The sequence below is a fragment of the Roseivirga sp. BDSF3-8 genome (genome assembly GCF_041449215.1).
Taxonomy (GTDB): Bacteria; Bacteroidota; Bacteroidia; order Cytophagales; family Cyclobacteriaceae; genus JBGNFV01.
This window is the reverse complement of record NZ_JBGNFV010000001.1, coordinates 4,589,213-4,646,883: the sequence shown is the minus strand read 5'-3', so window position 1 is coordinate 4,646,883 and position 57,671 is coordinate 4,589,213. Positions and strand designations below refer to the sequence as shown.

The window sequence follows — 57,671 nt, the reverse complement described above, 5'->3', positions numbered from 1 at the left end:
CCACCCTGTTACCTAAGTAGATGAAGGTAAAGAAAACTTGTCACTCCCCCCAATCCCTATTACCCCATCCTATCTGCTCCGCAATGAGGACAGGTAAGGACCTGCTAAAACCCGGTTGCCTGCTGTAAGCCGGGCAGCATTAGCTGGTTTTAGTACAGACAGGCCGGGGAGTTAAAAAATGTAGTATGATAGACTGGTAATGGCTATCTGTTTGCCAATAGCTGCCCGCGTCTATAAGCGCGGGATAAAGCAGCTGGCAGTTCGGCTTCCGCTTCGATTACCAGCGCACGGGCTTCCTGGGTAGCAGCCATCATTTCCTGCTCCTGTGCCACAGCCATCGCCCGGCGTTCCTCTGCCTTGGCATTTGCGACTTCCAGGTCTGCCGCTGCCTGATCGATCTGAAGGATGGCCCCGATATTCTTTCCGATGTTGATGTCCGCAATATCAATAGACAGGATCTCAAAGGAAGTACCTGCGTCCAGTCCGTCCTCCAAAACACGCCTTGATATATCTTCCGGTCCTTCCAGTATAGTTTTGTAGCTCGCTGCTTCACCCATACTTGATATAATACCCTGCCCCACACGGGCTTTTATCGTTTCCTCGCCAGCCCCGCCCACTAAGCGGTCCAGGTTAGTCCTCACGGTTACACGCGCCTCTGCCAATAGCTGTATGCCATCGCCGGAAACACCTGTAATCGCAGGGACTATGATCATATAAGGCGTTACAGAGATTTGCACCGCTTCCAGCACATCCCTGCCCGCCAGGTCTATGGCAGTAGCCTGCTGAAAGGACAGATTCAGGTTGGCTTTATCAGCTACGATCAATGCCTTAATCACATTTTTGAGATTGCCTGAAGCCAGATAGTGTGTTTCCAGCAACTGAGTGTTTATGCCATGAATGCCTGCCTTCACTGCCAGTATCAGCGAGCTCACGATCAGCTTAGGCGGCACCCTTCTGAAGCGCATAAATACCAGATCCATCAGGTTCACCTTTACCCCTGAAAATAAGGCCGATATCCATAACCCTAGTGGGAAGATGTAAAGAAGGACAAATAGGGCGACTAGGGCTAACCCAATCGCTATCAATATATTAACTACCATAGTGACCGGGCTAACAATTTTTGTGCACCTACAAGGTACAGCTTATTTCTGTAGGAAAAGGTGCAAATGGCATGTTTAGTAGCCCCTAGCCTTCGGCCCCGTTGGCAGAGAGGCACCGTTTCATCATAAACAGGCCTGATCAGCGCTATGACCAGGGAAGGGAAAAAAGAGCAGCGGGGATACGCTTCAGGCACATTCTGAACAGGTGAGGTAAGGACGAATAATTCCCCTCCAATAGGAGAGGTCCGACTTTCGGAGGTCCGACTTTCGGGGGTACTGGCAGAATGCTTTTTAAAGCAGCCATTTACGGCCAATTCTACTGCCAGGCCCGCCCCTGATTCGCTAGGTAGCGAATTGTCCCCGTCAGTCAACTGACTGAGGGAGAATGGCTAACATCCTATTTTTTTAACTACTTACACCCTTAGCTTGACGGCTATGACCTTATCCGGGGAGAATTCCCTTCCATCAGAGCAGTCCGGCCTTAATTTGATAAAATTCAAAAGATGGATATCACCCCTCCATCACTTATTTACCCTCCACCACCTCTAGTAATCCCGCCCTATACGCCCGGCCGATTGGTAGCTCGTACCTGCCTGCAAATACCCGGTTACCCTCAATGCTCGTGATGTGAGAAAGGGCCACAAAAAAAGAGCGGTGCACCTGGACAAAATCCCCGGCCGGTAGCCGCTGGGTAAGGCCCGTTAGCGTTTCCCGCGTAAGGATAGTACCTTTTTCGGTGATCACTTTGCAGTAATTGCCGGAGGCTTCTATGCAGAGGATGTCACCCACCGCCACCTGGATCAGCTTTTTATCTGCCTGTAGGAAGAGACGCTTATCCGTTTCCCCGGGCGTTGCAGGTTGTTGCACAGGGGTAGGGGCCAGTGTATCGACGGCCTTAATCACCGCTTTCAGGAAGCGCTCAAAGCTGAAAGGCTTCAGCAGGTAGTCCGTTACGTTCAGCTCGTAGCCTTCCAGCGCAAACTCGCTGTAGGCGGTAGTGACAATGACCTTGGGAGGGGCAGACAGCGTACGCAGAAACGCGAAGCCCTTCAGCTTCGGCATGTTGATATCCAGGAAGATCAGGTCCACCTTATGCTCCCGCAGGTAGCGCAGCGCCTCAAACGCATCGTAGCAGTGCGCCAGCAACTCCATTTCCGGAACCATACCCGCGTACTCTTTTATGATGTCGTGAGCCATCTGCTCATCATCTATGATCAGGTAGCGCATCATAGTTCCAGCCTCAGGTATGCTTGAAATATCTCTGGACTGGCTTCCGTCTTCAGCGTGTGCCTCCCCGGATAGCTCAGTTCCAGCCTTCTTTTCAGGTTTTCCAGCCCCAGCCCCCCGCTGGTGGTTGTGGTGTCCGGTTCCGTGTTATTTTCCACCCTAAAGTCCACCCCCTTGTCATCCGTCTGCACCCCGATAGTCACATACGCCCCTTTTTGCATATTTTCCACCCCATGTTTGAAGGCATTTTCTACCAGTATGATAAAGAGCAGCGGCTTCACCTTTAGCTGCGGATGCCCCACATCCGCCTCCAGGTCTACCAGCACCTGCCGGTGGTACCGCGACTGCTGCAGCGTGATGTAGCCCTGCAGGTAAGCCAGCTCCTCCTCCAGCGTTACCCATTCCTTTTGCCCCTCATAAATGCTGTAGCGCATCATGTCCGAGAGCTGCAGTACCATCTTCCGCGCCTTGTCCTGGTCTTTCCCGATCAGGCCGTAGAGATTATTCAGCGTATTAAAGAAAAAGTGGGGGCTTACCTGGCTCTGCAGATGCTGCAGTTCCGTTTTCCTCTTCTCATTTTTCAGGCGCACCAGTTCCATGTACTTACTCACCAGCCAGAAGAGCAGCAGAAACATATAGGCGGCAAAAGTGATGCTGAAAAGCGGCTCGTGCTCTTCCATCATCACCAGAAACACCACCATAGCCACCAGCAGCAGCGCAGTGCCGTAGCCGTTTGCCCTCCTATCCCTTTTCAAGAAAGAAATCATGCTCAAGTATACTCAGTAATGGCCCTGCTGCCAAAGAACTTGACCAACGGCACCTGGGGCGTGACGAACGACCGGACGAGGGTCCAGAACAGATGAGTACAAAAACCTGAGAGAAAATGTAAAGGCCAAAGCTACTCTTCCGGAAGGCTGCAGGGACGGGTGCCTTTACAGAGCATTATAAATTTCCTTGGCTTTGATAGGCATATCCGTCAAGCGAAGCAACAATTCCCCTCCTATTAGGCAGGGGACCGATTAGAAAACGCGAATGCGTATTTCTAATCAGGGGAGGTTCTTGCAGAATGTATCCCCATGCAATCTGATACGGCAACTTCTAATGCTGTGCCCGCCCGTATGCGGGTCCAACCCCGGCTCATAAAGTGCTATTGCCTTTTTGAATTAATAATATGCTATTTTCAAGCCATTTACACCCTTAACTTGACGGCTATGCTTTGATAGGGGGCGACGCACTTGTGTATCCTTTAAAATTGAGATTGTTGGTGTCGGGGGATGTCCAAAAGCCCGCCTGAATCACCCTACAACACCAGCAGCCCGCTTTCACGGAGTTCCTGCGCTTGCTGGCTGTACCAGAACCTTTCCCAGGAGCCTATGGAGCGTTGCTGAAAATCTTCCTGAAGCTTCTGGTAGGTCCAAACGCTAGTACCCTCCGGTGCCAGCAGGGGCAGGATTTCCTGCAACCACGTCGCCCAGTCCTGCCGGATGCTGAAGTGCAGCTCGTGGTTTTTATTAGCGACCTGGAACTCAACTACGGCCCCATCCTTTCCCTTTTTCCTTTTTCTCCCATGTGTCAACTGCGGCTGGTTGCCCAGCCAGATAATTTTGGAGGTAGCCTTAAGCGGGTTAGCCTCTTCCTGCGCCAGTTGCTTTTGGATGAGCGTCTGAGGTACCGTGGTCCGCGGCACCTTAAAGTCAAACCACTGCTGTAGCGGATAGTCGAAGCAGAGGCCGTGCATGTAGTTAAAGAGCGATTTTTTCAGGCCCTCGCTAAACTGCTCATGGTCGGCCCCGCTGGGGTCCTGGTGGTAAATGTCATTGTTAGCAAAGGTGCCCACCGTTTCGGTTACTTTCCGGGCACCAAAAAGGGCGGGGTTCAGGCCTACAGGGCTGTGCGCAGTCATGGCAAACTGGTGCCAGAATCCTGACTGCACGATCCCGTGCTGGAAGAGCTGACGCACCACCTCCAGCGAGTCGATTGTTTCCTGGGCGGTTTGAGTAGGGAAGCCATACATCAGGTAGGCATGCACCATGATGCCCGCCTCGGTCAGATTTTCTGCCACCTTGGCTACCTGGGCAATGGTTACCCCCTTCTGGATCAGCGCCAGCAGGCGATCACTGGCCACCTCCAGCCCCCCGGAAATAGCAATGCAGCCCGATTCCTTCAGCAGACGGCACAGGTCAGCCGTAAAGCTCTTTTCAAAGCGGATATTCGTCCACCACACCACAGTAAGCTCCCTGCGCAGAATCTCAAGGGCCAGTTCGCGTAACAAAGCAGGCGGGGCCGCCTCATCGACAAAATGAAAGCCATTCTGGCCCGTCTGGGCGATCATCTCCTCAATACGATCGCAGAGCAACTTTGCCGTCAGAGGTTCATAACGCTTAATGTAGTCGAGCGAAACATCGCAGAACGTGCACTTACCCCAGTAGCAGCCGTGCGCCAGCGTAAGCTTGTTCCAGCGTCCGTCGCTCCAGAGCCGGTGCATGGGGTTTACTATCTCAATGACAGACAGGTAGCTGTGCAGCGGTAGATCGGAATAGTCCGGCGTGCCCGTTTCGCGCTGCGGGTAATCTTTTTGGGTACTGCCATTATAGTACACTACCTTGCCTTCCGTACAGGCAAAGGTACGCTTTAACTGGGCCAGTGGGCGCTCACCCTCCAGGTACTCCAGCAGATTTTCTATAGGAGCTTCGCCATCGTCCAGGCAAATGTAATCCACGTAGTCAAATACCCGGGCATCCGTGAGAGAGCGTAGCTCAGTATTGGCAAAGCCCCCGCCCATCACAATTTTAATACCGGGGTGGTGCTCCTTAAGCCATTGCCCGCATGTAAAGGCGCTGTATAAATTGCCCGGAAAGGGAACCGAGAGGGCCACTAGGGTAGGCTGTTCACGCGCCACATGCTGCTGTAGCAGGCGCAGGGTAATTTCATCAATATAAGTACCGGGCTTCCGGAGTTCTGCCTGCAGACCATCGAAAGTGCTGGCCGAGCGCCCCAGCCGCTCCGCGTAGCGGCTAAAGCCAAAGTGAGGGTCTACAGCTTCTACTATAAGGTCCGAGAGATCCTCCAGGTAGAGCGTAGCCAGGTGGCGGGCCTTATCGCGGACCCCCATGGTGCCAAAGGCCCACTCCAGGTCATCAAGCTGAGTAAAGCGGTTGGCTTCAGGCAGGTAATTCCCTTCGCAAATCAGGTGACCCAGCGTAGGATTATCATCCTGCAGGTAGCCTATAACAGGCCCGATAGTTTTCAGGTAATCCTTTTTAAGCGCCAGGATACGCCTGCTGTTTTCAGAAAGGCCTGCTGATTGACTTTCAATGGTAGCAAATAGCTTTTTAAGGCCTTCCACAGAAAACAAATCCAGAATTACCTCAATGCCCAGGTCTAGCTGGTAGCTGGCTATGCCTTTCGTGTTAAGAAAACCCTTAAGGTAAGCCGTCGCCGGGTAAGGCGTATTAAGCTGAGTAAAAGGCGGTGTTATCAGGAGAAGTTTCTGTCGCAAAGTCATACGGGCTTATAAAGGACAAAAATAAGCCGAAAGTTCAGGGAATGCTAATGAATCTGGCGCCCACCGTTTACCTGAGGTATTGGTGAGCCTGGTAACCATGCCCGGCCGCTTCACTCAAATTTCACCCCTCACGATACAGGTCATCCGCCACAAACACGGGAGGGGGCACCTAAGAACCTGGTCAACAACCAGGCCTAGCGTGACGAACGGCATGAGTGCTGTAAATAAAGCCCGCTGAGGGGCCCCCTTAGCCATCAACCTAAGTACCGGATTTCCTATCTGCCTGGGCTTGCATATAAGCGGGCGTCACACAAGACGCCCAGGCACAGAAGAATGCCTATGGAACGATGGCATAAACGCCAGGGTGGGTGGGTGGGACTCACACACGAGCCACAACCTTTGTAGAAATACCAGCCCAACCCCATACCAGTGCCGTCAGGTACGTAACCTGGTAGTAGTATGCTAATAGTAAGTGTAGTGCTAATGCCTGGTTATTGATTGGTTTATTACCTGACGCCTATGGCCCTTCGGGCCCAGCCTGTAAAGCTCTATGGCATTTTGCATCCCTGAGTGCCGGGCCCCTCCTCTGTTATCGAAGGAGGGAAGGTGTAACCTGCTGGCTATGACAAGTACGGTATGTTGTTTATCCCCCTCTCCCCGCAGGTGGTCACATTATTTTTTAAAGGCAAAAGTACGAGGCTACGTTGCGCCAAAATGACCAACAAAACACATCATGAAGAAAAGAGTATTACGCTATCTCAAGCACTTGGGCCTTACCGTTCTGCTGTTGCTGTTTATATTAATCACCCTCGGCCTCTCTATCGATGCCAGTATACACTATTGGGATAATGAAACCGGCTACCATGTAAACCACGACGGCCCCTATATTTTCTATAAAAATGACTCTACGTTAAGTGTAAACTACCTGGCGGGCAATCGTGAGCAGGGATTCTATACGGAATCCAATGAGGTAGCCGCAGACGCCGATTACCAAGCCACCTGCTTTTTTCCACTGGATTCTACCCGTTTCAGCTTCCGGCTGCAAAGTACCTTTAACCACCCTCCCGTGAGCTACGATGACGGCGAGGCGATCTTTGCCGTATCGGACATTGAGAGCGGGTACAAGGCCTTTCGAGACATCCTTATATCGGCGGGAGTGATAGACCGGGAGTTGCAATGGGCCTTTGGCAGGGGCCACCTCGTGCTGCTGGGCGATTTTGTAGACCGCGGCTACAGTACCACCCAAGTGCTGTGGTTCATATATAAGCTGGAGCAGGACGCCCGTGCGGCAGGAGGGAAGGTCCACTTTATCATAGGCAACCATGAGCTGAAGAATATGCACGGCGACTACTATGCGGCAGAGACAAAGTACTTTAATGCAGCTACATTACTGGGCAGGCAGCAGCACGACCTGTACAGCCCGCAATCCCTCATTGGCCGGTGGATGTCTTCCAAAAACACCGTGGAGCGCATCAACGGCATCCTATTTACCCACGGCGGCCTGCACCCTGACCTCGTAAACTATAAATACCTGGACCTGCAAAAGATAAATGACCTCATCCGCAAAAACTACTACCAGCGCTACTACCCACAACCGGGTGCAGGAGCAGAACAGTTTCTCACCTCTAACGAAACAGGGCCCTGCTGGTACCGCGGGTACTTTAAGGATGACCTGGAGCAGGAACAAATAGATGCCGTACTGCAGAAGTTTGGCGGTTCGGCCATAGTCGTCGGTCACACCCTGCAGGGGCAGGTAACCACTTACTACAATGAAAAGGTGATGGCCATAGATGTAAAGCACCCAAAAGATTACCAGTATTACTGGCCAGCAGGACACTCAGAGGGCTTAATGATAGAAAAGGAAACGTATTATCGCCTGCTGCCGGGAGAGGGAAAAGAGGTACTGTGAAGATAAGGCGACGGCAGTCGTAAAGTTTTTTTTCGTAAAAATTTTTCATTACACCCACTACGCAAAAAGACTGCGCAGTACCTCTCCACCTTTGTATCGTTAAGAAAAGGATGACAGAATAATGGAATTACTAATAGAAAGAATGTACCAGGTGGCCCTTGGGATCATCTCCCTCAAGACCTTTGAATGCTGGCTATACCGGCAAGCCTTGGCGGTACATATGGATGATGAGTTTATTCTGGAGGTATTTTCATTTAACTACAATCAGAAAAGAGCCTGCCGGACATTTCTTCATCACTTCAGGTCCCTATTTACCACCCCTCATTATAATGAATGGAAGATAGGTATTTACCTGAATCAATTGGCTGGCAGGAAAGAGCCGTCAGAGGAAATACTCCACGAGATCAATTACACCTTGAGTGAAGAGTATCCCTTCCTCACTAATCACGGCTACTTCTATTATGCCTTTGCAGAGGATAACATGATGCCTTCTCACTCTCAGGAAGCCCTGCAGGAAGATATCCGGTCGGAAGCAGCTGACTTACTGGCCCAGTTGCAGGAAGCCCTTATCCCAAACCCGGGCATGCACATGAGAGACTTTGAGCCCGGGCCGGTACAAAAAGAAGAACACCCTGAACCTGCAGCTCCGGTAAAAGTGCCGGCACCAACCCACCCATGGTGGAAGATCTGTAAATAAGCAATTGAAAAAAACTTTACCTGAAACAAGAACATGCTACTAAAAATAACTACAGACAGACCGGGAGCCAGGGACCTGAGCTACCTGCTGCACAAGCATCCTGACCGTATGCAGTCAGTAAAACTTACCGCAGGGCAGGCCCACATCTTTTACCCTGTGGCCGACGAGTCCGCCTGCTCGGTATGCCTGCTCCTGGACATTAACCCGATAGAATACATCAGAAGCCAGAAGCGGGAAAATACCGACTTTGCCCTTGCCCAATATGTCAATGACCGTCCCTATGTGGCCTCCTCATACATGAGTGTCGCCATTGCCCGTGCCTTTTCCACAGCTATGAATGGCACCTGCAGCCAGCGGCCGGATTTGGTGGATGAAGTAATGCCCTTTGAGGTCACTATTGCAGTTATGCCCGCGCCAAAAGGCGGTGAGGGGCTTATCCGCAGGCTATTTGAGCCTCTTGGCTATACCGTATCCGTCTTGCGCCACCCCCTGGATAAAGAAGTACAGGAGTGGGGCGAAAGCCGCTACTATACGGTAGCACTACGGGGCCGCCAGAGACTGCACGAGCTGCTCTCACACCTTTACATTCTCATACCTGCCCTGGATAGCCATAAGCACTACTGGGTCAGTGAGCGGGAGGTAGAGAAGCTATTGCAAAAAGGGCATAGTTGGCTGCCAGACCATCCGGAAAAAGAACAGATCACACGGCGGTACCTGAAAGGCCTTGGCGGACTGACCCGCAGTGCAATGAATCGTTTGACAGAGCCGGAGGAAGATACTCCGGATGAGTATGAGAACAGCCTTATCAAAGAAAAAAGGGAAAGACTCCACGATCAGCGCTTGCGAATAGCCCTGGAAGCCATAAAGGATTCCGGTGCCCGTACAGTAGCCGACCTGGGCTGCGGAGATGGCAAGCTATTGCGTCTGCTGATTAAGGAAAAGCAGTTTACCCGCATATTAGGCATGGATGTCTCCCCCCGCGAATTGCAAAAGGCCGCTGAACGCCTGCATATGGATGAGATGGCTCCGCGATTGAAAGAGCGCATCAGCCTCATTCAGGGCGCCCTTACCTACCGTGACAAAAGGCTTGCCGGATACGATGCCGTCGCCCTGATAGAAGTTATAGAACACATGGATACAGACAGATTACCAGCCTTCGAACGCGTGGTTTTTGCTAATGCAAAACCCCGGACAGTCGTGCTCACTACACCAAACGGTGATTACAACGAAGTATTCGAGCAGTTGAGTGCCGGGGAGTTACGCCACAGCGACCACCGCTTTGAGTGGAGCAGGGAGGAATTCAGCATCTGGGTAGACCATGTCTGCGACACCTACGGCTACCAGGCCCGCATCATGCCGGTAGGAGAGGAGGCAGAAAATGTAGGAGCCCCCTCACAAATGGCCATTTTTAACCTGACAGAACAATGAAAACCGAGATTTCTATACCTGAGCTTTCCCTGGTGGTACTCGTGGGGATATCCGGCTCCGGAAAATCCACCTTTGCCCGCCGGCACTTCGGACCGTATGAAGTGATCTCATCCGACCAGTGCCGTGCCATGGTGTCTAATGATGAAAATAACCAACAAGCCACCGGTGATGCATTTGAACTACTGAACCACCTGGCCACTATACGCCTCCGGCGCGGCCTGCTTACCGTAGTGGATGCGACCAATACACAGTCTGAAAGCCGCAGACCTTTTCTCTCACTTGCCCGTGAGCATCACTGCCTGCCTGTGGCTATCGTACTCGATATCCCTGAAAAGGTATGTCGAGTACGCAACTCCAGCCGAGAGGATCGTGACCTGAGCCGCCATGTGATCACGCAGCAGCGCTCACAGCTCAGACGATCCATCAAGACGCTGAAAAGAGAAGGCTTCAGGCACATTCATGTTCTGAAATCTGTGGAGGAAGTGGAAACCCTCACCACCATCCACCGGGAGAAGCTCTATAATGACAAAAAAGAGCTTAGTGGACCCTTCGATATCATCGGCGATGTGCATGGCTGCTATACCGAACTTACAGAGCTATTAGTAAAGTTGGGCTACGAAATACGCGAAGCCTTCACCGATGAAAGCAATTTTGGTTATAGCGTAAGCCACCCGGAAGGGCGGCAGGTGATTTTCCTCGGTGACCTGGTAGATCGCGGGCCTGATTCTCCCGGTGTGCTCAGGCTGGTGATGAGCATGGTGAATGACGGTAGCGCACTTTGTGTGCCAGGCAACCATGATATGAAGCTGCAAAGGTACCTCAACGGTAAAAACGTACAGATCCGTCACGGACTGGAACAGACGGTGGAGCAGCTTGCTCCTGAGTCCGATGCATTCAAAAGCCAGGTGCGTGACTTCATCTATGGGCTCGTCAGCCACTACGTACTGGATGGGGGTCGCCTGGTAGTTGCCCATGCCGGGCTAAAAGAAGAGATGCAGGGTCGAGGGAGCGCTGCAGTACGATCTTTCTGTATGTATGGTGAAACCACAGGCGAGACCGACGAGTTCGGATTGCCCGTTCGGCACGACTGGGCCTCGGAATACCGCGGGCAGGCCATGGTAGTGTACGGCCATACGCCTGTACCCGAAGCCCAGTGGCTCAACCGGACCATCGACATAGATACCGGCTGTGTGTTTGGCGGTAAGCTTACTGCCTTACGCTACCCGGAGCAGGAGTTAGTAGCAGTACCTGCACAGCGTGTGTACCAGGAGCCTGCCAGGCCCCTTCAACCGGAGGGGGCGGGCCTCTCGCATCAGCATGAAGCGGATGACCTGCTGGACATCGGGGACGTTACCGGAAAACGCATCATTAGTACGCGCCTACGGAACAATATCACCCTGCGGGAAGAGAACAGCATGGCGGCCCTGGAAGTCATGAGCCGTTTTGCCATTAACCCTAAGTGGCTGATCTATCTGCCACCCACCATGTCGCCCTCAGAAACGAGCCACGCGGAGGAGTACCTCGAACACCCGGCGGAAGCACTGCAGTACTACCGCAGCCAGGGCATAGGCCAGGTAGTCTGTGAGGAAAAGCACATGGGGTCACGGGCGGTGCTCATTATTTGCAAAAATGAGGCAACAGTAGCCGAACGCTTTGGACTCGAAAACGGTGGCAGCGGCATATGCTATACGCGTACCGGGCGTAACTTCTTTAACGATAACCAACTGGAAGAAGCCTTCATAACGCGTATCCGTAAAGCACTTACCGCTTCAGGCTTCTGGGAGCAGATGGACACGGACTGGGTGTGCCTGGATGCCGAGCTTATGCCATGGTCAGCCAAAGCGCAGGCCCTCATCAAAGACCAGTATGCTGCGGTGGGAGCTTCTGCCAGTCAGGGACTCAGCCACGCCATTACGGAACTGGAGGACGCGCAAATCCGTGGACTGGTTGGAGTAGAGGAGTTACTGAGCAGCTACCGAACCCGGCAGGCGATGATCACAGACTACAAACAGGCCTACAGGCATTACTGCTGGCCGGTCAATAGCCTGGATGATTACCGGCTCGCCCCGTTCCATGTACTCGCAACCGAGGGCAAGGTCCATACGGACAAACCCCACCAGTGGCACATGGAGGCCATCCGTAACCTAAGTGAGGCAGACCCGGGCCTGATCATTGCCACTCCGTATAAGGTGGTAAACCTCGCCGATGAGTCAGCCTGCGAAGCGCTGATTCAGTGGTGGACGGAGCTCACCGGAAAAGGAGGGGAGGGCATCGTAGTGAAGCCTGCTGACTTTATTGCCCGTGGTAAAAAGGGCCTCGTGCAGCCTGCCATCAAGTGTCGCGGGCGGGAGTATCTGCGTATCATTTACGGACCGGAGTATACCCTGCAGGATAACATGAAGGCTCTCAAAAACCGGAGCCTCGGCAGGAAGCGTTCGCTTGCTCTCCGCGAATTTGCATTAGGGATCGAATCCCTCGAGCGATTCGTAGCCCGTGAACCGCTACGCAAGGTACATGAGTGTACCTTCGGCGTTCTTGCCCTGGAAAGTGAGGAAGTGGACGCCCGGTTGTGATAGTTTCTTCGGATGACAAATGAAAGGCCTGCGCTTTCCAGGGAAAGTGCAGGCCTTAATACTTTAGACGTCAAATTACTCTATTAAAATAAGATCACCAGCTTACCTATCATGGTTCCCGATTCCAGCTTTTCATGAGCCTGCTTGAAGTTCTCGACAGTGAAGCCCTCAAGCGTAGTAGTAAGCGTGTTTTGCAGCGTACCATCTTCCAGCAGTTGAGAGAGGTGGTTTAGGATTTCGTGCTGGCGTTCCATGTCATCCGTTTGGTGCATAGAACGTGTGAACATCAGCTCCCAGGAAAAAGTGACACTCTTATTTTTCAGCACATTCAGGTTCAGTGGTTCATCACTGGCGGTAATGGACAGCACATGTCCCTGCGGCTTTATCACTTCCGCTATGGTGTCCCAGTAGCCCTTCAGGTCCACAAAATCCAGGATGTAATCCACTTGAGGGTGATCTGTTTTTTTCAGTTCTTCCGTAAGGTCTTCATGGTGGTTAATCACGTAGTCAGCGCCCATTTTTTTACACCAGTCCACTGTTTCTTCGCGTGAAGCCGTAGCTATCACCGTAAGATTTGCCAGCTTTTTGGCTAGTTGTATCGCTATAGAGCCAACACCACCGGCACCCGAGAGTATCAGCACCGTTTTTCCCTCGTCTTTTTTCGGGTCCACCTTTATGCGGTCAAAAAGTGACTCATAAGCAGTAAGCCCCGTCAGGGGCATGGCCGCGACCTCAGCATCATTCAGCTTTTGAGGGGCAGATCCCGTGATTCGCTCATCTACTAACTGGTATTCAGCATTACTGCCACCACGCGTAATGTCACCGGCGTAGAACACCCGGTCACCCACCTTAAAGAGGGATACTTTATCACCCACGGCTTCCACGGTGCCTACCGCATCCCAGCCAATGACCTTCGGGCTGTCCAGTTCCTTATCCTTTGCCGCCGATTGCCGGACCTTGTAGTCTACAGGGTTTACTGAGTTTGCCGCTACTTTTATCAGCAGGTCGTGACCCTCCGGACTAGGCTTATCTGTTTCGAACGAAATAAAACTATCCGGGTGGTCTATCGGTAATGATTTTTTGAATCCTATCGCTTTCATCTGAATGAATTTTTTTAATGATCAGGTAGTACAACTCCTTCAGAACAAATTTGTCTTATCTTCTTTGGGATTAATTCACTATAGCTTTTTATCAGATAATTATCTAATATATATAAACCAATAACACATAATCAAAACACTACACAACCAACTAAACCGGTGAAAACTCTGTCAAAAGGTCTTAAAAAAGCGGAAAATAGTAGAAATTAAGGCCATTATGAGCCATTTGTTTGATTATCATAATAACACCTTCCTTACGCAAGCCGTTATATGATAAACCTGAACGTCAGGTTACAATTCAAGAAATAACACTTAGTCATTTTTTATAATATGATACTTAAAGAAAATTATACATTATCGAATGGGGTAAATATCCCAAAATTAGGATTAGGAACATCGTTAGTTGATAATGATGAGGTAGAAAAAGCCGTAAAGCCTCCGGGGTAAAAAGAGAAGGATATTTTTGTCACTACCAAACTCGCTACCGAGGCTAAATCCTATCAGGATGCAAAGGAGGCCATAGACGACTCCCTGCAAAAACTGGATGTGGATTACATTGACATGATGATTATCCATAGCCCCAAACCCTGGAAGCATTTTCAGGAAGATGATCGTTACTTCGAAGGCAATCGTGAAGCATGGAAAGCGCTCGAAGAAGCATACAATGCCGGTAAACTTTATCCTTGAGTCAGCATCCGTAAAGCCCATGGTAAATCAAACCTTGGTTCATGCCGGAAACAGACCAGCCGAACTCATCAGTTTCTGTGAGGAAAATGACCTCTTGGTAGAGGCATATTCACCAATAGGGCACGGCGCTTTGTTAAAAATCGATGACATGAAAGCTATCGCCGACAAATATGATGTATCAGTACCGCAGCTCGGTATTAGGTACGATCTCTAACTCGGCTTACTGCCGCTACCAAAGACGACCAACCCAGACCACATGAAGTCTAATGCAGCGGTTGATTTCACCATTTCAGACGAAGACATGCAAACACTAAATAGTCTGGAAATAAAAGATTATGGTGATGCTGGTAAATTTCCGGTGTTCGCCAAAGACTAGAGATATCTGTACCGGTTCCAGATGGAATATCAAAGAGGAAGTTCGTTGCCAAAGGCAGCTAACTTTTTTTACCTGTAAATAGACAACCGAGCCAGAGCCCAGCGTCAATACGGCTATCTTCAAGGAATAAAGTAGACAATAGTTACATAATTTATATTATGTTAAGTAAAATTTATTGAAATGCCTCCCCGCTTTTTGATCCTTGCTAAACCCTATGAAAATACTGAATCCGGTGAATCTCATCCTCCCCTCCCAGACTTACTATTCTAACAACTATGAGGCGCGCTATTTCAAAACAGAACGTACTAAGGGGCGGTCATTTTATTCTATGCAAAAATAGAGACTCTTATTTGAGGCTTAAACAAACTCTTGGGCTCACAGACTATTCATAAAATTCTCAGGCCTCTCATTTGCAGCACTTTACATTATCTCCATGTACAGTCTTATGAACCTTCCTATCGTACCCACTCCAGTCAACCACCCGCATAGGTGGCCATTATGAGCGCGCCGTCTCAGCTGGACTACGTACTGCAAAATAACTGGAACGAAAAAGAGCGTGTACATCTGCAAGAAATGCGTGATGCTCTCCCCACTTCTTTCCTTCGTGACAAAAGTCCTGAGAGACCTCAGCTCTACCCCTTTTATACCTGAGCTATCCAACACCACTACCAAAGTGGAAACTATGGCTCATGAAAGGGCTGAATTGTATCCAAACCAGCAAAGGTTGCGGGTGGGTTTGGTCAGGAGGCTTGCACTCAGACCTGCCTGGGATCACAAAGACAGCCTCCCTCCTATAACTAAATAGTTAGTTATTCATGTATGGGGTTACCTGGCAGAGCATAAAAAAACCGGCAGGGATTGCCCTGCCGGTCTTATATTTCAGAATATGTCAGAAGAAATTACTCGCCGTCGTACATTGCTTCGGCTTTCTCCTTCATTTCCATGGCTTTATCATTCATACCCAGGCGAGTATATACTGCCTGCAGCGTTTCGATGATAATTACTTCTTCAGGCTTAAGCTCATGAGCTTTTTCAAGGTAAGGAAGTGATTTTTCCATGTATCCCTTAGCTTCCTGTTCCATCTTAGGGCCTTTTTTCTGGTACTCTTTCAGGTCCAGATTGTTAGCCTCTTTAAGCAAGTCAGCTGCTTTGTTATAGTAAGCTACTGCTACGTTAAAGTTAGCCTCATAGTAATCAGGACGGATCTCGATTGCATTCTTGTATGCAGCCATAGCTTCATCCTCTTTACCCATCTCATCGTTGAGGTAGCCGAGGTTGTAGTACATTGTTGCATTGTCAGGATTGTTCTTGATCGCTTCCTGCAGTTTGGCACGGGCTTCATCAGCACGCTCCTGCTCAATCAGGATGTTTATCTCCTGTGTCATGAAGTCCTGATTTTCAGGATACAGTTCACGGGCACGTCCTAATACTTCAAGGGCTTTCTCAGGATCTTCGTTTACGTCAAGCTCGAAGAGAATTACACTTGAATATACATCCTGTCCTGTGTAATCAAGATCATCGATCAGGGTATAGTAATGCTTCAGCGCATTCTCATAATTCTCAAGCTGCTGGGCAGCCACACCGGCATAAAGTACCGCAGTGGTATCCATAGGGTCAGCCATAGAAGCAACTTCGAATTCATTATAGGCAGTTTCCAGATCACCACTCTGATAAGCCGTAGCGCCGGCGTTCAGGTGGTTAGTGTATAACTGGTTAAGCTGAAGTGCAGCCAGGCCGTTGTACTTGTCCTTTTCATCAGTCATCTCCACTACTTTCTGGTAAGCTTTGATAGACTTTTCCAGGGCATCTTCTTCCAGGTCGGGAGCATTCTCAGCTACACCGGCATAGATCTGACCTTTTACAAAATATGTTTTTGAGTCACTGCCAGTCTCCTCATGCTGCTCTGCTTCGCTGATAAGCTGCATAGCTTCAGAATACTCTTCTTTCCTAAGCGCCTTCTCAGCATCTCTAAGCGTCTTTTTCTGGGCCATACTACCTGAAAAAGCCACTACAGTAACGATAAGTGCTAAAATTATTCGTTTCATGGATAAAAAATTCTTGTTCAGTTGTGTTTCTGGACTATTTTGGTTGCAAAATCAGTTAACTACTCTTGAGAGGTTTCGGTTTCATTTCCATCCCCTTCTCCATTACCTTCCTCCGGGTTTTCACCGGCGGCAGTTGCTTCCGGATCCAGCGCTTCCGCAATATCTTCGCCCTCTTCATCTTCTATCTTCTCCACACTTACTACGGAAGAAATAGCGTCTGTGTCATTCAGGCGAATCAGCTTCACTCCCTGAGTATTACGTCCCATTACGCGCAGGTTGTCCATAGAGATGCGGATGGTGATACCACTACGATTTATAATCATTAGGTCATCTGTATCCACTACTTCCTGGATGGCCACGAGAGCACCGGTCTTTTCGGTAAGGCGCATAGCCTTTACTCCTTTACCACCCCGCTTCGTAATACGGTAATCCTCTACAAGTGAGCGCTTTCCGTAACCTCTTTCACTTACTACCAATAAGGTAGCCTCTTCCCTAGCAACACAAACCATGCCAACTACATGATCTTCTTGGTCAGCCAGGAATACACCACGTACACCGGCAGCTGTACGGCCCATAGGGCGCACCTGGGTTTCATGGAAGTGAATACAACGGCCGGAACTTGTCGCAATAATTATATGATTGTCGCCATTGGTAAGGCTTACATTCAGCAGACGATCACCCGGATTAATTGTAATAGCGTTAATACCATTGGTTCGGGGGCGGCTATAAGCTTCGAGGCTGGTTTTTTTAATGGTACCTCTTTCAGTACACATTACCAGGTAGTTATTATTAATATAGTCCTCGTCGCTCAGGTTCTGAACATTGATTACGGCACGTACTTTATCGCCGCTCTCAATATTGATCAGGTTCTGAATTGCCCGGCCTTTACTTGCCTTACTCCCTTCGGGTATCTCATATACCTTCAGCCAGAATACCTTACCGGCCTCGGTAAAGATAAGCAGGTAGTTATGGGTGCTGGCCACAAAAAGATGCTCGGTAAAGTCTTCGTCCTTGGTGGATACACCACGGGAGCCTACCCCTCCCCTGCCCTGGGTACGGTATTCACTGAGCTGCGTACGCTTGATATAGCCCTCATGAGAAATGGTAATAAGCATTTCCTCATTTGGAATCATGTCCTCGATGGTGAGATCATCTGCACTGTGTACCACTTCGGTACGGCGCTCATCACCGTAGCGCTCTGACAGGGCGTCGAGCTCTTCTTTGATAATGTCCATCCGCATCTCCTCATTGGCAAGGATAGAACGCAGATATTCGATAGTTTTCTGTATTTCGTCGTACTCTTGCTGGATTTTCTCGCGCTCAAGTCCGGTAAGACGCTGGAGGCGCATGTCCAGTATCGCACGTGCCTGTATTTCGCTGAGTTTGAAACGGCTGATCAGTTCATTACGTGCCGTCTCAGGGTCGCGGCTTTCACGGATAAGCTTAATAACCTCGTCCAGATTATCCAGGGCAATAAGGTAGCCTTCCAGGATGTGGGCCCGCTTTTCGGCCTCATCCAGTTCATACTGAGTACGTCGAATAACCACTTCGTGACGGTGCTCCACGTAGTGGTGGATCATGTCTTTCAGGTTCAGCGTAACAGGACGGCCTTTTACCAGTGCCACATTGTTCACGCCAAACGAGGTCTGTAGTTGCGTATACTTGTAGAGGTTATTCAGGACGATGTTGGGCATCGCATCACGCTTGAGTTCGTACACGATACGCATACCCTTACGGTCAGACTCATCACGAATCTCACTGATTCCCTCTATTTTCTTCTCATTCACCAACATGGCAGTTTTCTCTACCAGGTTGGCCTTGTTGACCATATAAGGGATCTCAGTGACCACGATCATCTCCCTGCCCGTTTTGGTCTCTTCGAAGGTAGCCTTTGCCCGCATCACCACACGGCCACGACCGGTCTCAAAGGCATTTTTCACACCCTGATATCCATATATGATTCCCCCGGTAGGGAAATCAGGTGCGGTAATTTGCTGCATGAGTTCCTCTATCGATACATCGCGGTTATCGATATAGGTCTTGATGCCGGCCACTACCTCGGTAAGGTTATGGGGTGCCATATTTGTGGCCATACCTACGGCAATACCAGAGGTACCGTTCAGAAGCAGGTTAGGTAATTTGGCAGGTAATACGGACGGCTCCTTAAGGGAGTCATCGAAGTTTGACTGAAAATCGACAGTGTTCTTATTCAGGTCGCCCAGCATTTCATCTGAAATACGCTGCAGGCGGGCCTCAGTATAACGCATGGCAGCCGGTGAGTCACCGTCGATGGAGCCAAAGTTACCCTGCCCGTCCACAAGTGGATAGCGGAGTGACCAGGGCTGCGCCATCCGCACCATGGTATCGTAAACTGAACTGTCGCCGTGGGGGTGGTACTTACCGAGTACTTCACCCACGATCCTTGCTGATTTTTTGTAAGGCTTGTTATATGTAACGCCCAGGTCCATCATTCCATAGAGGACCCTCCTGTGCACCGGTTTCAACCCGTCGCGCACATCGGGGAGGGCACGAGATACGATAACCGACATCGAATAATCGATGTAGGCTCCCCGCATTTCGTCCTCGATATTGATAGGAATGATGTTTTCGTTCGATCCTTCTGCCATAAATAATGTTAAAGTTTCCTAACAGAAATGGTGCGCAAGTTACATAAAATTTGGTAACCTACCCAATCAATTTTCCTTCAGAAAATGCAATTAGAAGAGGCTTAATAAGGGTTTCTTTTCCGCTTATTCTTGCCTTTATACTTAAATAGTACAGGATGGTTTTCGCCTACCCGCGGGTTTTGCTTTTTGGTGATAGGCTGGCCCCTCACCCACATGGCTTTACCAGTGCGAGGGTGGTTCACTACATGCTCCATTTGCATATGGTCTGCCTTAATTGGGGAGCGGGGCATAATGGGGTAATTAAGGCTGATGCCGAATTCCAGAAATACGGTGGGGGCACGGTGGCGGATGTCGGTACCACTGGGGATAAGAGCAGTATAGCCCCCGAAATCGTAGCTGGGTCTAAGAAATACACGGAAGTACTTGCTGAGGTTTTTATCTATAGTAACTCCCAGGTTGAAAGTAAGGCCCTGATCAAGTTGCGTTTTACTGAAATCGCCACCACGGTTGATCTTACCCACACGGAAGTCCCCTGTGAAGGTATAGTCCCAGTATTCGTAAATCGTATAGCCTCCCATGATCCACCAACGTGTCTGCAGGCCGCTGAGATCGGCCTGGTAGTCAGGAGTGAGGCCGTTCTTTTCCTGCAGGTAGCGAATACTATGATACTGAAGACCAAACCCGGCACCGATGCGGAATTTTTTAGCAATGACTCCGTATAGCATCAGATTAAGAGGTACTGACTTACCTTCTCCGGCAAAACTGTAGGTTTCCGTATCGCTGGTAGTAAATACCTGATCTTCTGAGGAGACTATGAGGTTTTCTGAGGAAGGGTTATTGAGCCAGTTGCGTACACCGATCACCTGAGACCCCTGCCCCATGGAAGCAGGTGCATCCGGCACCAGTATCAGCTCACCGTTCCGTTCGATGAGGGCATCGGTAGGTGGAATGTCATGATTGTAAAAGGTATGCCCATAGCCAGAATTAACGCTCAGGGTGATCTTGTTCAGTATCACCCGGAACTTATTCAGGGGAGGGTTTTCCGTCCCATACTCCAGGCTATAAGGGTCGAAGGCCTGGGCAAACGCACCGGGCACACTCAACACACCACATACAACCAGAAGCCAAAGCCCTTTCACCACCACATGTAAAAAATCACTGACCACTATCCTGCAAAGATGGCTAAAAATTTAACTATATTAATATGAGTGCACTTGAAAATATCGTTATCTGAATGCACATGTAGTATTTGGAGGCTGATTACTAGATAAGGCCCGGTACCACTTCCTTCCAAAAACTCAATCCGGTAACTGTACATATTTGAACACCCCGGGGTGCGAATACGAACAGATTTGTAACGATAGTAACCGCAGTATATTGCCTGAGATGATCTGAGGGGCTATTTGAGCTTGTGGCACGATGTTCGAAAAACAATTGCCAAAACACACGGTCTGCATGATTAGCCTTAAAAACATTCGAAAAAGCTACCCGATGGGTCACCAGCGACTTGAGGTGCTCAAGGGTATCGATGTACAAATAGACAAGGGAGAAATGGTCTCGATCATGGGTTCTTCCGGCTCTGGCAAAAGTACGCTGCTGAATATCCTGGGCATACTGGATGGCTATGACTCAGGGGATTATTATCTGGCCGGCACTCCCATCCGAAACCTTTCCGAGGCAAAGGCAGCAGACTATCGTAATCGCTTTTTGGGATTTGTTTTTCAATCATTCAATCTCCTTTCATTTAAAACCGCTGCTGAAAATGTGGCCCTGCCACTTTACTATCAGAAGGTGGGCCGGCGCAAGCGCCACCAAGAGGCGATGAAATACCTGGAAATGGTGGGGTTGGAGGACAGGGCTGACCACTTGCCTTCGGAGTTATCCGGCGGGCAAAAACAACGGGTAGCCATCGCCCGTGCGCTGATACATGACCCGAAAGTGATCCTTGCGGATGAACCTACCGGAGCCCTTGACTCCAAAACCTCTCATGAGGTGATGGAGCTCTTTGCCCGGGTGCATCAAATGGGAAAGACAATAGTCATCGTTACTCACGAAGATGATATCGCAGAAAAAACGGAACGGGTGATCATGCTCCGGGATGGAATGATCATAGGCAGGGAACAAAATGCCGAGGTAATTTCCTAAGCAAAATTATAGCTAACATGCTGAATTTAGACAACTTACAGGAAATTTGGTTCACTATTCGCAAGAACAAACTGCGCACGGCGCTTACAGCTTTCGGGGTATTCTGGGGCATCTTCATGCTCATCTTCCTCCTGGGCTCAGGCACGGGCCTTCAAAAAGGTGTGGAAAAGGATTTTGCCGATGAGGCGATTAACAGCATTTACATGTGGACCGGCACCACGAGTAAGCCATGGAAAGGTATGTCACCCGGCCGTCGCATTATTTTTGACCGGGACGATGCGGAACTGATCAAAGAGAACGTGCCCGGTGTGGGCCTGGTAGCTCCGCGAAGTACACTGGGCGGAGATTTTACCCTGCAGTACGGCGCCAATTTCGGGAGCTTTACGGTAATGGCTACTACGGATGATTATAACCGTATTTATCAGCAGCAGCACTACTTAGGCAGGCCCCTGAATGAGCTTGACCTTATGGAAAAACGCAAAGTGGTAGCCATAGGTAAGCGTGTGGCGGATATTTTATTTCCTGAGACAGAAGACCCTACAGGAGAGTACATCCGGATTAAGGATAGTTTTTTCAGGGTGATCGGGGTCTTTACAGATAATAGCAATAATGGCCGGAATCAGGAGCGGGTGTACATCCCCATCACCACCTTTCAGCAGGTATTTGATAACCGCAACCGCATCACCATGTTCGCCATTACCACAGACGGAACGGTCTCTGCCAAGGAAATGGAGCAGGGTATCATTGAGACGCTTTCTAAAAAATATCGCTTCGACCCTGCTGACCGCCAGGCTTTAGGCATTAATAATACGGAGGAAAACTACAAGCAGTTTACCAATGTGTTCTTCGCTATTCGGACGCTGGTGTGGGTGGTGGGCATCGGTACGCTAATGGCGGGTATTATTGGGGTCAGTAATATCATGATCATCATCGTAAAAGAGCGTACCCGGGAAATAGGTATCCGTAAAGCTATTGGTGCAAGACCGTTCAGCATAGTAAGCATGATTGTTCAGGAAAGTGTCCTGATTACAGCGGTGGCGGGCTATTTTGGCCTTGTGGCGGGCGTAGGTATTCTGGAGCTGATGTCATTTGGCCTGGAACAAATGGGCGGCGAACTTCCCTTCTTCCGGGCGCCTTCTATTGACTTTAATGTGGCCATGATCGCCACGATCATACTTGTAGTAGCCGGAGCGGTCTCGGGACTTTTACCAGCGATGAAGGCCGCAAAAATTAAACCTATCGAAGCCCTGCGCTCTGAATAAACTATAGTGATATGTTCGATCTCGAAAAATGGCAGGAAATATACAGTACGCTGAGCAGGCATAAGCTGCGTACGGGGCTAACGGCATTCGGAGTATTCTGGGGCATATTTATGCTGGTCGTATTATTGGGTGCCACAAACGGCCTGGAAAACGGGGTGATGACTAACTTCAACATCCAGAAGAACACGGTATTTATGTGGACTGAGCGAACAAGTAAGGCGTATATGGGCTTTCAACCCGGCCGCTCTCTGCGCCTGAAAACTGAGGACACACAGGCGATACTGCAAAATATACCGGAGGTAAAAACGATCGCTCCCAGGCTTAGGCTACAGGGACCCTATACGGTAAACCGCAAAAACAAAAGTGCCTCATACGCGGTATTCGGCGACTATCCTTCATGGATAGACATACGCCCCATGCCTATGAGGGAAGGCCGCTTTGTCAATGAAAAAGACATAGCGGACCGTCGAAAAATAGCGGTGATCGGTGAGCGGGTGCGGGATGTGCTGTTTGAAGATGGTACTGAACCTGTCGGTCAATACATTTCCATTAGGGGAATTTTCTTTAAGGTGGTAGGGGTGTTTGGCACCCAGCGGATGGACGATGAGGCCATGGAGGAGCTGGAGAGTATCTACATCCCGAATACGACCCTGCAATACACCTTTAACCAGGTGGGGGATGTAGGCTGGTATGCCTTTTTGCCCCAGGACAACATCCCGGCTTCTGTAGCGGAAGACAAGGTAAAGACGTTATTGCAGGAGCGGCACAAGGTGGACCCTGAAGATGCCAAAGCCTTTGGCTCAGCCAATATAGAGGAAGAGTATAAAGAAGTACAGGGACTCTTTATGGGTATGAAGGGCTTCGGCTGGCTGGTAAGCATCGGTACCATCATAGCGGGCATCATCGGCGTGAGCAATATCATGCTTATCATCGTGAGGGAACGTACAAGGGAAATTGGCGTACGAAAAGCACTGGGTGCCAGGCCATCGGCCATCCTTTCCCTCATTATCCAGGAATCTCTGGTACTTACGGCCTTCTCAGGTTACTTCGGCCTGGTGGCAGGTACGCTTCTGATAGAGGCAGTAGCCCAGGCACTTAAACGATTTGGAGCGGAAGGGGAGTTTTTCCTTAATCCGCAAATCGACTTTTCAATAGCACTCATGGCTATCGGGGTACTGGTAGCTGCCGGAACCATAGCGGGATTTCTCCCCGCCTATAAGGCAGCACGGATAAACCCGGTACAGGCGCTGAAAGACGAATAAACTCCGGAACCTAATTACAATCTGCAAGCAAACACCTAACAGACAATGAAAAAGGTCATTTATACAATACTCATCATGTGCATAGTGGTACTCTTTGTGGGTACAGGGGTCTTCCTCTTTAAAAAATCGGTGGAAAAGCCGGAGGTATTCGAAACATCCGTACCCTTTCGCACGGATATCGTGCTCAAGACTGTGGCTACCGGCTCAATTAAGCCGCGCAAAGAGGTGGCTGTAAAATCGCAGGTATCGGGCGTGGTAGAAAAGATATATGTGGAGGCGGGGCAGGTAGTAAAACAAAATGAGCTGCTGGCGAAGATCCGCATCATTCCTAACATGGTCAATGTGAACCGGGCTCAGAGTGAACTGAACCAGGCGGAAATAAACTACCGCAATGCTAAAAGGGAAATGGACCGCCAAAAGGGTCTTTTTGACAAAAAGATTATCTCAGAAGTAGAATACCGGCGGTTTGAGCTGGACTTTAAGTTGGCTGATGAGTCGCTAAAGGCAGCCCAGAACAACCTGCAGCTGGTACGTGAAGGGGCCAGCCGCCAAAGCGGGCAGGTGAGTAACGAAGTGCGCGCTACCAGCAGTGGCATGGTGCTGGATGTACCTGTGGAAGAGGGTTCTTTCGTCATAGAAAGTAACACCTTTAATGAAGGCACCACGATTGTATCAATAGCCGATATGAGTGACATGGTGTTTGAAGGCACAGTGGATGAGTCCGAAGTGGGTAAAATAAAGGAAGGGATGGAGTTACTGATGAAGATCGGGGCGATAGAGAACGAACCCTTCACGGCTACGCTGGAGTACATATCTCCTAAAGGACTGGAGGAAGAAGGGGCTATAAAATTTGAGATCCGCGCGGCGGTAAATTTGAAAGAGGGGCAGTTTATCCGGGCGGGTTACAGTGCTAATGCGGACATTGTGCTGGATAAGCGAACCAATGTGCTGGCAGTGAAGGAAAGCAACCTGCTTATGGAGGAAAACCAGGTATTTGTAGAAATACATGAGGGTGACCAGAACTTTACCCGAAAAGAAATAAAAACGGGTATGTCAGATGGCATAAATATAGAGGTGCTGGAAGGACTGGAAGAGGAAACAGAGATCAAAAAAATGTAATCCCCTACCCTTCTTTGTTTGAAATAATCTGAAATAGAAAAAGGCTGCCCGGTTGTTACCGGAGCAGCCTTTCGATTTTCAGTCAAAATAAATTCTTATCCTTCGACCTCTTCCTCGGCTTCTTCTTCTTCGCTTTCTTCCTCCTCTTTCATTTCTTCACGGATGGCTTTCATGCGTTCTTTCACCTCGGGGTCTCTCTCTGCCTTACGCACTTTATTATAGGTGCCCGCTCCAAGGTCATCCTTGATTAGCGTGGTATAATTTTCTTTAAAAAGAATAGTCAGCGAATCAGTATAAGCGATAATAGCATCATACTCAGCTATCTCTTCTTCAGTAGCACTGATTTCCACCAGTTTCACAGAATCGCCCTTGGTAGCGTCAAGCTCCTTATACCGGCGACCGCCCTGCATCAGTTCGCTACTCTGAATCATTTCGTTAACTCTCTCACCTATAGAGATCTTCATGTCTTCGATAGAGTCCATAACAACGATATAAGCTTTTAGCTCCTCGTCGGTGGGTACCTCGTCGTCCTGTGCAAAAACCTGTCCTGAGAACAGGCCCCCTATCATTAAAAATCCTACTACCGTTTTCTTCCAGAAATTGCTCATCATCCTATGGTTGTTTTTCGATTTTTGGTAAGCGATAACTCAAATAAAATAATAAATGCCGTTTAAATCCAAATAATAGAAGATAAATAGACACTATTACTATACAAGCAAACACCTTACCAGGTTTCCACATTTACTCAAAATTTTTCGCATACCTCCTGCAAGCGGAAGGTAACCGCATGTGAAATACTCTCTTACCTTTTAGTTTTCAGTTTAGCCTAATAGCAAACAACTAAGGGGGTTAGCAGGTTTATAGAATGCGAATTATTTAATGAACACAACATATAAAGATAGATTATGAAGATATTCACCAAAGCAGACCTGGAAGAATTAGCAAAAGTGCGTGGAGAGCACTGTATCAGTATTTATATTCCTACCCATCAGCGCGGGGCCGAGGTGAATGAAGGGCAGGATAGTATCATGTTTAAGAACCAGTTACAGGAAATTGAAAACAAACTGGAGGAGAAAGGCCTGGATAACCGTAAGATAGACACTATGCTGCGCGATGCGCGCAACTTACTGGAAGATGGGGAGTTCTGGCGCCACCAATGGAATGGTCTGGCCATGTTCATTACGGAAGATTATTTCCGCTACTACAGACTTCCGATGAACTTCAACGCTAAAAACATGGTGAATCACTCGTTCCACCTTAAGGAACTGATCCCTATGTTTGGTGGAAACGGGACTTACTTCGTGCTGGCATTAAGCCTGAGTAAGGTTCGATTCTTTGAAGCTAACCGCGATGAGATATTTGAGGTGAACATGGAAGAGAATGCGCCTAACGGCATGAAGCAGGTACTCAAGTACTATGAAATGGAACAGAGCCTGCAGTACAGAAGCCAGGTAGGTAACTCAGCCGGTACAGCCAGTGCAGCCAACTATCATGGCCAGGGTGGTGGCAAAGATAACCGTGATGCCTACGTGAATGAATACCTGCGCCTTGTGGATGATGCGGTAAACGAGGTGATCTATGATTACCATTCACCTATGATCATCGTATCGGTTGACTACCTCCAGCCGATGTTCCGGAAGGTGAGTCAACATAATAACATTGTTGATACCGGCATAAATGGAAACCCTGACCAGATGAGTGCCAAGGAGCTGCACGAAAAGACCTGGAAGGTAATGAAAGATCACTTCGACAAGCGTAAGGATGATCACCGTAAACATTACGGTGACCTGGCTGGCACTGGTAAAACATCTTATGACATAAATCAGATTGTACCGGCAGCTCTTAATGGCCGAATAGAAACCTTATTTGTCAAGGAGGATTCTCAGCACATGTGGGGAGTATTTAATAAAGATACTCAGAATGTGGAGCTGCACGATAACCGCGGCAAAGAGGACGAATGTATGGTAAGTATGTCTGCCGTAGAGACGATCCTCAATGGTGGGGAGACATATATTGTATCAGCAGATGAGCTTCCTGAGCAGTCTGTGGATGCGGACATGGTAGCCGTATTCAGGTACTAATAATAAACTGACTTTATATATTGAGAGAAAGGCGGACTTCGGTCCGTCTTTTTTAATGGATGAATGTGGAAGTGGTGAATGAGTGAGTATCGATTTGTATTTTGAGAGAAAGGTGGGGATCGATAGTTTTGCGGGAAAATCAGAAAAGAATTACAGAATATGGAAAATAAAGGGTTTTACCTGAAGACGTGTAATACGTGCATGCGAATACTGGGAGAAATAGACCTGCCGGAAGGGTATGACTTGCAGGAAGTAAAATCTAACCCGGCCTCAGCAGATCAGATAGACGAACTGGCTAAAAAAGCAGGAAGCTACGAGGCTCTCTTCAATCGCCGGTCGAGAAAATACCGTGAATTGGGGCTGCACGAAAAGGAGCTGAGTGAACTGGATTATCGTGAACACCTGCTGAATGAATATACTTTTCTGAAGCGCCCTGCTTTTATAGTGGATGGTGAGTTGTTCTTAGGAAATAGCAAGAAAACGGTGGAGGCCCTTAAAAATAAATTGAACAGCAGGTAGGAGACGCCCTCTCTTACCCGGCCATAGAAAAACCGCAACGGAGTGCCCGCTGCGGTTTTTTGCGTATAGAGGTAGAAAGGGTCTTATTTAAAAATAATCCGTTCGGTGGTCTTACTTTCCGCATCTTCGAAGGTGAGGAGGTAGATACCGGCCTGTAGCCCATTTCTTGGTATGGTGAAGCCGGTGGAAGGCACATCGTGCCAGCTTTGGATGACCTTTCCGCTGAGGTCTGTGAGGGTCAGTTGATTTTGCGGAGCACCCTGCTTATAGTGAAAGGTAATATCAGAGGTAGCAGGATTGGGGTAAACTGACAGTTCTTCGAAGGTATTACTAACGCCAGAACCATCCAGGATTTCCTCTGCTATACGTGAAGCCATAAAATTGGCGATATAGGAAAACTTATTGCCGACATGGTCTGTAACCTCATACTCGAAGTTTGTTGCATAAGAATCGATTGTGCCTTCGTCCATCAGGGCGGGAGTGTAGATCACGTTATACCAGTCACTACTGTTTTGAGGCAGCCCAGCCATGTATATTTCTTTTCTGGTACCCTCGGTCAGGAATAATAACCTGCCTTCGGGTATAGTGACTTTGGCTAATGTATCCAGGTCATAATTAAGTACAAAAAAATTATCCGGATCGGTTACTCTCCTTTGAAAATAAAGATACTCTCCGGCATAGCGCAGCGTAAAGTCATTGATACCATAATCCAAAAAGAACTTAACACTTCCATCCTGGCCGAAATAATAATAATTGCTTCCTTCCAAAAATAATGGTTCTCTTATAGACTGTAACCTTAGGTAATTATTATTTTCATTACTTAAAAGCTTACGAAATGCAACCTTGCCCTCAGATGAAAGTTTATATAAATAAATGCCGGATTGAGGTATAGGAGACTCATCGAAAAAGATAGTTCCTTTTGATAACTGAAGGGCAAACCATAGTTCGTTATTATCATCTAAAGCGACTCCACTATGGTTCCGGTACCTACTAAATGGAGTAAAATTCCGGGACCTTTTATAGTCGATAAGATTACCATTTAACCCCAGACAGACATATACATGTTCTTTACCTGCCTCAGTTCTTCTGGAAAGTAGCATGATAATTCTACCCTGAGTATCTATATGTACCGATTTTGTGAAACTGTGAATATAAAAATCGGTGTCATCACTACCTACCGGGAGTTCAGGTAAAAACCTGGTCCATTGCAACTTTCCCGTTGCACTATATAAGGATAAAGTAAGAAGAGGGTGCTCTAAAGACCTGACGGAACCGTTACTTTGATATATTCTGTCTTTAACTACCAAAACAGCTATATTACCTACTTTGTCAACAGCATAAGAAAGGTCTTCAGCTGCGGCCCCTTGTATAGGGACGGTCATGATCCGGTTCATTTTGTCATCATACTTCGATATAGATTTAGGTATGAGTTCCAGAGTGATATAATTAACCCGATAGGAGTTTCCATAAGCATCAAACAGATAGTTATCCTGTGGTATGAATCTATCAAAATAATCATAGCTAATCGATTCTTTATATGTAAGTATAGGGTTTCCATTTCCACTATTACGGGTTACATCTAATTTGTGCACTCCGCCACTGATGAATGCGGCATAGGATCCTTCACTATCGCCAGTAGGTGGGTTAACCGTCACACTACCGCTAAGTGGTCCGGCTGATGCTATCCTGAATACTAAGGTATCGTATGCCTCTTCAAGCGGTCCAAAAACCACCGTATGTACCCCGGGATGGAGGTTGTTCCTCGTTCTCCCAATGTACCCATCCTGCCATACCCACAAATGATCAAATGCACTTTGGTCAAACTTGTCTTTGTGTACAGCAATGAGACTGGCAGTACCTATAGGGGAAACAGCACTTGAATAGGTTACATCTGCAGACAGGTAAAGATCCGATCTGATGGAGGTATTCAACAGCCCGTAGACCTCTTCATTGGTAATATTATCTCTCTTGCCGGGTCCAAACCAAAGGTAGGGCGTGGTTCCTCCGGTAAAGGCTATTTTTTTAATATCAAGGGTAAATGGGCCAGCGCCGTTATTATATGGAAGCTGTAGCAGATAAACCTTATTGAAGTCAATGGAAGCATCGAAATCTGCTAGGGGTATACGTATGGTATGCCAATCGTATCCGGTCTCAAAGTCCGGCGGAAGGTAACCTCCGAGAGCCACCGGTGAGGCAGTATGACCATTTGGCCGAATCTCAAGTTTTGAGAAATCCGGAGAACCTTCTGCCAGTCGTAATGTGATATCCAAATGACTATTTCCCCCTGCAGTGACATCTACTTTAGGATTCCAGAAATCTTCAGGATTGTTCCCTATTTTGAGAATACCGGCATTGGCATAAAGATTTTCTACTCTTAAAAACTGAAAATCATTATTGATGCTTTGCGGTTGCCTGATTGTTGCCACCATCTGGCCTGGATTTCCGTTTCCATCATGGATATTGTCAGTCTTATCCATACCAAACCACAGATAGGGATTAGAACCTCCTGTAAATCTGATAGATCTGATTTCCATTTTAAAAGCACCGGCATTATTGCTGTATGGTAGCTGGAGAAGGTATAACCGACTGAAGTCAATACTGGTGCTAAAGTCTGCCAGCGGGATTTTAAGGGTAGTCCAGTTAACATCCTTAATTTGTACGGGATCAGTATAACTGCTGAATCTGACCGTAGGAAAACCGGTATATCCGTTTGGACGTATTTCCAGCCGTGACAGATCGGGGGATCCATCAATAACTCTTAGCTGGATTTCCAGGTGTGTATTTCCACCATTAAGTACATTAACCGGCTTCCATATATCGACAGGGTTATTACCAATCTTGAGCTTGGTCCAGGTATTATAAGCATTCTCTATATGTAGAATGTTATACTCCCGGGCAAAAACTCCTGAGGACATGAAGATCAAAAATATCAGGAAGAAAGTGCGAAAAGTGGTAGTTGCCGTATTCATGTGGTTTGAAATTATAAGTTACTTCTGGTTTGAGGGCTAAAGAATCTTTCCATAGCCATATAGCTGATAAAGTCACTTGAGGTTCACCTGAATACCAGTCTCTCGGTGGTCTTACCGGCGGCATCTTCGAAGGTGAGGAGGTAGATGCCGGCAGGCGTATTCCCTCTCTTCAACTCATAGCCGCTGGGGTCCACATTATGCATTTCGGCCACTAAGCGACCCTGCAGGTCGGTAAGCTCCAGGGTATTGGTACGGCTCCTCCCCTCCCATCGGCAATGCACGACATCTATGACTGGGTTAGGCCATAGGGCAACTTCCTGTTCACTGATCTCAGAAGAAACGGCCACCGTATTGGACCTGCTTATTCCTTCTTCGCCCTTGATTTCCAAGCGGTAAAGGTATTCACCGGAGGCAGGGAGCTTGTCGCTAAAGGTAAACTGGTCGTTTTTCAGGCTGGCTACTGGTTCCATACTGTATTCATCGACACCGCGATAGATGGTGTATGTGGCATTTTCATAACCGGTGTAGGGCTGCCAGTTCAGGTCTACCTTACCTCCTGTTTCGGCTTTGGCTGTTAGTACGGCAGGGCTATGGGGTTTACTTTCGTTTTCACCATCCTTGGTCAATACTCTTACTACGTATTCGGGCTTATCTTTCAGCGCTACCTCTGTATAATGGGTGAACGAGGTTTGATAAGAAGCTACACTTCCGATACGGGTAAGTTGCTCGCCATCCTGGCGGTAAATTTCATAGCCGGTAAACTCTCCAAGCGGTGGCTCCCAGTTGATTTCATAGGCTTTGTTATCCAGAGTGGCGTTTATGCCGGTGATGGAGGTGGTGGTAAAGTTCAGATTGAGCGATAAAGATTGATTAGAAACGTCTTCTAACAAAATATTATGTTCAGACCAGCCGCTGGGTATGATTATATTTCTTTTTTGTGGGGGAGAAAATTTAAATAAAAGGGTATAACCAGAAGATGAAGTAGTAACAGGAAAGTCACCGGAATATCCACTATGCGTAGCAATATGAAAATTGCCTACTTCATCTATAACCATCTCTGGAAATATTACCCAATCACCAATTTCATAAGAATGTACGATCGCACCAAACATATCAAGTTGGTGCATAGTAGCATCCTGAAAAATCACATAAGGCAACCCAGCCTGATCAAATGCAACGCCAGGGAAAGTATTATTAAATAAGTCTAGTGTATTAGTATAACTTAATGTGCCATCATCATTATAAGATCTAAAAGTAGTCATGTAAAATATATGAGGCCCCATCTGATAATCTATGATAACAAGGTCTGTATATGGACGATAGATCATTCCTCTTACAACGCCTGCACCTTCTAATCTTTTGCTAAAAATCACATTACCATCTTCAGTTATTTTGCTTAGTACGGTGGTAGGGCTATAAAGGCCACTAGACGACGCTGCAAAAATATTTCCTTTATCATCAAAGGCTATTTTCCCAAAAGCTCTGAGAAACTCATAGTCAGTGTTTAATAAAATATTATAATTCAAAACACCATTAATTCCCATTTTAAGGAGCCTTATAGACTCCGTAAGTAAATACAAACTGCCTTTTCTATCAGAATTTATGGCAATTACCCTATCGGTTCCAATATTTCTAAGCCATTCTAGTTGACCATTAGCATTTATTCTGGCTATAAAACTAGTAACCGTATCAACTCCGAGATGTCTACCTTCAAGGTTGAAGCCGGTCTCTGCCATACCGGATACGTAAAGAGTTCCATTAGGATCAACATAAAGTTGGTAAATGAAACCATTAGAGATGTGAAGATCCCATAGTTTTACCCCATATTTGTCCAGCTTTTCGATGGTTTCTCCTGATTGAACATATACATTCTCATATAGGTCGACCTGTAGGTCTGGAAAATGTCCGGTTGCGGTATAACTGTAAAGAGGATTATATGACCATTGAAAAGGATCCACTGTCTCATTAAACAATCCCTCTGATCTCTGATACACAAAACTGCCCTGCTGCCTAAAGAAATACGGTGCCCGCCCCCCTTTAACTGTTACTTCTATGTTTCCATCTATGGTATCAGTAGGTGGGGTTAGGTCGGCAGAGACTAAACCTAATGGCTCCAGACTCGGGATTACAAAGCTTTCCGAAACCAAGGACCCATCTTTCAAAGTTGCCTGAATATTGTGAGTACCTGAAATAAACTCACAATTACTTACAACTGGATCTAAAAATTCAACAGGTCTATTTTCATCATCTTGTATACAGGAAACTTGGGGTATCTGACATGAATCAACTAAATAATACCCCTCCGTGGCCTCATTATAATAGGCAACTTCGACTCTGCCTGGGTAACTATAGTCATACTGAAAATAAAACTCTTTCTCAATGGCGGCAATCAACTGGCCGGAATTACCAAATCCATCATGTATATTATCCCGTTTACCCTCCCCGAACCAAACATAGGGAGTAGCTCCGCCGGTAAAAGTAACGGATCGGATTTCCATCACAAATAAGCCGGCATTATTGCTATAGGGTATTTGAAGCAGATTGAGCTGAGAAAAATCGATACCCGTATCAAAGTTAGCCAGGGGTATGCTGATGGTATACCACTCAAAACCATAAGTGAAGTCGACAGGCACGTAGTCAGCCAGTTTAATGGGGTTGCCTCCATAGCCGTTGGGCCTTATTTGCAAACGACTCAGGTCCGGCGTGCCCTCGGAAATTCTGAACTCTAATTCAAGGTGGGTATTTCCCCCGGCAGTGACATCCACTTTAGGATTCCAGAAGCTGGAAGGATTATTGCCCATTTTGAGTTTATTCCAGCCGTCACGGACATTTTCTACTCGTAGTATCTCATAGTCCTGGGCTAAGAGGGCTAGTGGTAACAGGCAAAAGAGGGTAAGGATCAGATGTCGTAATTTATTGGTAGTCATTATTGTATTCTTATATATTATTAAATAAAGGAAGTGACCTCGCGAAAGAGAGACGGGAGGCAGAAACTGACCTTGTGGGTCATCTATTTATCTAAATACCAGTCTCTCGGTGGTCTTACCGGCGGCATCTTCGAAGGTGAGGAGGTAGATGCCGGCAGGCGTATTCCCTCTCTTCAACTCATAGCCGCTGGGGTCCACATTATGCATTTCGGCCACTAAGCGACCCTGCAGGTCGGTAAGCTCCAGGGTATTGTTACGGCTCCTCCCCTCCCATCGGCAATGCACGACATCTATGGCAGGGTTAGGCCATAGGGCGACTTCCTGATCACTGATTTCGGAAGAAGCGGCCACCGTATTGGACCTGCTTGTTCCTTCTTCGCCCTTGATTTCCAAGCGGTAAAGGTATTCACCGGAGGCAGGGAGCTTGTCTTTAAAGGTAAACTGGTCGCTTTTCAGGCTGGCTATTGGCTCCATACTGTGTTCATCGGCACCGCGATAGATGGTGTATGTGGCATTTTCATAACCGGTGTAGGGCTGCCAGTTCAGGTCTACCTTACCTCCTGTTTCGGCTTTGGCTGTTAGTACGGCAGGGCTATGGGGGTTGCTTTGATTTTCGCTAGTGTTCGTTAATACTCTAACCACGTATTCGGGCTTATCTTTCAGCGCTACCTCTGTATAATGTGTAAATGAGGTTTCGGAAGGGGCTACACTTCCGATACGGGTAAGCTGTTCGCTATCCTGGCGGTAAATTTCATAGCCGGTAAACTCTCCAAGCGCTGGCTCCCAACTGATCTCATAAGCATTGTTATCCAAAGTGGCATTTATGCCGGTAATGGAGGTGGTGGTGAAATTGATAGTTTCTGAAAAGGTCTGCCCCTTGGCATCTTCAACTTCATAATAAAAAGAAGACGCTCCGGAAGGAATGGTAAGAGTACGGTATGACGCGGGAGAAAGGCTTTTCAGGTATAATGAACTTCCCTGGCTATCGATCCCGAACAGAAAAATACGACCGGTACCATCCAGGCTAATATAAGGCGTAAAGGCATAATAGTACTCGGGCCCTGCAACGGTATACATTTCAACACCAAGGGGATCAAACTTACGCACTACACCCGGATTTTCTGTTGTATATACGAAGCCAGAGGGGCCGGTGGCCACATCTGTGACTGTATAGAAGTAAGGAAGGTTATTAAGCTCTTTATTGAATATATTGTTTCCTAATTTATCAATGGCTGATAAGTGACTATATGTGAGCATGGATCCACCATTAATAAATACATAATTCACATTAACGACATAGATGAGACCCAGATCAGTGGCAGCCAGCCCTCTGATATCGGAGGAGTAGGGTATGCGTCTGATCCACTCAATTACACCCGAGGCACTGGTTTTAATGACGGAAGCCCCCTCTCCGGCCGGTACCGGAGTACCGGCAAAGGTAGGACCTGCCAGGAATCCTGCATAAATGTTGCCTTCATTGTCTGACGTAAGTCCACCAAAAGGACCGCTCCCGCCACTCATTGACCAATATTTATGACCGTTGACACCATAACGCACTAGAGTGGCTCCCGGAGTATGATACAGGAAATATACACTGCCTCTTGCATCTCCTGTAGCAGCTTCAGGATTGACTTCACTACAGGCTCTGAGCCAGTCTACATCACCGGAAGCATTTACTCTGGCCACAAAGCCTGTAGCATTATTATTGCCCAGATGGCGTGTACCAGCTGTCATGTTTACACCTGCATTACCTGTGATATAAGTGTTTCCAAGAGGGTCTGTATAATGGGCTTTTTTGCCGGTATTGCTCAATGTCAATGTCCATAGTAGGTTGCCGTTCTCATCACGCTTTTGAAGAAACTCATCGTACAACACATATGTATTGCCAAAGAGATCTACCTGCACGTCCAGGTTATTATTATCAAGTACGTTGAAATCGGTCTCCCAATTGTATACCTCTATGGTGTCATTAAATGCCTTATAGGTACTGCTTTCTTTAGTGAAATAGGTAGCAGCGCCTCCCTGAACACTAAGGGTGGCACTACCCGCTGTACTGGCGGTAGGGGGTACGATATCTGTGCTGACTGCCATAGAAGGTGATGAAGAGACTGTGTAGTCCTGAGTGTGTATCGCTCCGCTTTTCAAAGTGGTATTGACCTGATATGTACCAGGCACAAGTTTGCATCCTGAAACGGGATCGGAAACAAAGGATATGGGCCGGGATGTATCATCCTGCATACAGGCAATGAGCGCTGACTGGCATACGTCGCTACGTGTACCCACGTTTATCAGTCCATCATTATAATAAGTTCTGCGGCCTGGCAGATCCACGTGGATATCATAATAAAACTCCTTTTCGACCGCGGCCGTCATTTGCCCCGGAAAACCTTGTCCATCGTGTATATTATCCCGTTTACCCTCACCGAACCAAACGTAAGGGGTGCTGCCGCCGGTAAACTCTATAGATCGAAACTCCATGACAAAGGTGCCAGCCATGTTGCTGTAGGGAATCTGTAAAAGGTAGACCGATGTGAAGTCGATGAGGGAATCGAAGTCGGCCAGAGGAATGGAGATCGTATACCAGTCGAAGCCATAGGCAAAGTCCTGCGGTAGGTAATTAGCAAAACTGACCGGATTACCTGAGTAGCCGTTAGGCCTTATCTGAACCCTGGACATATCCGGGCTACCTTCGGAAACCCTGAATTCGATCTCAAGAAGGGTATTTCCGCCTATAGTAACATCAATTTGAGGATCCCAAAAACTGGAAGGATTATTACCGAGCTTTAATTTATTCCACTCGTTACGCACGTTTTCCACGCGTAGTATTTCATAGTCCTGGGCTAAGAGGGGAAAGCAGAGAAGTAACAGCCCTGCTAAGAGCAGAAATGGGGTTCTTAAAATTTTCATAAGCGATAGGGTAATATTGTTTCATATATAATGTATTAGCAAGGTCCTGATTCAGCACAGGACCTACTTTCTTAAAATGGTTAGAGGAATGATCACAATCAGCTAACTGTCAGTATATTAAGTAATTCTACGCAAAAAATTAAACTATTTCAACATTGAAAAGTACAATAAACATACTTTATAAAATAAGTTCAATTAAATATGATAATTCATATGAATAGCTGGTATGTATTATTATTCACAATTAGAAAGAAAAACCCTGTTATTCTTTCTAATAGCTGACAATAGGCCTGATTATCATTGCAGACATGTATAATGGACTATGGAAAATCCATTTTATTTATTCCCTGATAAATGGAAATTTTATACATTATTTTTTTGTTAGCGCCATCAACCTAATAAAAAAGCAGCCAAATATTGGCTGCTTTTTTAATTAACGTTTATACATATTAATCACTTGTATATTAATCGTCCGGTAGTACGTACCTGCCCGTCTTCGTATGACCAAAGATAGACGCCTTGCGGCAATCCGTTACGGGGAATACTGAAACCGGTGGCGGGCACATCTTTCCACATGCTTACCACCCTGCCAGACAGGTCGGTCAGAGTAAACATGTTTTGGGGTAAAGCCTCGGGGTAAGTAAACCAAGTCTCCGAAACCGCCGGATTAGGATATAAGGAAAGTTGCTGAACGCCTGAACTCACTCCCTCACCGCTCATAATATCCTCTGCCACCTGTGAGGCCATAAAGTTGGCATCGAAGCTGTACCGATTATCCAGGGTGTCCCTTACTTCATAGGTAAACGAGGTAGAACCGGCCGGTATCGGAACGATATCACTTGCAATAGGATCGTATGTAACATGCTTGTACTCTCCAAAGCCAAACTCACCTTCACGTATGTACAGGTGAATGTTATTCCTGGTGTCTTCGGTTATGAACGACATTCTTTCATCCGGCACATCCAGCGTTCCCACAGTTTCACCTTCATAATCATACATAATAAGCTCATTTTGATCCCTATCATGCAGGTAAATGTAAGAATCACCGCTACCTAAGGGGCGTATCGTAAGGTTATAGGGAATTTGCCACTCCTCATTTCCGGTTTTGTCCAACCCTACGAGGTATTCTCTGTTGCGAGTGTATAGCCTTTTACTATCATCTTTCTTTCTGAGCGCGGTTTCATAAATATCGGAGCCCATGGATTGGACCTGGATCAGGTTCATGTCTTCATCGAACCTGTGAAGGTACTGTGAGGTAACGGGTAGTGGGGTATCGTCAATGAATTTAGTTCCAGCCTTCTGATAAGAGAACAAGTAGGTTTCGTTATCATCATCCACCACCAGCGAAAACCCATTCAAGGTATTGGTCCTACCGTAATTATCAGATGCATAGCGACCGATCTCATTACCGTTTTTTCCCATAACAACCAACAGGGTTTTAGTACCCAAGTGATCATACTGCTTCATAGCCCAAACCAGTCTCCCCTGCTTATCCTCAACTACATCGAATGTACTGATACTGAATAGTATTTCGTCGAAGACTTTTACCCACTCTATGGAGCCGTCCGGATTAATCATAACAAATGCATATGCCTCGTTGAGTGACTCGTAGGCCCTGCCGTCAATGACCACCTTACCGGGTGAGTACTTGGGATTTCGCAGCCTGGTAAAGAGAATCGTCCTGCCCTGATCGTCAGTTATCAGCTTGTAGTCGAAATAAATTACCCCCACCAAAGGAGGGGGTTTTCAATGGTTATTACCCCCAAAGGGGGATAGTCAGTTATCGAATAGCGGGATATCTATATCCCCATCCTCTTTCTTATCTTCCTTCTCCTGATACTTAACATACCGCTTTATCTTTTCTTCATCTATGCCTACCGTACTTACAAAATAGCCTCGTGACCAAAAATGATTGCCCCAATAGGGTTTTCTGCGAAGACTCTTGAAGTTCTTAAACATCATGATCGCTGTCTTACCCTTGAGAATACCCATGAAGTCTGATACACTAAGTTTCGGAGGTATACTACATACCAAATGAACGTGATCTGGCTGAATGTTCAACTCTTCTACCTTGACCTCCTTCCATTCACATATCGTCTTTATCTTATTCTCCAACGTATCTGCAACAATATCACGAAGTATACGGTGGCGGTACTTCGGGGTCCATACTACATGATAGACACAATAGTAAAAGCTATGCGATAGCTTACGATACTTGCTCATTCCACAATATACCCCTACTGGCATAGCCCTCAAACATGACCACCGTCTAAGACGGTGGTTTTAATTCGATTAATAAATATAATCTGCATCCTGCGCCCAGATAAGGTCGTAATCCGCATTTCGCTTTATCAAATATTTCCAGAATGAATTCTGATAGGTTGTAATCTCATAAAAATTACCCTCGTGATCCTCGCTTACGTCCAGGGGAGCATTATACCCCTGGGTATATCCGTAAAACCCACTGGTGAGCACCTCTGTGTTGGCGTCATTAAATTTAATAAGCGAGTTTTCATGAAAGTAAGAAGGAAGGCCCTCGCTCAGGGAAATAGACAGGTTGCCATCATTACTGCCACTGGGGCTCTGGAAACTGACTTCCGGTGAAAGTGGCCCTTGTGACTCCAGGCTAAAGGTAAGCGTATCGTAAGCACCATCTATGGGTCCGAAAACCACTTCGTAATCTCCCGGTGCCAGGCCATCACGCTTCCGGCCAATATACCCGTCAGACCACTCCCAGAGTGCATCGTAAGCCTCCTGATCAAACTGGTCTTTGTAAATGGCGATAAGGGTAGCCTTACCATTATAAGGTGAAAGGGCTTTAGAATATTCGAGGTCTGCGCTTATATATAAATCGGACTGTACGTCGGCGATGAAGTTTCCGTTAAATCCATCGCCATTGTTACTATTATCACGCTTACCAAATCCGAACCACAGATATGGAGAGCTTCCGCCGGTAAATTCCAGGTGCTTCAGATCAAATACCTGCCTGGCCGAAAACTCGATCTCTACCTGGTACAGGTCATACAACTCAAGGGAATAAAAGTCACCTAGAGGTATGTCTACCGTGGTCCATTCGTAACTCACCTCAAAACCTTCCGGCAGGTAATCTTTTAAAAAGACTCTCGAATCTTCCTCGCCGTTCAATCGTAAATAGATGAAAAAATTGTCGCTGCTGGCCTCGGACACCCTGAATGTCATTCGCATATGGGTATTTCCTCCGGCCGTCACATCCACGCCGGGACCTTCAAAGCTATCCGGATTATTTCCCAGCTTAAACCACTCATTGCTATAATTGATCTTATCGATCCGGAGAAATTCTAAGTCCTGAAACTGAGAATGGGCCGTTACGGGAAGCAACAGTAGCATTCCCATTATCCAAGCCATAAGATTGATCGTTTTCATGGTAGTAAATTGTTTAATTCATTATGATTATTTGTTTTCTAAAAAATAAAATGTGAAAGGGCAGCCCATATGGCTATCAAGCTCCTTGTGGAAATGATTCTTATCCATAGCCACCAATTCAGCCTTTTTCACATGAACAACAGACCTCAAAAAATCTGAGCTTTCATTAAAACTGAAGACAAAACCTTATATAAAAAATAAATAAAGTTATATTTATTTTAAGTAGAATTATCCACCCAGAATAAGATTCAAGAAGAAAATAAGGCCAGGCAACAGCCTGGCCTCTAAAATGGTTATCGAAAAATCACCCTGTCGGTCAGGGTACCCTCCTGGTCTTCGAATGTGAGAAGGTAGACTCCCTCTGAAAGGTCTCCTCTATCTACCGTATGACCATTAGGATCAATATTACGGTAAGTCTTCAATATCCGGCCGTTTACATCTGTAAGTTGAAGCGTATTGTCAGCGCTTCTGCCGTCGTATCTGCAGTTAACCGCACCAAGAGCCGGATTTGGCCACACCTCAGAGAGTCTTTCGGATGAGGGGCCTATCTGTACCTGCACCAGGTTGGACATGCTGGCCTCCATTTCCTTATGCTTAGCTTCCCTAACATCCATCCGGTACATATACGTACCTTCATCAGGGAGCTGATCGGTAAATGTAACAGTGCCTGGCTTAACCTGAGCTACTTTCTTCATATCATAGGCACTGGTGCCCCGGTACAATGTATATACAGGTTTTTCATAGCCGGTATATGGACGCCACTGTAACTGTACTTTACCTCCTGCAGAAGTTAAAGCGGTCAGCTCAACAGGACTGTGAGGGTTGCTAAGGCGTTCGCCATGGGCTACCAGTGCTTTCACTTTATATTCCGGCTTTTCACCTTCCTGTACGGTGTAATCGGCAAAGGTGGTTTCAGAAGGCCCTGTTCTGCCTACTACTTTGTACTCATTACCTGCCTTGCGGTATACTTCGTAGCCTGAAACGTCTGAATAGGGTGGTTTCCACTTTACTTCATAAGCTCCTGCCTCGAGGCGGGCATTGATTCCGGTAATGCTGCTACCAGTAAAGTTGATCTCTTCTGAAACTCTGTTTCCCCTGGCGTCTTCCATTTCGTAATATGCCATGGTCGCTGTAGGATACAGATTAATATTATACGTACTGGCTGGCTCAAGCCTGGCTATAAACAGGCTATTGTATGGCATGCCTGGCAGAAATTCTTCCCAATAACCATCCCCAATAGCTGCCATCACAATATCGCCCTGCCTGTTTGAGGTGAGGAAGGGAGTGGCAGCGTAATAATACTGGGTAGGCATCCGGATCTTATTTATTTCGAAGCCCAAAGGATCGACCTTAGTGATGACATTGGGGTTAGCCCCGATATAAACGTAGCCGGCCGGGTCAGCGGTGATGGATGTCACCGTTGAAAATATGCCGGTAGTTACTTCATGCTGATATATTTCATTACCATCTGTATCTATAACTTCTAGGTACCCTATGGCACTCATTGTCCCCATGATCACAGGTATATAGTGTGTCTTGATGATGTGAATGGTCCCGATACTTGACCATTCAAGCCCGCGTACATCTGAAGCGTATGCCAGGGGCTTAAACCATTGCACATTACCATTTTTATCCAGTTTGATCACCATAACGGAAAGGTTCTCCTTCGCATTATCAAAATCGGGCACCTCCACTCCTCCATAAGTGGCATAAATATCCATAGTGGTACCTAGGTAGATATTACTTTCCTCATCAATGGTCAAATCGGAAAAACCTGAGCCTGAATTGTAGCTTGAAACTGTCCCCTGCTGCCAAAGCAGGCGCCCATCTATGGTAAACTTGTATATATCAGCCCGGAGATTAGAGACATAAAGGTGTCCCTTTCCATCTCCTTTAAGGGAGGATACACTTTCTATATCTATCTTACGGATCCAATCGGGATTACCTGCTGAATTGATACGGCATAGGTATGCGGTAACCTCATCATTACCTGCATAATAGTCCTTGATCGAAAAGCCGGGGTTCGACCTGCCGGTAATATACGTATTGCCTACCGGATCGGTATAAATCAATTCTTTTCCATAGATACCTCCGGTGTTAAGCGCGGTCTGCCATAACAAAGCGCCCTCCGGTGTGCGCTTCTGAAGCGTATCATTATATACCAAATAGATATTCCCCTCCAGGTCAGTCTGTATATTAGAGAAATCCTCACCATACGCAGAGCCTACCACTATACCGTTGGTAAAGTTCTCCGCACTGTCTGTGATGATTTCATAATTATAGCCATCAAAATTAAAGTAACTGCCTGTGCCACCACTCAGGGTAACTTTAAGGTTTCCATTATTCGTACCATCCGGGGGGGTAAGGGTGGTAGCCGCTACAAGAGGTTCTGATGGTGGAATAGTAAAACTTCCTGTTAAAGGACGGCCATCTGAATGCGTACTACTCACCTGATAGGTACCTGGCACAAACTGACAGCTTACAACAGCCTCTGCGGGTGCCTGCACCAGTTCGGTACTGCCATCGAGCACAGCGGTAATCAGGGCTTCCTGACACTTAGCGGTCCTGCCTGTGTAATAGGTGGAGTAGTATGCATTGGTATATTTCTTTCCTGATAGATCCACGTGGTACTCAAGGTAGTATTCATGCTCATTGGCTGCCGCCATTTGTCCCGGACCTGCCTGGCCATCATGAATGATATTCCGCTTGTCCTCACCGTACCACAGGTAGGGGGTGCTGCCACCGGTGAAAGTAACAGAGCGTATTTCCATGACAAAGGGTGAGGCATTATTACTGTAAGGAAGCTGGAGCAGGTTTAGCTGGGACAGGTTAATGGCCGGGTCAAAATCAGCCAGAGGAATACTCAGCAAGTACCAGGTATCCCCATAAGAGAAGCCTGCAGGGGCGTAAGCCCCGAATGTGACCGGATTTGCTCCGTAGCCGTTAGGTCTGATCTGAAGTTTGGCCAGGTCGGGGTTTCCTTCCGGTATGCGGAATTCTACCTCAAGGTGGGTGTTTCCGCCTGAGTACACGTCTACTTTGGGACTCCAGAAGGAGGTGGGATTATTTCCCAGTTTAAGTTTATTCCATCCTGTTCTCACGTTCTCAATACGCAGTATGGTATTGTCCTGAGACCAGGAAGGCGATGCTATGATAATAAATAGGATAATTAAGAAGTAAATCTTATTGCATATGGATTGCATTAGGGTATCAAGGTTAGGTTAATAATATGAAAAAATACCGGCCTGAAACGGTCAAGGAAAAAATAGATGCCATCCGTCTTCCTCTGCCAGACCTTAAAAAAAAGAATATGTGAAAACCGCAGAAATGATCGGTTAAAAAGTGGCTGCGGTACTGAATTCGTAGTTCCCGGAACTGTAGAAGAGGCCCGGACATTAATCACGATTTAGGCTTTCATGTTTATTTTGTTCATAGGCAATTTAATTCTGGTTGATAGAAAACACATTCAATAAATCATCTAATTCAATACAAGAATAGTAAAATCATCAACCAATTTCAATAAAAATATTACAACAAATACTACACATATTTATAATACAAATGTCACGTGTTTTGTTCCTTATGTTCTGGTAATCAACCAGATTGGGGGATAAAACCACATGATAGGATAATGACGGACTATAAACGGTATAAAAAGGGTTTTGCTCAGCGCTGATTAAAAAAAATGGAATGATAAGTTATTCCAAATACGGGCTTAAAAAATAAAAAAATACAAGAGAATAATTACAGAGCCAAACACAAAAAGCTACAAGCCAGGACTTTAGAAGCATAAAACTTCATAAAAACCCTATGCGTAGTGCTTAATTAGGAGCGGTGCTATAGTATGAAGAGGGGGAGTAGGAAGCCTCAAGCGAGCGAAAACTAAAGAAGGTGGTCTTTCCCTCTTTAATAGTAAATGTAAACTGGCGCACGTCTTCCCTGCCCTTTTCGGAACGCAGGACCATGGATACATCTTGCTGGCCGGGCTGCATGGGCACCCGGGTATAGTATATTGAGTGTGGAATAGTCTGCCAGTTTCGAGTATCGGCCTGTTCGGTCACAGCATTAATAATACCTAGTATACTGCCCATAGTTTCATCTTCCTCACGCAAGGCATACTCTGCCCCTTTCTTCAGGGCTGCACGTAATAAGCCCTGAGAAAGTTCTTTGGCCATACGTTGCTGCAGGGTTTTAAAAGCAATGGCATTAATGTCTTCAGCCTTTTCCAGTTTATAGTGCCGGCCATTCGCCAGGATCTCTCCCCTGGTGAATACCTCCTGCCTTTCCACGTACCTGGGAAAAACCACCCGGAAAAACTCCAACCTTTCCAGGGTGGTCTTTTTGTCCTCGTCGTTATTACTGCCGAGCATGAAAGGAAAACTCATATTCTGGCTCTCATTTACGAAAGTCACCAGCCCATTCTGCCCATGGACGACAGTAAAATTGAGTCCCCACTCAGATTTGACCGGGCCGAGGCCGTTATTCCACAGCATGATGAGTTCGCCGCCCTGCTCAGGCTTATGTACATAATCGGTATGAAAAGCCTCTTCGTAAAAAGCAAGTTCGCTTCTCAATCCACTGAGATAGGCTGTTCGAAGGAGGTCTTCTTTTAGCTGCTCGGGGACTCCGAGGCCAAACATATCCAGATAATCTTCACTGTATACTTCATAGGCATTCCTATACGCAATGAAGGCATCATTATACTCATCGTTAGCATCGTATATAAGCCCCATGAGCAGGTGTATAAAAGCATCCCGCTGAAACTTCTTATCGCTGCTATACTTATCACTAAGCCGGTTAAGCAGAATTTCCATTCGCCGTACCTCTACGAGGGCAGCTTCCGGGTCATTCAGGTAGAGGTAATTGAGGGCTTTATAATAGTTTATGAACAGTATTTCGTGGTCCTCCCCCTGGTAGTCCACCAGCTTAGGATTCACCAGGAAGGAAGCCGCTACCTGAAAGGGGTTTTTACGATAATCTTCAGCCAGCACATAGGCCCGCTCAAAGTAGGTATTACTTTCCTCATAGTTACCAAGCATGGAACTGACTAACCCCCTGTTCATGAAGTATAAGAGTTTGGCATTGCTTTTAGCCATCTTCTTGTTTTTCTCCAGGATACGGTCAGCCGCTTCCATATTTCCTGCTTCGTAGCTCAGGTTAAACTTGTGATTAGCCTGATAGTACGTTTTACAGGATACCTGGAACCATGCCAGTAACAGGATCAACCAACTATAGCGAACCTTCATCCCTATCAGTTAGTGATATACTTTTTGATCTCCTTATCACCAATCCATACTTTTTCGTTGGTTTCAAGGTTGGTAAGTTCAAGGTTAACCTTATAGTTTACGACCTTCTTTTTATTGTATTCGTCTACAGTGCTGTTAATAGTACCGAACATGATATAGTCGGCGCCCAGCTCCTTACCCCAGGCTTTCGCTGTTTCCTGTGAGGCGAATTCATTCTGGTCGGCACGCTCCTCACGGATGCGCTCTCTAAAAGAGGCGTCCTGTACCACACGCACAGCACCGGTATTGATAAACTCGCGCTCGATGTCCTTCACGAAGTTCTCAGGTTCAATATGCTCGTGGGTACGGTTGGTGATGGCGCCTACTATGATGACCGGTTTTTTACCGGTAGAAGAGCGGTGCTCGTCTATCCAGGGACGATTTAACACGTCGCTGGTCATTTCACTAGCCACCAGCTTACTGTCAGTATCATTCCATCGGCCACTGAGGTCTATCTGCTCATCAGGGTTCACACGGGTAACCGTACGTTTGGCACAGCTAAAACCAGCCATCAGGGCCAGTGAAAATGCCATCAGGGTAAATATACGTTTCATTGTTCTATCGTAGTTTGAGAATGCATTAATGTCATAAACAGGCGGAAGAGGCTACCTGAAGCTATCAGTTAAACTTTCCTACAATACGGATATTCAAAAACCTTGCCGATAATGAATTGGGGATGGCAAATTCTGTATTGGTAATATCTCTGATCCAGGTGTAGGAGATCGCATTTTCCGTACCCAGCATATTGAGGATATCAGCACCGACCCATATGGATTTGAGTCCAAACCCGCTATTATCATCCAATAAAAAAATCTTTGAAAAGCCTACGTCTACGCGCTGGTATGACTCGCCATTGAGGGCGCTGCGATACTGAGGCTCGTTAGGAGGTCCGAAGGGCAGACCTGAGCCAAAAAATACGCCTACGTTCACTCGTATGGTAGGGTCACTGGGAAAGTGATCCTGGAAAAAGATGCCTATATTCACTAATTGGTCTGAAGGTCTACGAATAAAGTCCTGACCGTCATCTTCAATATCTTCGCGCGTTCTGAGAAGTCCGAGGCTGAACCAGGAGTCGGTATTGGGAATAAACTCACCGGATATCCTGAAGTCTGCCCCTATAGCGTAGGCTTTGGTAGTGTTATCTGCAAAATAGCGGATGAGCACATTATCGACATCGTAGGTATTTACATCCCACAGGTACTTATAGTATGCTTCTGTGATGAACTTAAAAGGCCTGTTCCATAGCTTAAAGTCATAGTCGACGCCACTGATTACATGCAGGGAGGATTGTGCTTTTACGTTTTCCTGCAATTGGCCATTGCGATCACGAAACTCTCTGTAAAATGGCGGCTGACGGTAAATACCGGTTGCAAAGCGAAAGACGACATCCCGCTCCCAGGGAAGGTGGTAGCTATACTGCAGGCGCGGGCTGAGTAAAAACTGGCCGGTTACGTCCAGATAGTTGGCTCTTACCCCGTAGGTGAGCACCTGCCTCTCTCCTATTTCTGAGGTATTCTGGACAAATGCGGAAAACCGGTTAATATTCAGGCTGATATCATTCTGAATAGGGACATCCAGTTTAACAAAATCAGCCGAATCAATGAACCCCCATTCCCGAATACGGTCGCTTACATCCTGATAGCGATACCCTATTCCGGCCAGCAGTGTCTGTGTCTTTTTCCAGTTATAAAAGGTCTGTACGTTTGCAGCGTAGATGTTGGCATCGAGGCGGTTTCGCGCGTAATTATATTCTGTACCTACTCCTCTGATGGCCACGCACTGGTTAAAACCGGGGCTACTGGGGTCTCTGTTCACATCACAGAGACGATAGCCTCCCTCCAGATCGATGTATTCACGTTCTCGAGTAGTAAGGGCGGACACTATGGCCTCTACCCTAAGCCGGTCGCTGTAATTGTGGCTTAACTTCAGCCCTGTTTGCCAGGTATCGTAGTCGAGTAACTCCTGTCCGTCAAAGGCCACGAACAGCCTTAGCACACGGTTAAATGTACCAAATGTGGTTTCGCGGGCTTCGGGCCTTACGAGATAGCGGTTACTCGCATAATTGAGGAGGGCAGATAGTTCGGTAACCGGCTTATTACCCCTTCTTTTAAGCTGGTAGGTAACATAGGCCTGCCCATCGGTAAAGCGTGGAAGGTACTGGCCCTGGGTTTCGAAGGTGTTAAGGAGATAGCGGGAGTTCTTATGGCGTACGCCACCGATGTAACGCAGACGGCCGTTCATAGCCTTGCCTTCCACGTGACCACGACCACCGAGCAGGCCGATGGAGACACTGGCGGCGTGCTCTTCGGGCTTTTTGTAGTTAACGGTAAGACTGGAGGATAGCTTATCACCGTAGCGGGGCTGCCAACCGCCAGCACTGAACTCAATGCTTTCTACGAGATCGGGGTTAATAAAGCTAAGGCCTTCCTGCTGTCCGGCCCTTATGAGGAATGGCCGATATACCTGAATGCCGTTTACGTATACTAGGTTTTCGTCAAAATTTCCTCCTCGTACGGTATAGCTGGAACTAAGTTCGTTATTGGCTATGACCCCTGGTAATGTAGCGAGCAACCTGCTTATATCTCCAAAAGGGGAAGGCATCTCTTCCAGGCTCTTGGGGGATAGCTTTGTGACACCGGCCTGTTCGCGCTCTGTTTCACGGGCAGAGCCAACTTCTACCTGCTCGAGCACCATGGTCTCTTCACGCATCTGCACCTCCAGCACGTATTCCTCTCCGGTTCTCAGCCTGACCACCTTTTCAGTAGGGTAATAGCCTACGTGGGTAAAGAGTACCTTAACGCTGTCACCGGCAGGCAGGCGCAGCTCAAAGGCACCGTTTTCTTTGCTAATGGTACCAATGCCTATGCCTCTGATAGAAATATTTACCGCAGGCAGTGCCTTGCCTTCGGCAGTAATGGTACGTCCGCTAAGCACACCTACGCCCTGGTGCGCACTGGCCCCTAGAGGCAGCAGCCATACCATCACACTCACGAGGGTGATGGCCCGTAACATAGCCATGCGTTTTATCATGCGTTTTTCAGATCGCGGATGGTGGCGGCAGGGTCATCTGACCGGAATACAAAGCTACCGGCTACAAGTATATGGGCGCCGGCTTTCACCAGGTCTGCGGCATTATTGGCATTTACACCACCGTCAATTTCAATTTTTGTCTGCGTGCCCGCCTCTTTTATCATTTTACTTAACGACCGCACCTTCTCATAGGTATGTTCGATAAAGCTTTGTCCGCCAAATCCCGGATTTACAGACATCATGCATACGAGGTCGGTATCATGAAGTACGTCAGCAAGCAGGGAAACAGGTGTGTGGGGATTGAGGGCCACACCGGTCTTACAGCCCAGATCACGGATTTGCTGCAATACCCTGTGTAAATGTGGGCAAGCTTCATAATGGACGTATATATGATCGGCTCCTGCCTTTTTGAAGTCCTCAAGGTACCTGCCGGGCTCCTCTATCATAAGATGCACATCGAAGGGCTTGTCGGTAAACTCACGAATGGCATTCATTACAGGAAACCCAAATGAGATATTAGGCACGAACATGCCATCCATAATATCAATGTGAATGTAGTCTGCCTCGCTTTGGTGAAGCATGGTAATTTCCGACTGTAGGTTCGCAAAGTCGGCAGCCAGGATGGAGGGTGCGATCAATGGTTTCATGCACCAAATATAACCCCGCTTTTGACAGGGATGCAACCGTTCGGCACAAAGGATCAGTATTTCACTATACGGTACCGGCGGGTAAGGGACTTTCCGGTTAGGGTGAGCAGGTAGATACCAGCGGGTAAATTGCCCATTTGTATCTGTTCCTCAGCTTCTTTACCATCATTCTGAACATCGAACTTCACCATCAGCCGCCCGTCATTGCTTATGAGGCTCCCTTGTAGTTCATGGTCATTAAATCCGGTCAGAGGTACGTGGAGCATACCTCCGGAGAGTGGGTTGGGATATGGGTAGGGAATAATGTCTTCTTCAGGCAGGTCAAGTCCATCGCTGAGGACGATATTTTCCTGGGCTCGCTGGTAGTTGGGTGCTCCGTGTCCGATCAGGGAGTCAGGTGCCAGGTATGAATTACCTGAGCGAATGAGTCGCTCCTTTACCTCACTAGCCGTCAAAGAAGGGTTTGCCTGCCAGAAGCCTGCGGCAAGGCCGGTCACTATCGGCGCTGCAAAGCTGGTTCCGTAGGCTTGGGTGGCATTTCCAAACTGATTTACCGTGTAAGCGGGGGAGCCTGTAGCCACTACATCTGGCTTGATACGGCCGTCAGTGGTGGGCCCCATGGAACTGAACCCGGCACGGTCAAAGGTTTTGCCGAAAAAAGACCCTACTGCCAGCACGCTGGGAGCATCTGCAGGAGGAACGATGGTACGCCAGTTAGGATTATCGCCTTCGTTACCGGCAGAACTAATCAGCAGCATGCCGGTTTCTGCTGCTATGTTGGACCCAACGCTGATCACCGCAGTCTCCCCGTCCATATCAGTCAGGGAGTAGTCCATGGTAGGGTCATTAAAGTAATTATAGCCGAGTGAGGTTGAGATAATGTCTGCGCCGGCGCTGTCTGCCATTTCTGCGGCCAGAATCCAGTTATATTCTTCTATACGGTATTCGGAAGAAACGTCTTCGCTGACGAGCAGCATATAATGTGCATCGGGGCTACCTCCGGTATACACTCCCTCGCTTAGCGCAGCCATGCAGCTGAGGGCTTCGCTACCGTGATCGGTAAAGCCGTAGATATTATCTGAGTAATTGACAAAATTATAGGCTTTTATCACCTTCTCTTCCGAGAAAAGGTGACTGAACGGCGCGGCGGTGTTTACTCCTGCAAATCCGCCGTCTACTACAGCTATCAGCATGCCTTCGCCTTTATAGCCGTCCTCATGCATGATATCTATGCCAAGCAGGCTATTCTGGTAGGCTGTAACCTCATCATTCTGTCCCCGGTTATTACGTTTCGATTTACGTCCGATATCAGCCACCCGTGCATTTTCCGGAACATTCTGAGGGGCGACATAGTCGATATGGCTTATATAGGGGGCTGCCTGCAGCATCTCTACCTGGTCTATATTTCCTGAGGCAAGACAGGCATTAAGCCAGCGAGAGGTGGCAAAAACCTGCATGCCACCGGCTCTTACGCTATCCAGGTAGTTTTCCTTAACTGTAAAATCACGTGGGGTTAACTGGATGTTCTGATCCTGACGACGATCGAGTGAGCGCCGGGACAAGTAAGTAAGGGGGTCGGCTGTTTCGTATGCCGCGGTATCTTTATCAGTAAAAAAAACCATATAGCGGTTTGTCTGGGCGGATGCCTTGAGGCCGCAAAATATACCCATGCCTGCAAGAAGCAGGTTGAAGCTGATCTTTTTTACCATATTTCTTTTAAGCTTTGTTTGTATACTCTGCCGTCTTCCACAATTCCTTCGCCCAGGCAATCGGGCCGGGTACAGTAATTGAGCAGGATTGATTCTCTGTAGGTGAGTCCGACTCCTTCTACATAAGCTTCCATTCTGATGTCTTTAGTGACAATAGTATCCAGCAGCATTTCCTGGATTACCTTTATCTGTTGGACGGGCTCATCCCGACTCAGGTATTGAAAATCAATAACCTCTGCATGGTAGGTGTCGGGAGGCATGGCATTGAAGGCATTTCCATCCCATTCTTTACCATCAAATAAGGGTGAGGTGAGCTTTACGTAAGGAATGTTATTTTCTGTAACAATGTAGTTACCTTCCTGAATGCGGACAGGGGTGGTATTGAGAAAGGTCCAGTCTGACAGGCTATCCGGACGCCTGTAGTGATAAAGATTCCAATTTTCTATCCCGGAGGAATTTAGGAAATAATCTCCCACTACCTGTTTGAGTTCATAGCGGGAGGTATCGGAGCCGCCTAAGGGGCTTATTATTACCTCTTCAACTACATAAACCCGGCTGAGGGAGTCGGTAACGGGGAAAAATTCAGCGGCATCAAACAAATCAATAGTCTCTGCATCATCGCCGCATGCGGCAGCGATGACGCAAAGAAATACTAATAGTGTATGACGCAACTGAGCTTTAGCGACCATTATGATTAAAGCTTTTGGATATCCAGCCGCCCCCAATGACGTCATCGCCTTCATAAAAGACGGCCGCCTGGCCCGGGGCAATGGCGGATACACCATTACCAAAATAGACCTTCATGGTGTCGCCGGCCTGCTCGATAACGGCGGGAGCGCCGGAATCATTGTATCTTACCTTGGTGTGGGTTTCGAGGCGCTCCCCGAGTTCGGGGTATTTCATCATGTTCAGGTTATGAACGTACATGCCATTCCGACTGAGCTCGTCAAAAGTACCCAATACAACCCGGTTATGGTCTTTTTGAATCTCAGTTACATAGACGGGATAGCCGAGGGCGATGCCTAAGCCTTTGCGCTGGCCCACGGTATAAAAGGGGTACCCTTCATGCTCACCAACTACGGTGCCGTCTTCCAGAATGAATTCGCCACCGGCGACTTGCGTTTCCAATTCGGGCACGCGCCGCTTAAGGAAACCACGGTAGTCATTATCGGGCACAAAGCATATTTCGTATGATTCGGACTTGGTAACCAATTCCATGAAGCCGCGGTCTGTGGCCATTTCCCGTATCTCATCCTTTGTAAGGCCGCTCAGGGGAAAAATGGTCCGGCTAAGGCTCTCCTGACTGATGCCCCATAGGGCGTAGGACTGGTCTTTGCGTTTATCAAGCCCCTTGGAGATGTAATAACGCCCGTTCTCATGCTGATTGATCTTGGCATAGTGTCCTGTTGCAATGTAGTCACAGTCCAGCTTATCGGCACGACGTAGCAGGGCATCCCACTTGATGTGGGTATTACAGAGCACACAGGGGTTTGGTGTGCGGCCATTAAGGTATTCATTGGTAAAGTGATCGATCACGTAATCGCCGAACTCATCCCGTATATCAAGAATGAAATGAGGAAAGCCAAGGCTTACGGCAATATTTCGTGCATCGTTGATTGAATCCAGGCTACAGCAGCCTGTTTCTTTTTTGCTACCTCCTGCTGAGGCGTAGTCCCATGTTTTCATCGTCATACCGACGACCTCATAGCCTTGTTCATGTAACAATACGGCGGCGAGGGAACTGTCAATACCGCCGCTCATGGCTACTAATACTCTTCCTTTTTTACTCATATTTCCTTATTCGCCAGGTTCAAGGCCTGGTTTTCGGTGATAAATGAAGGCGTAATCTAATGGATACGCCTTTACAGAGACAAAAAAAGAACGAAATAAATTCGTTCTTTTTGCAAATATAGATGTATTTATAATTAAATCAGGCACTTGGCGGGAGCGGTGTATTCCCTGCTCCTGACTTAGCTAATGCTGGTACGTACCTTACTGGTATACTCACGCAAGGAGCTTTTGAAGTCTTTGCCTTCTTTGTCCATTTTTTCGTGAATGAAAATGGCCGCAAAAACATGGGTGAGCTTTTCTCCTTCGTCAGCTCCTTCTACCTCAAATGCAGGCTCTTTTTCTTCAACCAATGCTTCTTCAGCTTCCATCAGTTCCTGAACGGAATGATTCTCAACGAGTTTTTTGATCGCAGGTATTTTCATTACTACAGTTTTTCGATAAGTTCTACAACCGCATCTTCTTTACTGGTACTTACACTCTCTACCAGTTCGCCATTCTTGAATACGGCAAAGGTGGGCAGGTTTGAGACCTCTCCTTTTTTCCGGCTTTCGGGGTTCTTTTCGGCATTTATGTCCAGGAAGGTAACGCCTTTGAAGCGATCATCTTCTGATAAACGACGAAACTTAGGGGCAAAAAGACGGCAGCTACCGCACCAGTCGGCGAAGTACTTAACCACCACTTTTTCATTATCATTTAATGCAGTGCTAAAATTTTCGTCTGTTACTACTTCAACAGCCATGTGTATCTCTCGTTTCGTTAAATAAAAATATCCCTGACGGATCGTGACACCTAAAATTTGGAGAACAGGGAAATTGTGTAATTTTGCTGACTCAAATTTAGACAATCCGCCCAAAACTTTTCTAACGGAATGGCATTAAAAACGTTCGTTAAAATCAGTGGAGTAACTAATCTAAGTGATGCCCGCTACTGTGCCGGCATGATGGTGAACATGATTGGTTTCGATTTAGACCCTGATAGTAAGCAATTCACAGCTCCTGAAAAATTTGCAGAGATCACCGAGTGGCTCTCAGGGGTGGAACTGGTAGGTGAATTTAACCAAATGGATGTGGACAGCATCAGGGAAACGGGTGAGGCTTATCGGTTGGACGCCATACAGACGTCATCTGTAGAAGTGGCTCCACACCTGGTAAAAGCTACCACACTGCCTGTGATCTTTAAGCTGGATGTATCTCAAATGGAAGATCCTGCGGAGATGCGACCGATAATTGAGAAAATAGGGAATGCCGTGGCTTTTACCCTGATAGAATCAGAAGGTGAGGAAAAGGGTGAGGCCTGGATGAAGGCGTCACTGGATGTGTCAGAGCATTTTCCTGTGGTGTTGGGTATAGGGGTAACAGCATCAAATGTATCAGACCTGACCAATAGCAACCTGAAGGGTATCTCATTACGCGGCGGGGAGGAGATCAAGCCGGGGCTAAAGGATTTTGACGAATTAGCGGATATCCTGGAGGCACTTGAGGTAGATGACCTGGAGGATTAACCAGGCTGTGCCGGGTGTGCACCTTGGATATAAGAGCGCCTACCTCACACATTTCCACTTAATAGGTTGAGATATTATTGGCCCCTGACGGGGCCTTTTTTTTGTATTGTAGAAGCTTATTAGGCCAACAAGTCTCAACGGCGCATCACACCTGCCAGAGTCGTATGGGGGGCCTATTCTGTCTTATCAAGAAGGCTAAGTTTGAGGTATTTTATGTCCTCTCCTTTTTCATGAAACTTTTTCTCGTAGCGAGTGCGAATGCCATGGTGGTCAGCCAGCATATCACTTTTATACAGATCTCGGGTGTAAACCAGGTCGCTAATCGCTTCTTGCTGTTGCAGGACTTCCAGGGTGTATTCGAAGAGGCCGGTATTGTCCGTTTTGAGATGAAGGGTACCACCCGGCTTCAGAATGCTTCTGTATATATCCAGAAAACGGGGGTGGGTAAGCCTGCGTTTCTCATCACGGTCTTTGGGACGGGGGTCCGGAAAGGTAATCCATATTTCATCCACCTCTCCCTTTTCAAAAAACCTCTCGATAAGGAGTATTTGTGTGCGAAGGAAGGCGACATTGTCTAGGCCCTCGTCGAGCGCTATGCCGCTGCCTTTCCATATCCGGTCGCCCTTAATGTCCACACCGATATAATTGCGTCCGTTGAAAACGCGGGCCAGACCTACGGTGTACTCTCCCCGCCCACAGGCGAGCTCCAGGGTGATGGGGTTATTGTTATTAAAAAAGTCTTTGTGCCAATTGCCCTTGATCTTTTCATAAATATCTTTTCCGGGCTCAATAACATTATGGCGCTTGCTGTTTTCAGCAAAACGCTGCAGTTTCGTTCTCACAATCCAATCAGATTTCGTCCAGTTCGGCCACCACAAAGGTGCTGCCGCCTATAAATATCAGGTCCTCTTCCGCTGCCTCATCACGGGCTGTTTTTACTGCCTCACTTACGGAAGCATAGGCTTTACCGATGAGTTGATGGCTGGCTGCAGCCTGCTTAAGCTCTTCAGCCGCCAAGGCACGGGGAACATTCGCGGCACAAAAGTAATAGATTGCTTCTTTGGGAAAAAGGGGGAATATATCATTCAGGTCTTTATCCGCTACTGTACCCAGCACAATGCGGAGGGTTCTGCGCGGAATATGGGCAAGCTGCTTCATGACCTGCGCAATGCCATCGTGGTTATGGCCCGTATCGCATACAACGAAAGGACTGGTTCGGAGGATCTGCCAGCGGCCCTTAAGGCCTGTGAGTTCCTGTACAGATTCCAGCCCTTTTTTAACGTCATTGTCGCTGATACGATCAAATTGGCATTGGTTCCGCAGGAGGTCGATGCTCATAAGAATGGCGGGCAAATTGTATCGCTGATACCAACCCATGAGGCTAAAGACAAGTTTCTCTTCCCAAAGCTTATTTTCTTTAAATACACGAAAGAGAATCCCCTGGGTGTTGGTTTCATCATGTGGCTGTACATGATAGGTGTCCGCAGCAACATGGCATGGTGCATTGGAGCGCGCCGCCTTTTCACGAATGACCTCAAGAACTTCCGGTGGGTTATGGCCGGCAACGACAGGTACTGCGGGCTTAATGATGCCGGCTTTCTCTCCTGCTATTTCCGGAAGGGTCTCCCCTAAAAACTGCTGATGGTCTTTCCCTATGGAGGTGATGACGCTCAGGCGGGGGGTAATGACATTGGTGCTGTCCAGGCGGCCCCCCATGCCTACTTCGATCACGGCTACATCTACTTCCTGCCTGGCAAAATATTCAAAGGCCATCACGACTGACATCTCGAAGAAACTGGGGCGTACTTCCTCAAGTAAACCGCGGTATTTTTCCACAAACCGGGCAACGGACTCGCCTGGCATATTCTTGCCATTTATCCGGATGCGTTCAGTGTATTCTTTGAGGTGGGGGCTGGTGTAGAGGCCTGTCTTATACCCGGCAGATTGTAAAACCGCCGCAAGGCTATGGGCGGTACTGCCTTTACCATTGGTACCCGCTATGTGAATGGTGGGGAAGGTATCCTGAGGATTACCCAGGGCTTCACACAGTTTGAGGGTATTGGTGAGATCTTTTTTAAATGCAGCTGCACCAATGCGCTGAAACATAGGCAACTGCCTATATAAAAAATCCAGAGCTTCTTCGTACGTCATTAGGAAATTACCTGGCTTTGATCACGTATGTAACGGTACCGGTGGCACCGGGCAGGTTGTTGTTCTTAGGGTCGAATTTAAGGTCTCTGAGGAAGCGCTCATATTTAAGACGGATCTCGGGACGAAAATCGGACTGCAATACGCGCACGCTTTCGACATACCCATAGGCATCGATTTTGATTTCGAACTTCATGGTGCCAAATTCCTGCTTTTCATCCACATATTCAAAATCGGGGACGGCAAAGCCTTCGAAGCCTTCATAGCTACCTCCTTCAAAATCGCCCTTAGCCGCACTACCAGGTCCCTTTGAGGGGCCTTTGTACAGCCCCCGCTCATCTACAGAAGGCTTACTGCCTGTATCTGAAGAAGACTTTCCACTTTCCTTATTACCGCTTTTAGCAGTGGTTTCGGTGGTGTTCTCGGTCTTTTCTGCGGGCTGTGACTTCTTTTCCTCCGTTTTAGGCTTGGGGGTCTCTTCTACGGGTTTGGGCTTCGGCTTTTCCTCTCTTACATCGGGAGATTCAGTCTCAATGGTTTTAGCCTCTTCTACCGGCTCCTCTATGGTTTCCTCTACTGGTTCGGGAGTGGATTCTTCCACCTCGGGCTCAGTTACTTCCTCAGGCTGAGCCGTTTCATTGGGCTCCTCGGGTGCAGATTCGTCCATTGGCTCGGACTCTTCCTGGGCAGGCTGGGTCTGCTCCAGATCTCCCCCGCCTTCTGCATCAAGGCCTACCAACTCAAAGCCATACTCAGGCAGTGGTGGATCCGGCTCACGCCAGGCTATCAAAAAGAAGAACAGGAGGGCCAGTACCGCATGGATACTGATAGCAATGACCAGTCCTGTGCGCTTAGCTTTCTTTTCCTGTATTTCTTCTCTTGTATCCATTATCATTTTTTTTCCACACGATAATCAGTTTGGAGACTCTGCATTAAACGGCTTATCTCTTCAAGTTTTGCTGAAGGTGTGGCAGCCGATATATGTATTAACACGTCTCCGTATTCACCTGTTTCGGTGATTTGTTTCATTTCTGTACCAAGCGAGGCCAGGTCTACAGGCCTGTTGTTGAGGAGTAATTTATCAGAGGTAAGCCGGATGTGAATCTCCTGCTGAGTTTTGAGCGCTTTATTTACATTTTCCAATTGATTGCTTTGGGCAGCAGACACGGGGTTTTCGGGGTTTCTCCAGAAAAACACAAGCAAAATGGCTAATGCTACGCCTACAGCTAATATGTAGATGTTTTGCTTTCTCATGTTAAGTACCGGGCTATACAGGCTTGTTTATTAATATACAAAAACCTGAATAAATAATGGCAAGATGCATGCCGCTTAATTGGGCTTGGTGGCCAATGATACTCTGGCTTTAAGACCTGCAGCAATACTTGCCACATTTACGAGGTGTTCGGTAGGAACGGATTTATCTACGTGCAAAACAACGACTCCTTCATCGGCTCCGCTCAGCTCTTGCTTAAGTTCTGTTTCCAGGCTGCTATAGGCTACCCTGCGATCATTCACGAGGTAATCCAGGTCTTTCGTGATGGTGACTGTTACCTTCTGCATTACAATCGTAGAGTTACGGCTGGTAGGCAGATTTACGGGCAACCCGGATGGGGTGATGAACGAGCTGGTAAGCATAAAAAATATCAGCAGCAGAAAGATGACGTCTGTCATACCTGACATACTGAATGATGCT

The 57,671-nt window shown here is 47.5% G+C and carries 44 protein-coding genes (1 of these 44 cut by a window edge); 14 read left to right on the top strand and 30 right to left on the bottom strand.

The window, feature by feature from the left end:
- Positions 1 to 203: 203 nt before the first annotated feature.
- From floA to AB9P05_RS19200, 4 genes are all read right to left on the bottom strand, one after another.
- Positions 204 to 1,100 carry a flotillin-like protein FloA gene (gene floA, locus AB9P05_RS19215; protein WP_371910458.1) on the bottom strand — a complete coding sequence of 299 codons (897 nt, stop codon included), beginning with the start codon at positions 1,098 to 1,100 and terminating at the stop codon, positions 204 to 206.
- A 525-nt stretch (positions 1,101 to 1,625) separates the two neighbouring features.
- The gene (locus AB9P05_RS19210) at positions 1,626 to 2,330 is read right to left on the bottom strand and encodes a LytR/AlgR family response regulator transcription factor (protein WP_371910457.1); all 705 of its coding nucleotides are present in this window, start codon (positions 2,328 to 2,330) and stop codon (positions 1,626 to 1,628) included.
- A complete protein-coding gene (locus tag AB9P05_RS19205; RefSeq protein WP_371910456.1) occupies positions 2,327 to 3,082 on the bottom strand; it encodes a sensor histidine kinase in 756 nt (251 codons plus the stop codon). The genes AB9P05_RS19210 and AB9P05_RS19205 overlap by 4 nt, the downstream gene beginning before the upstream one ends.
- A gap of 545 nt (positions 3,083 to 3,627) precedes the next feature.
- Positions 3,628 to 5,826, bottom strand: a complete 2,199-nt coding sequence (locus AB9P05_RS19200; RefSeq protein WP_371910455.1) for a radical SAM protein — start codon at positions 5,824 to 5,826, stop codon at positions 3,628 to 3,630.
- Between the two features lie 739 nt (positions 5,827 to 6,565).
- On the opposite strand from AB9P05_RS19200, the gene AB9P05_RS19195 reads away from it, so the two are divergent.
- From AB9P05_RS19195 to AB9P05_RS19180, 4 genes are all read left to right on the top strand, one after another.
- Positions 6,566 to 7,741, top strand: coding sequence for a metallophosphoesterase (locus AB9P05_RS19195; protein WP_371910454.1), 1,176 nt, complete (start codon positions 6,566 to 6,568; stop codon positions 7,739 to 7,741).
- A 121-nt stretch (positions 7,742 to 7,862) separates the two neighbouring features.
- Complete coding sequence (locus AB9P05_RS19190; RefSeq protein ID WP_371910453.1) at positions 7,863 to 8,438, top strand: hypothetical protein; 576 nt, start codon at positions 7,863 to 7,865, stop codon at positions 8,436 to 8,438.
- Positions 8,439 to 8,471: 33 nt separating this feature from the next.
- Entirely contained in the window at positions 8,472 to 9,866 is a 1,395-nt protein-coding gene (locus AB9P05_RS19185) for a 3' terminal RNA ribose 2'-O-methyltransferase Hen1 (protein ID WP_371910452.1), read from the top strand.
- Positions 9,863 to 12,439, top strand: coding sequence for a polynucleotide kinase-phosphatase (locus tag AB9P05_RS19180; protein ID WP_371910451.1), 2,577 nt, complete (start codon positions 9,863 to 9,865; stop codon positions 12,437 to 12,439). The genes AB9P05_RS19185 and AB9P05_RS19180 overlap by 4 nt, the downstream gene beginning before the upstream one ends.
- Positions 12,440 to 12,522: 83 nt before the next feature.
- Here AB9P05_RS19180 and AB9P05_RS19175 read toward each other — a convergent pair whose 3' ends face one another.
- On the bottom strand, positions 12,523 to 13,539 hold the full coding sequence (locus tag AB9P05_RS19175; RefSeq protein WP_371910450.1) for a zinc-binding alcohol dehydrogenase family protein: 1,017 nt from the start codon (positions 13,537 to 13,539) through the stop codon (positions 12,523 to 12,525).
- Between the two features lie 459 nt (positions 13,540 to 13,998).
- On the opposite strand from AB9P05_RS19175, the gene AB9P05_RS19170 reads away from it, so the two are divergent.
- From AB9P05_RS19170 to AB9P05_RS19160, 3 genes are all read left to right on the top strand, one after another.
- Positions 13,999 to 14,226 carry an aldo/keto reductase gene (locus AB9P05_RS19170; RefSeq protein WP_371911371.1) on the top strand — a complete coding sequence of 76 codons (228 nt, stop codon included), beginning with the start codon at positions 13,999 to 14,001 and terminating at the stop codon, positions 14,224 to 14,226.
- Positions 14,227 to 14,245: 19 nt separating this feature from the next.
- Complete coding sequence (locus AB9P05_RS19165) at positions 14,246 to 14,440, top strand: hypothetical protein (protein ID WP_371910449.1); 195 nt, start codon at positions 14,246 to 14,248, stop codon at positions 14,438 to 14,440.
- A gap of 660 nt (positions 14,441 to 15,100) precedes the next feature.
- Positions 15,101 to 15,253, top strand: coding sequence for a hypothetical protein (locus tag AB9P05_RS19160; protein ID WP_371910448.1), 153 nt, complete (start codon positions 15,101 to 15,103; stop codon positions 15,251 to 15,253).
- A 248-nt stretch (positions 15,254 to 15,501) separates the two neighbouring features.
- Here the strand turns inward: AB9P05_RS19160 and AB9P05_RS19155 are convergent, their stop codons facing one another.
- The 3 genes from AB9P05_RS19155 to AB9P05_RS19145 all read right to left on the bottom strand — a co-directional run bounded on the left by AB9P05_RS19155 (position 15,502) and on the right by AB9P05_RS19145 (position 20,440).
- Complete coding sequence (locus tag AB9P05_RS19155) at positions 15,502 to 16,647, bottom strand: tetratricopeptide repeat protein (RefSeq protein ID WP_371910447.1); 1,146 nt, start codon at positions 16,645 to 16,647, stop codon at positions 15,502 to 15,504.
- A gap of 59 nt (positions 16,648 to 16,706) precedes the next feature.
- Positions 16,707 to 19,274, bottom strand: a complete 2,568-nt coding sequence (gyrA, locus tag AB9P05_RS19150; protein ID WP_371910446.1) for a DNA gyrase subunit A — start codon at positions 19,272 to 19,274, stop codon at positions 16,707 to 16,709.
- A gap of 101 nt (positions 19,275 to 19,375) precedes the next feature.
- Positions 19,376 to 20,440 carry a hypothetical protein gene (locus AB9P05_RS19145; RefSeq protein WP_371910445.1) on the bottom strand — a complete coding sequence of 355 codons (1,065 nt, stop codon included), beginning with the start codon at positions 20,438 to 20,440 and terminating at the stop codon, positions 19,376 to 19,378.
- 289 nt (positions 20,441 to 20,729) lie between these two features.
- Here AB9P05_RS19145 and AB9P05_RS19140 point away from each other — a divergent pair, with 289 nt between their 5' ends.
- Genes AB9P05_RS19140 through AB9P05_RS19125 form a run of 4 tightly spaced genes read left to right on the top strand, consistent with a single transcriptional unit; the run spans position 20,730 to position 25,062 of the window.
- Entirely contained in the window at positions 20,730 to 21,419 is a 690-nt protein-coding gene (locus AB9P05_RS19140) for an ABC transporter ATP-binding protein (RefSeq protein ID WP_371910444.1), read from the top strand.
- Between the two features lie 17 nt (positions 21,420 to 21,436).
- A complete protein-coding gene (locus AB9P05_RS19135) occupies positions 21,437 to 22,681 on the top strand; it encodes an ABC transporter permease (protein WP_371910443.1) in 1,245 nt (414 codons plus the stop codon).
- A gap of 11 nt (positions 22,682 to 22,692) precedes the next feature.
- On the top strand, positions 22,693 to 23,943 hold the full coding sequence (locus AB9P05_RS19130) for an ABC transporter permease (protein ID WP_371910442.1): 1,251 nt from the start codon (positions 22,693 to 22,695) through the stop codon (positions 23,941 to 23,943).
- 45 nt (positions 23,944 to 23,988) lie between these two features.
- A complete protein-coding gene (locus AB9P05_RS19125) occupies positions 23,989 to 25,062 on the top strand; it encodes an efflux RND transporter periplasmic adaptor subunit (protein WP_371910441.1) in 1,074 nt (357 codons plus the stop codon).
- A 95-nt stretch (positions 25,063 to 25,157) separates the two neighbouring features.
- Here the strand turns inward: AB9P05_RS19125 and AB9P05_RS19120 are convergent, their stop codons facing one another.
- Positions 25,158 to 25,673 carry a hypothetical protein gene (locus AB9P05_RS19120; RefSeq protein WP_371910440.1) on the bottom strand — a complete coding sequence of 172 codons (516 nt, stop codon included), beginning with the start codon at positions 25,671 to 25,673 and terminating at the stop codon, positions 25,158 to 25,160.
- Between the two features lie 294 nt (positions 25,674 to 25,967).
- On the opposite strand from AB9P05_RS19120, the gene AB9P05_RS19115 reads away from it, so the two are divergent.
- Together AB9P05_RS19115 and AB9P05_RS19110 are read left to right on the top strand one after the other, a co-directional pair.
- Positions 25,968 to 27,143 (top strand): hypothetical protein, encoded by a 1,176-nt coding sequence (locus AB9P05_RS19115; RefSeq protein WP_371910439.1) that lies wholly within the window; start codon positions 25,968 to 25,970, stop codon positions 27,141 to 27,143.
- 159 nt (positions 27,144 to 27,302) lie between these two features.
- On the top strand, positions 27,303 to 27,662 hold the full coding sequence (locus AB9P05_RS19110; protein ID WP_371910438.1) for an arsenate reductase family protein: 360 nt from the start codon (positions 27,303 to 27,305) through the stop codon (positions 27,660 to 27,662).
- 83 nt (positions 27,663 to 27,745) lie between these two features.
- On the opposite strand, the gene AB9P05_RS19105 is transcribed toward AB9P05_RS19110, so the two are convergent.
- From AB9P05_RS19105 to AB9P05_RS19030, 16 genes are all read right to left on the bottom strand, one after another.
- A complete protein-coding gene (locus AB9P05_RS19105) occupies positions 27,746 to 30,631 on the bottom strand; it encodes a T9SS type A sorting domain-containing protein (RefSeq protein WP_371910437.1) in 2,886 nt (961 codons plus the stop codon).
- Between the two features lie 83 nt (positions 30,632 to 30,714).
- Positions 30,715 to 33,558, bottom strand: coding sequence for a T9SS type A sorting domain-containing protein (locus AB9P05_RS19100; protein ID WP_371910436.1), 2,844 nt, complete (start codon positions 33,556 to 33,558; stop codon positions 30,715 to 30,717).
- Positions 33,559 to 33,645: 87 nt separating this feature from the next.
- On the bottom strand, positions 33,646 to 36,465 hold the full coding sequence (locus AB9P05_RS19095; protein ID WP_371910435.1) for a T9SS type A sorting domain-containing protein: 2,820 nt from the start codon (positions 36,463 to 36,465) through the stop codon (positions 33,646 to 33,648).
- Between the two features lie 453 nt (positions 36,466 to 36,918).
- On the bottom strand, positions 36,919 to 38,196 hold the full coding sequence (locus AB9P05_RS19090) for a T9SS type A sorting domain-containing protein (RefSeq protein ID WP_371911370.1): 1,278 nt from the start codon (positions 38,194 to 38,196) through the stop codon (positions 36,919 to 36,921).
- 45 nt (positions 38,197 to 38,241) lie between these two features.
- Positions 38,242 to 38,688, bottom strand: coding sequence for an IS200/IS605 family transposase (gene tnpA, locus AB9P05_RS19085; RefSeq protein ID WP_371906921.1), 447 nt, complete (start codon positions 38,686 to 38,688; stop codon positions 38,242 to 38,244).
- 69 nt (positions 38,689 to 38,757) lie between these two features.
- Entirely contained in the window at positions 38,758 to 39,867 is a 1,110-nt protein-coding gene (locus tag AB9P05_RS19080; protein WP_371910434.1) for a hypothetical protein, read from the bottom strand.
- A gap of 293 nt (positions 39,868 to 40,160) precedes the next feature.
- Positions 40,161 to 43,070 (bottom strand): T9SS type A sorting domain-containing protein, encoded by a 2,910-nt coding sequence (locus AB9P05_RS19075; protein ID WP_371910433.1) that lies wholly within the window; start codon positions 43,068 to 43,070, stop codon positions 40,161 to 40,163.
- A 618-nt stretch (positions 43,071 to 43,688) separates the two neighbouring features.
- On the bottom strand, positions 43,689 to 45,113 hold the full coding sequence (locus AB9P05_RS19070) for a COG3014 family protein (protein WP_371910432.1): 1,425 nt from the start codon (positions 45,111 to 45,113) through the stop codon (positions 43,689 to 43,691).
- 5 nt (positions 45,114 to 45,118) lie between these two features.
- Complete coding sequence (locus tag AB9P05_RS19065) at positions 45,119 to 45,706, bottom strand: penicillin-binding protein activator LpoB (protein WP_371910431.1); 588 nt, start codon at positions 45,704 to 45,706, stop codon at positions 45,119 to 45,121.
- 64 nt (positions 45,707 to 45,770) lie between these two features.
- On the bottom strand, positions 45,771 to 48,182 hold the full coding sequence (locus tag AB9P05_RS19060) for a carboxypeptidase-like regulatory domain-containing protein (RefSeq protein ID WP_371910430.1): 2,412 nt from the start codon (positions 48,180 to 48,182) through the stop codon (positions 45,771 to 45,773).
- Complete coding sequence (gene rpe, locus AB9P05_RS19055; protein WP_371910429.1) at positions 48,179 to 48,829, bottom strand: ribulose-phosphate 3-epimerase; 651 nt, start codon at positions 48,827 to 48,829, stop codon at positions 48,179 to 48,181. The genes AB9P05_RS19060 and rpe overlap by 4 nt, the downstream gene beginning before the upstream one ends.
- Positions 48,830 to 48,882: 53 nt before the next feature.
- Entirely contained in the window at positions 48,883 to 50,538 is a 1,656-nt protein-coding gene (locus AB9P05_RS19050) for a S8 family peptidase (RefSeq protein WP_371910428.1), read from the bottom strand.
- A complete protein-coding gene (locus AB9P05_RS19045) occupies positions 50,532 to 51,227 on the bottom strand; it encodes a hypothetical protein (RefSeq protein WP_371910427.1) in 696 nt (231 codons plus the stop codon). Before AB9P05_RS19045 ends, AB9P05_RS19050 begins: the two co-directional genes overlap by 7 nt.
- A complete protein-coding gene (mnmA, locus tag AB9P05_RS19040) occupies positions 51,217 to 52,329 on the bottom strand; it encodes a tRNA 2-thiouridine(34) synthase MnmA (protein ID WP_371910426.1) in 1,113 nt (370 codons plus the stop codon). Before mnmA ends, AB9P05_RS19045 begins: the two co-directional genes overlap by 11 nt.
- A 179-nt stretch (positions 52,330 to 52,508) precedes the next feature.
- Positions 52,509 to 52,751: a hypothetical protein gene (locus AB9P05_RS19035; protein WP_371910425.1), complete on the bottom strand. Its 243-nt coding sequence runs from the start codon at positions 52,749 to 52,751 to the stop codon at positions 52,509 to 52,511.
- A 2-nt stretch (positions 52,752 to 52,753) separates the two neighbouring features.
- A complete protein-coding gene (locus AB9P05_RS19030; RefSeq protein WP_371910424.1) occupies positions 52,754 to 53,068 on the bottom strand; it encodes a thioredoxin family protein in 315 nt (104 codons plus the stop codon).
- 129 nt (positions 53,069 to 53,197) lie between these two features.
- Here AB9P05_RS19030 and AB9P05_RS19025 point away from each other — a divergent pair, with 129 nt between their 5' ends.
- On the top strand, positions 53,198 to 53,830 hold the full coding sequence (locus AB9P05_RS19025; protein ID WP_371910423.1) for a phosphoribosylanthranilate isomerase: 633 nt from the start codon (positions 53,198 to 53,200) through the stop codon (positions 53,828 to 53,830).
- A 173-nt stretch (positions 53,831 to 54,003) separates the two neighbouring features.
- Here AB9P05_RS19025 and trmB read toward each other — a convergent pair whose 3' ends face one another.
- From trmB to AB9P05_RS19000, 5 genes are all read right to left on the bottom strand, one after another.
- Complete coding sequence (trmB, locus tag AB9P05_RS19020) at positions 54,004 to 54,675, bottom strand: tRNA (guanosine(46)-N7)-methyltransferase TrmB (protein WP_371911369.1); 672 nt, start codon at positions 54,673 to 54,675, stop codon at positions 54,004 to 54,006.
- A gap of 4 nt (positions 54,676 to 54,679) precedes the next feature.
- Positions 54,680 to 55,981 carry a folylpolyglutamate synthase/dihydrofolate synthase family protein gene (locus AB9P05_RS19015; RefSeq protein ID WP_371910422.1) on the bottom strand — a complete coding sequence of 434 codons (1,302 nt, stop codon included), beginning with the start codon at positions 55,979 to 55,981 and terminating at the stop codon, positions 54,680 to 54,682.
- 7 nt (positions 55,982 to 55,988) lie between these two features.
- Positions 55,989 to 56,867, bottom strand: a complete 879-nt coding sequence (locus tag AB9P05_RS19010) for a hypothetical protein (protein WP_371910421.1) — start codon at positions 56,865 to 56,867, stop codon at positions 55,989 to 55,991.
- Between the two features lie 2 nt (positions 56,868 to 56,869).
- Positions 56,870 to 57,232 carry a hypothetical protein gene (locus AB9P05_RS19005; protein WP_371910420.1) on the bottom strand — a complete coding sequence of 121 codons (363 nt, stop codon included), beginning with the start codon at positions 57,230 to 57,232 and terminating at the stop codon, positions 56,870 to 56,872.
- Positions 57,233 to 57,307: 75 nt separating this feature from the next.
- A protein-coding gene (locus tag AB9P05_RS19000; RefSeq protein ID WP_371910419.1) for an ExbD/TolR family protein crosses the window boundary here: on the bottom strand, positions 57,308 to 57,671 show its 3' portion. 29 nt of this gene lie beyond the right edge of the window; the window shows 364 of its 393 coding nt (coding positions 30–393); the start codon falls outside the window, past its right edge; it ends in the stop codon at positions 57,308 to 57,310.

What these genes read in the sequence shown, in the direction of transcription:
- AB9P05_RS19155 (WP_371910447.1), bottom strand. Translation starts at nt 16,647, where the DNA reads ATGAAACGAATAATTTTAGCACTTATCGTTACTGTAGTGGCTTTTTCA.
- AB9P05_RS19210 (WP_371910457.1), bottom strand. Translation starts at nt 2,330, where the DNA reads ATGATGCGCTACCTGATCATAGATGATGAGCAGATGGCTCACGACATC.
- AB9P05_RS19070 (WP_371910432.1), bottom strand. Translation starts at nt 45,113, where the DNA reads ATGAAGGTTCGCTATAGTTGGTTGATCCTGTTACTGGCATGGTTCCAG.
- AB9P05_RS19140 (WP_371910444.1), top strand. Translation starts at nt 20,730, where the DNA reads ATGATTAGCCTTAAAAACATTCGAAAAAGCTACCCGATGGGTCACCAG.
- AB9P05_RS19035 (WP_371910425.1), bottom strand. Translation starts at nt 52,751, where the DNA reads ATGAAAATACCTGCGATCAAAAAACTCGTTGAGAATCATTCCGTTCAG.
- AB9P05_RS19030 (WP_371910424.1), bottom strand. Translation starts at nt 53,068, where the DNA reads ATGGCTGTTGAAGTAGTAACAGACGAAAATTTTAGCACTGCATTAAAT.
- AB9P05_RS19130 (WP_371910442.1), top strand. Translation starts at nt 22,693, where the DNA reads ATGTTCGATCTCGAAAAATGGCAGGAAATATACAGTACGCTGAGCAGG.
- AB9P05_RS19180 (WP_371910451.1), top strand. Translation starts at nt 9,863, where the DNA reads ATGAAAACCGAGATTTCTATACCTGAGCTTTCCCTGGTGGTACTCGTG.
- AB9P05_RS19050 (WP_371910428.1), bottom strand. Translation starts at nt 50,538, where the DNA reads ATGGTAAAAAAGATCAGCTTCAACCTGCTTCTTGCAGGCATGGGTATA.
- AB9P05_RS19125 (WP_371910441.1), top strand. Translation starts at nt 23,989, where the DNA reads ATGAAAAAGGTCATTTATACAATACTCATCATGTGCATAGTGGTACTC.
- AB9P05_RS19165 (WP_371910449.1), top strand. Translation starts at nt 14,246, where the DNA reads ATGGTAAATCAAACCTTGGTTCATGCCGGAAACAGACCAGCCGAACTC.
- AB9P05_RS19110 (WP_371910438.1), top strand. Translation starts at nt 27,303, where the DNA reads ATGGAAAATAAAGGGTTTTACCTGAAGACGTGTAATACGTGCATGCGA.
- AB9P05_RS19135 (WP_371910443.1), top strand. Translation starts at nt 21,437, where the DNA reads ATGCTGAATTTAGACAACTTACAGGAAATTTGGTTCACTATTCGCAAG.
- AB9P05_RS19080 (WP_371910434.1), bottom strand. Translation starts at nt 39,867, where the DNA reads ATGAAAACGATCAATCTTATGGCTTGGATAATGGGAATGCTACTGTTG.
- AB9P05_RS19160 (WP_371910448.1), top strand. Translation starts at nt 15,101, where the DNA reads ATGAGCGCGCCGTCTCAGCTGGACTACGTACTGCAAAATAACTGGAAC.
- AB9P05_RS19175 (WP_371910450.1), bottom strand. Translation starts at nt 13,539, where the DNA reads ATGAAAGCGATAGGATTCAAAAAATCATTACCGATAGACCACCCGGAT.
- AB9P05_RS19185 (WP_371910452.1), top strand. Translation starts at nt 8,472, where the DNA reads ATGCTACTAAAAATAACTACAGACAGACCGGGAGCCAGGGACCTGAGC.
- AB9P05_RS19025 (WP_371910423.1), top strand. Translation starts at nt 53,198, where the DNA reads ATGGCATTAAAAACGTTCGTTAAAATCAGTGGAGTAACTAATCTAAGT.
- AB9P05_RS19015 (WP_371910422.1), bottom strand. Translation starts at nt 55,981, where the DNA reads ATGACGTACGAAGAAGCTCTGGATTTTTTATATAGGCAGTTGCCTATG.
- AB9P05_RS19075 (WP_371910433.1), bottom strand. Translation starts at nt 43,070, where the DNA reads ATGCAATCCATATGCAATAAGATTTACTTCTTAATTATCCTATTTATT.
- AB9P05_RS19115 (WP_371910439.1), top strand. Translation starts at nt 25,968, where the DNA reads ATGAAGATATTCACCAAAGCAGACCTGGAAGAATTAGCAAAAGTGCGT.
- AB9P05_RS19190 (WP_371910453.1), top strand. Translation starts at nt 7,863, where the DNA reads ATGGAATTACTAATAGAAAGAATGTACCAGGTGGCCCTTGGGATCATC.
- AB9P05_RS19010 (WP_371910421.1), bottom strand. Translation starts at nt 56,867, where the DNA reads ATGGATACAAGAGAAGAAATACAGGAAAAGAAAGCTAAGCGCACAGGA.
- AB9P05_RS19065 (WP_371910431.1), bottom strand. Translation starts at nt 45,706, where the DNA reads ATGAAACGTATATTTACCCTGATGGCATTTTCACTGGCCCTGATGGCT.
- gyrA (WP_371910446.1), bottom strand. Translation starts at nt 19,274, where the DNA reads ATGGCAGAAGGATCGAACGAAAACATCATTCCTATCAATATCGAGGAC.
- AB9P05_RS19045 (WP_371910427.1), bottom strand. Translation starts at nt 51,227, where the DNA reads ATGGTCGCTAAAGCTCAGTTGCGTCATACACTATTAGTATTTCTTTGC.
- rpe (WP_371910429.1), bottom strand. Translation starts at nt 48,829, where the DNA reads ATGAAACCATTGATCGCACCCTCCATCCTGGCTGCCGACTTTGCGAAC.
- AB9P05_RS19120 (WP_371910440.1), bottom strand. Translation starts at nt 25,673, where the DNA reads ATGATGAGCAATTTCTGGAAGAAAACGGTAGTAGGATTTTTAATGATA.
- AB9P05_RS19005 (WP_371910420.1), bottom strand. Translation starts at nt 57,232, where the DNA reads ATGAGAAAGCAAAACATCTACATATTAGCTGTAGGCGTAGCATTAGCC.
- AB9P05_RS19195 (WP_371910454.1), top strand. Translation starts at nt 6,566, where the DNA reads ATGAAGAAAAGAGTATTACGCTATCTCAAGCACTTGGGCCTTACCGTT.
- AB9P05_RS19095 (WP_371910435.1), bottom strand. Translation starts at nt 36,465, where the DNA reads ATGAAAATTTTAAGAACCCCATTTCTGCTCTTAGCAGGGCTGTTACTT.
- floA (WP_371910458.1), bottom strand. Translation starts at nt 1,100, where the DNA reads ATGGTAGTTAATATATTGATAGCGATTGGGTTAGCCCTAGTCGCCCTA.
- tnpA (WP_371906921.1), bottom strand. Translation starts at nt 38,688, where the DNA reads ATGAGCAAGTATCGTAAGCTATCGCATAGCTTTTACTATTGTGTCTAT.
- mnmA (WP_371910426.1), bottom strand. Translation starts at nt 52,329, where the DNA reads ATGAGTAAAAAAGGAAGAGTATTAGTAGCCATGAGCGGCGGTATTGAC.
- AB9P05_RS19100 (WP_371910436.1), bottom strand. Translation starts at nt 33,558, where the DNA reads ATGACTACCAATAAATTACGACATCTGATCCTTACCCTCTTTTGCCTG.
- AB9P05_RS19060 (WP_371910430.1), bottom strand. Translation starts at nt 48,182, where the DNA reads ATGATAAAACGCATGGCTATGTTACGGGCCATCACCCTCGTGAGTGTG.
- AB9P05_RS19105 (WP_371910437.1), bottom strand. Translation starts at nt 30,631, where the DNA reads ATGAATACGGCAACTACCACTTTTCGCACTTTCTTCCTGATATTTTTG.